Below are 57,380 nucleotides of genomic sequence, written 5' to 3'. Positions count from 1 at the left end.
GGCCGCGCTGGAAGAGGCTTCGCGCCTGGGTCTACAAGATCATCAAGATCATCGATCCGTGGAACATGCTGGAGGTGACCCTGCTGGCCATGCTGGTGTCGATCGCGGAGCTGGGTGAGGTGGCCACGGTCCATCCGGGGGCCGGGGTTTTCTCTTTTGCCGCCGTTGTTGTCCTCACCATCTGTGCCACCATCACCTTCGACACGCGTCTGCTTTGGGATACGGAGGAGAAACCATGAACGGCACCGGGGAAGGGACGCACCCGGGCGAAAAATTGCCCAGGGCCGAGGTGCGCAGAAATTGGAGACGCTATCTCTTCTGGCTGATTCCGTTGGGAGCGATACTCATTGCCGGGTGGATCGTCTATGCGGACGTGATCCGGAAGGGGCCGACGCTGCACATCTATTTCGATAACGCGGTGGGGCTGCAGCAGGGGAAGTCCCAGATGAAATTTCGAGGTGTGCAGGTCGGCAAAGTGAAGGAGATCGAGCTGACGCCCGACACGCGGATGGTAAAGGTTACCGTCGCGCTGGACCAGGGTACTGACAGCTTGGCCCGTGAGGGTTCCATCTTCTGGGTCGAACGGGCGCGGATCGGTCTTAACGAGATAACCGGTCTGCAGACAATCATGGGGGGCGCGTACCTCACGGTGGAGCCGGGAAAAGGAAAGCGTCAGACGGAATTCCGTGGCGTCCCCGAGGCACCGGCGACCCAGAAGGAGGAGCCGGGGCGCCGGGTCGTGCTCCTGGCCGAGAAGCTCGGCTCGGTCAAGGAGCACTCGCCGGTGACCTATCACGGGATCCAGGTGGGCGAGGTCCACCAGGCCGAGTTGGGGCCGACGGCGCAGACGGTGCGGATCTTCCTCAACATCGACCGAAAGTATGCTCCGCTGGTCCGGATGAACTCCAAGTTCTGGAATGCCGGTGGCGTCAACATCAGCGTCGGTCTCGGGGGGATCGACATCACGGCGCAGTCCGCCCGCACCCTGCTGACCGGCGGCATCGGCTTTGCCACCCCGGACGCCAATCAGCCCGAAGCCCACGACGGGGCGGCGTTCCGGCTCTACGACAAGGCGGAAGAATCCTGGCTGCGCTGGTTTCCGGAAATCCCCCTCCCGCTGGTCGGCGGTCATCCCCCGCCGGTCCCGGCCGCGGAAAGGAAGGCAAGAAAATGAAAGCGACCCGCGGGCTGCGCAAGCTGCTGGTGCCCCTGCTCATTGCCGGCCTGGTGGGCGGCTGCTCTTTTTTCAAGAAAGAGGCGACCAAGGAGATCGAGAAGGTGGTCGAACCCAAGGGAGGGCAGGAGCCGCAGAACAAGCCCGAGCCTACCCACGAAGGGCCGCTGCTCGACAACAAGGTAACCGCGATGCGGGTGCAGGATGCGTTGCGGCAGGCAGGACCGGCTTTTCAGCAGGTGACGGTGGAGGGGACCAAGGAGGAGGTTGTCTTGAGCGGGACCGTCAAATCGGCTGCGGAGCGAAATCGAGCAGAAGAGATTGCCAAAAGCGTCCATCGCAAGATGAAACTCAAAAACGAGCTGAAGATAGCCAAGTGACGGCACTGATCTCGGCAACGGTCACATCTTTTCTTTGAGCCCCCGCTTCAATAGCCACCAGTTCACCGGGTATGAGGTGGCGAATCCGAACCACATGGCAATCTGCATCATGAACCAGAAAATCGGGGACGTTTTCGGGATTTCCGCGCCGAAAATGGCAAAAACCGCGACCGCCATCCAGCCGTACATGCCGATTAGCCAGCTGGAAAGCGACGGGGCATCCCTACCTGCGCCACGGCACCGGAATGCTGCTTTTGGGGCTGGTCCTCTACCTGCTCTTTCGGACCACCGGGCATTACCACATCGAAGGCGTCGGCTATGCCACCATCCAGGACGTGCTGCTGGGGACCATGCCGCAGGCCGGATTCCTGATCCTGCTATTTGCGTTGAAACTCCTTGCCACCTCGCTCTCCCTTGGTTCCGGCGCTTCCGGGGGCGTTTTTTCCCCGGCGTTGTTCCTGGGGGCCACCTTGGGCGGGGGGTACGTTCTCTTCCTGCACCGCGTTTTACCGGGGCTCGATATCAGCCCACCCGCGTTTGCCGTCGCCGGCATGGCCGGCCTCGTCGGCGCCAGCACGGCGGCGCCAATCACCGCCATCGTGATGATCCTGGAGATGACCTACGACTACAGCGTCGTCATTCCTCTGGTGATGACCGTTGCCATGAGCTACGGGGTGCGGACCTTCTTCTCGCGGGACAGCATCTATACGCTGAAGCTGACTCGGCGGGGACAGTATCTCCCGGAAGGGATGCACGCCAACGTGCACGAGATGAAACGGGCGGAAACGATCATGGATACGGCTCTTTTGACGGTGCCGACCGAGACGCCGGTGACGGAGTTCGCTGCACTGGTACGGGATGAGCGCAAGGCGCGCTGGTTTGTCATCGAGGGTGAGGAGGGGACTGTGGCAGTTGAGTCGCGGGTTTCGGCCCTTGCCGCCCTGGCAGGAAACCAGAGCGGCTCCACGGCTGGGGAGCTGCTCCGGAGGCGATTCAGCACAGCATCCCGGGATGCGACGCTGCTTCAGATTCTGGGTACCATGCGATCGGAAGAAACGGCGGTGGTCGCGATTGTGAGAGCCCCTGCGGACTCGTCCTCCGACATTGTCGGCGTAATCGGCAAAGAGATGGTCGTCGATGCGATGACCGAGGCGCTCGATATGTTTTCGCAGCAGGACAGCGGCAATCGAGCGCGCAATCGGAGTCCCTGGGCTACTCTTCTTCGGCGGGGAGGTTGACCTCCGGTGAGAGAAGGAGCTTGGGGGGGAGTTCCTGGGCCCCGAGGATGGCGACCAGTTGCTCCAGGTCCGCTGCCATCCGCATCAACTGCGGTCTTTCCAGGGTTTCCAGCCCGCGCACCAGCATCCCTTGGGCCACTTCCGGGGATTGCGCCACCAGTTCCTTCCCCTGTTCGGTCAATTCCACATCGACGACCCGCCGGTCTTCCTGGGAACGGGTGCGCGATACCAGTCCGCGTCCTTCCAAACGGTCCACGATCCCGACCACCGTCGCCGGGTGCAGGTACATGCGGCGCGCCAGCTCGGAGACCTTGATCGGAGCGGAATCCGCGATCACCTTGATGGCCCAGAGCTGGGGCCCGGTCAGCCCGGTCTCCTTTTCCGCCTTCTTGGAGTATTCGTTTACCGCCTGGAATACACGCCGCAGGTTGTCGATAATCTCGGCAACCACGGTCCCTTTACTGGTTTTTTTCATCGCTTCCTCCGACGGCCAGGAATTCTCTGCCTGCCCCGCTTTTCTCATCCTTAGCACATACCTGCTGATATCAAAAAACATTTTTCTGGTACCAGCCATGAAACCCGTAGCTGCGGCGGAGATGCCTCGCGATCCTATCGCTAATGAAAACTCTTGACAAGCGATTTAGTTCGTATTCAAATCATTGCTACGCAAGTGAAGGCCCAGGCCGTTCACATTACCTGGATAAATCCAACAAGGGGGAAGTTAGCTATGAGAGGGAAAGTCGTTAACCTGGTGCTGATCGGTGCGTTGGTGCTGGCCGCAGGTTGTTCGAAGCAGGGGATGGTCAAGAAGGACGAGCCGATTGCCCCGTCCGCTGCGGCGGCAACGAAACCGGCGATCGTGCCCGAGACCAAAGCTGCAGCGAATCCGGCGCCGGCGCAAAACACCGCGGCGGCACCAGCTCCGGTTCAGGCGCAACCGGTGGTTGCCGACAACGGGAATGGTGCCCAGGGTGCCAAGAGCGCGGACGCACTGAAGACGGACCTGCAACGGATCTACTTCGCGTTTGACTCCTATGCCCTCACCAAGGAAGATCGGGACATCCTGACCAAAAACCTGGAGGTCCTGAAAAAGGCGGCCAACGCCAAAGTCCAGATCGCGGGGAATTGCGACGAGCGTGGTTCGGACGACTACAACCTCGCTCTCGGCGAGGAGCGGGCGCGGGAAGCCAAGAAGTACCTGGTTACTCTCGGCATTCCGGCGGAGCGGCTTTCCGTGATCAGCTACGGCAAGGAGAAACCGTTGGATCCCGGTCACGACGAGGCGGCCTGGGCCAAAAACCGCCGCGACGACTTCGTGATCCAGTAACACGGGGATCGCGACTCGCGAGCGCGATTTCCACGGCCTGGAAAGGGGCTGACGCCCCCTTCCCAGGCTTTTTAGTGTCCAAAGAGCGGGGAGTCGATGAAAAGAAAGGTCTACGAAGAGCTGACGCTTTTCGCCAGCGTGGTCAAGTGGGCGGTGTACGCCGCCGGAGTGGGATGCCTCGTCGGCGCGGGCACTACCGTCTTTTTGCGGTCGCTGGCCTGGGCCTCGAGTCAGGTCGGCCGCTATCCGGGTTACTTCCATTTCCTTCCCGCGACTCTTGCGGTAAGTGCGCTCCTGGTGGCCTGGCTGGCGCCGGAGGCGGCCGGGCACGGTACCGAGAAGGTCATCGAGGCGGTACACACGCGGATGGGGAGGATCGCCTTGAAGGTCGTTCCGGTGAAGCTCGTGGCGACCGTCATCACCCTGGCCGGCGGAGGTTCGGCGGGGAAGGAAGGACCGTGCGCCCAGATCGGTGCCGCGCTCGCGTCCTCCTTTGCGACCATGCTCCGCCTGAAGGATCAGGATCGGCGCAAGATCGTGATCTGCGGCATCAGCGCCGGTTTTGCCACGGTATTCGGAACCCCCATAGCAGGGGCACTCTTCGGTATCGAGGTGCTGGTGCTGGGCCAGATGCTCTACGAGGTGCTCTTCCCTTCGTTTGTGGCGGGTATCGTCGGCTTCCACGTGGCCACCCTCTTGGGCGGGCAGTATCCTCGGGTTCCGGTTATCGTGCCGCCGCAGGTGAACGGGTGGAGCATCTTCGAGGTAGTGGCGCTCGGCCTTTGGTGCGGACTGGTGGCGATCTTCTTCATCGAGGCGGCCACCTGGACCCATAAGAGCTTCGACCGGGTCGGCAGCAAGACGCTCCGCGCCGCACTTGGTGGGGCGCTCATGGTTGCCATCGGGGCCTGGGTCTCGCCGAGGTATCTGGGGCTGGGGATCCAGTCGCTCGACGAGGGATGGCGCGGGGCCGCGCTCCCCCTGGGCACCTTCTTCTGGAAGAGCATCGCCACCTCGGTAACCCTGGGCTGCGGCGGGAGCGGCGGGGTGGTCACGCCGATCTTCGTCATCGGCACCGGAGCCGGGAACCTGTTCGCGCAGCTGGTCGACGTCCGTTACCTGGCGCTCTTTTCCGCGATCGGCATGGTTGCGGTCCTGGCCGGGGCGGCCAACACCCCCATCGCCGCCTCGGTGATGGCGATGGAGCTCTTCGGACCGGCCATCGGTCCCCACGCGGCGCTGGCCTGCATGGTGAGCTTTTTGATCGTCGGCTACCGGAGCATCTATCCCAGCCAGCTTCTGGGGATCAAGAAGAGCGAGTCGCTGCCGGTGGAGATGGGGATCCCGATCGGCTCGATGCGGCGCGATCAGATCGCCTTGCCGGAATGGCGCTTGTGGCAGAAGATGCAGCGGCGGAGAGGGAAGGGGGAGGAATAGCCGGAGCTGAGGGTGAAGGCGCCCCCTGCCATGTAGGAGCGACATTCCTGTCGCGATCCCAGCCCGGTTATTCGCGCCTGGAAAGATGCTCCCACAGCTTAAGTCTGCAGCGCGCTAGAGATCGCCATCCTAGCGAAGGACCCCGCGGCACCGTAAGGTTTGATTCCGGTAGGTAGTGAGCCGGTGCCAACCCTGTGGGCGCGCCTTTCCAGGCGCGATTAACCGCAGCGGCAGTTACCGCTTCCGGCGGATCGCGACAGGAATGTCGCTCCTACAACACGCAAGCTCAGAAAACCGAAAAAGGGCGCCCCGCGGCGCCCTTTCTGCATCTGAGTGGCTGTGAACTCTGAACGTTGAACGTTGAACGTTGAACGGGCTTACGCCCGCGGCAGATGCCATCCCTTGGCGATGGCGGCGCCGCGGATCAGGATCACCACCAGCGCGGAGACGGTGAGGTTGATCGCCGGGGGAACGAAGGTGTCGTTGAGGAAATAGAAGCAGGCCCCGCCGACCACGCAGGCCGAGGCGTAGATCTCGCGCTGCAGGATGAGGGGGATCTCGTTGCTCAGGGTGTCGCGGATCAGCCCGCCGAAGGTGCCGGTCATGACCCCCATGATCACGGAGCCCGCGAAGCCCAGATGGAAGGCGAGTGCCTTGGAAGTCCCGATCACCAGGAAGGTCCCTAGCCCGAGGGCGTCCAAAAACAGCATGGCGCGCCCCATCCGTTCGAAGCGCCGGGGTGACAGAAAGACGATGATGGAGGTGATGACAGCGAGGTAGAGATAGAGCTCGTTTTTGAAGCAGAATGGGGGAGCGTCTCCCAAAAGGAGATCGCGCAGCACCCCGCCGCCGGTGGCGGTGACGATGCCGAGCACGATGACCCCGAAGAGGTCCATCTTCTTGCGGACTGCGGCCAAAGCTCCGGACGCCGCAAAGGCGGCCGTCCCAAGGAGATCGAGGGCATAGAGGGTGTTGAACTGGCTGGTCATGCGGCGTACGTTACCCTTCCGGCGTCCCGTTTTCTTCCTCTTCGGGAAGTTGGGCGCCATAGTCCGGCACGTCCTGCCAGAACCGTTGCTGCAGCTCCTTCAGGAGCGGTTCGAGACTTTTGCGGTCGTTGGCGCTCACGCTGATCGCCCCCAACTTCCGTCCCACCTGCCGCACCTTCATGAAAGAAAGCATGTTGTTTTTCTTCATCTCCGGGAGGAGATCGGTCTTGTTGAAAACGAGGAGCCGCGGCTTGTTGGCGAGATCAAGCTCGGCGAGAATCGCGTCGACCTGGCCGATCTGCTCCTCGAAGCGCGGGTTGGCGCAGTCGACGAGGTGGATCAGGAGGTCGGCGTCCTTGAGCTCTTCCAGGGTCGCCTTGAAGGCGCCCATCAGCGACTTCGGCAGACTGCGGATGAAGCCGACCGTGTCGGTGATGATTACCTCGTGGTCCCGCGGGAAGCGGAGCCGCCGCGAGGAGGTATCGAGGGTAGCAAAGAGGAGGTTTTCAGTGAAGACCTCGCTCTTGGTCATCGTGTTCAAAAGGGTCGACTTGCCGGCGTTGGTATAGCCGACGATGGAGACGATGGGAATTCCCGCCTTCACCCGCTTCTGGCGGCGCTGGTAGCGGCCGTTGGAAAGCTCCTTCAGCTCGCGTTCCAGGTGGGCGATCCGGTCCCGGATCCGGCGCCGGTCGACCTCGAGTTTGGTTTCGCCCGGGCCGCGCCCCCCGATCCCCCCCATGAGCCGGGACATCTGGACGCCGCGCCCGATCAGGCGCGGCAGCAGGTATTTGAGCTGGGCGAGTTCCACCTGCACCTTGCCGTCCTGAGTGACCGCCCGGCGGGCGAAGATGTCGAGGATGAGCTGGCTGCGGTCGATGACCTTGAGCTCGGTCAGCTCGGAGATGGAGCGGACCTGGGCCGGGGAGAGCTCCTGGTCGAAGACGAGCATGGTCGCCCCGAGCTGGAGCGCCTTGATCACCACCTCGCGCAGTTTCCCTTCACCCAGGAGAAAGCGCGGGTTGAATTCCTTGGGGCGCTGGATCACGGTGTCCAAAACGCCGACTCCCGCGGTGCGGGCGAGCTCCTTGAGCTCCTCCATGGAATCGTCGGCCTCTTCGGGGGTACTCCGGGTCACCGAAATCAGGATGCCGCGTTCCACGCCGGTGGTGACGGCTTTCCCCTCTTCCAACCCGCGGATCAGCGACTCCTCGAGGGTTTCCATGAAAGAGCGGAACTCCAGGGTGAAGCGGGGGAAGGGGACCGAAGGCTCGACCTGGTAGGGGAGCCCGTTGGGGCGCGGCGGAATCAGGTGGGCGGTCTGGATGGAGAAGCGGTCCGGATGCTGGGTAAGTTGCAGCGCGGCGATCTGGTCCAGTCGCAAAAGGGAGAGGTCGGTCAGGTCGTCGTCGGTAAGGGGTTCGCCCTTGAGGTGGGTGTGCACCAGGCGCAGCCCGCGCAGAAGGCGCTTGCCGAGGGGGTAGTCGGCGAGATTCGGGATGAGCAGGGCGCGTTCGTCCCCGACGATCACGTAGGCGATCTCGCCGATCCGGTTGATGAGCAGACCGATCTGGCGCCGGATTTCCAGCGAGATGTCGGTAACTTCCCGCGCCACCTCCAGGGAAACCACCTCGTTGGGGTTTATCCGGCGGCGGTAGAGCCGTTCCAGTCGCTTTACCTGGTTCGGCTTGAGTCCTGTCAGATTGCCATGTGGCTGTTTAATGTGCCGCCTCCGACGTTGGGCTGTTACATCCCGATGATGTTGTAACCGCTGTCGACGAAGTGGACCTCGCCGGTTACCCCGCTGGAAAGGGGGCTGGCGAGATAGACTGCCGCGCCGGCGACCTCTTCCTGGCTGATGTTGCGCCGCAGCGGAGCCTTGCCGGCGACAAAGCCGGCGATCTGGTTGAAGCCGCCGACCCCGGCGGACGCGAGGGTGCGCAGCGGTCCGGCGGAGATGGCGTTGACGCGGGTCCCTTCCGGGCCCATGGCCTCGGCGAGGTAGCGGACACTTGCCTCGAGAGCCGCCTTGGCAACCCCCATGACGTTGTAGTTGGGGAACACCTTGGTCGACCCGTAGTAGGTCATGGCGATGATGCTTCCGTTGCGCCCTTCCATGAGGGGGGCCGCTTCCTTGGCCATGGCGATGAGCGAGTACGCGCTGATGTCCATGGCCATGGCGAACCCTTCACGGGTGGTATTGAGAAAGGACCCCTTGAGCTCGTCCTTGTTGGCGAAGGCGACCGAGTGGACCAGGATGTCGATCCCGCCCCAGGCATCCTTGATCTTGGCGAAGAGGGTCGCGATGTCCTCGTCGCTGCGCACGTCGCAGGGAAGGATGAGGCTTGCGCCGATGCTCTCCCCGAGAGGGATGACCCTTTTGGCGACCGCCTCATTGGCGTAGGCGAGCGCAACGTCGGCTCCTTCCTTGCGGTACGCTTCCGCGGTTGCCCAGGCGATGCTTTTATCGTTGGCAACCCCGAAAATAAGGGCTTTTTTCCCCTCCAGTAAACCCATCCTATCCTCCGAAAATCTGTCCGTTAGATTAACTTTTTCTATAAACCCTGCGTATGGTACGGCCTGTCACTATAATGAAAACCGCCCGGTTTTGCAAGCTGAATGGCTGGCGCGACCCGTCTTTAACGGCCGGACGCCCCGACCGCCGATTGGTCGTCACGAGGGCGCCACTCCCGTGTGGGAGCGCCATTCCTGGCGCGAATCGCCCAAAGGTTATCGCGCCAGGAATGGCGCTCCCACAGGGTAAGCAACCTTGCCTCTTAGGGCAATTCTGGCGACGTTGCCTCTGTATCGCTCGGTATCGGCTCCCCCGTCCGCGCTTCCTGCTCCTTGAGCCGCAGCTCCACTGCCGCAAGCCTCTGGTCGATGCTCTCGACCAGCTCCAGGGTCCGGTCCAGTTTCCCTTTCATATTGAGAATGACAAACGGGAGGATGAACCAGATCACGGCCAGGAAAAAGCCGATGATGGACAGCATCATCATGAATCCACCGAACACTTCCATTTCATTTCCTCCTCTTAGCGGAGACTGGCACCGCAGCTGCCGGTCCCTCGGCAATGTGCAAGGCTCAAAACGGAGGTAGGGACGCAGCACGCTGCGCCCCTACCTCCAGAAACTCCCGGAATCTCAGGTTATCCGGTCATCCCTCGGTGCCGGCCAATGCCTGCTCCAGGGCACGCGCCAGTTGATCCGGGCACGAGGTGGAGCCTTGGCAGGCAATCCCCTTCAACCTCGAGATGGCATCGGTGACGGCCATGCCGCGAACCAGTGCGGCCACCGCCTGGGTGTTGCCCGCGCATCCCTCGATGAAGGAGGTGCTGGCGATCACGCCGTTTTCAATCTCGATGTCGATCCGGGAAGCGCAGCTCCCGGACGTTTTGTAACTAAGCTTCATGCGGTTCCCCCGAAATTAAACAGTTACGCCAGTGGCGCCCGTGGGGACGCCGTTTTGAACTCACGTCATATACCTGCTGCTGCAGCAAAAGTCAACCGGAGTGCCGCAGGCACTGCGCCATATGAATCCGCTCCGGTCCCGGGCATTGCTGCAGGTAGAGCGCGTTGATCGCGGCAAGCATCTCGTTCAGCCTTTCCAGGTCCAAAACGGCGCTTCCGGGAATGCGGTCGATCCCTTGGAAATTGTCTGGGCAGAAGTCGACCCGGGCGGCGCCGTCCTGGCGGATCAGCAGCGGCAGCCCATGGGTGCGGCAGATGATGGGGCGGGCATGGTAGATGAGGCAGAGGCCGTCGTGGAGCAGTGGACAGGGGGAGGATGCATCGGCCGCTTGCGCCTGCTCCCGAACCAAGGCGGCCTGCTCTTCGGGGAGTTCGCGCAGCGCGTGGACTAGTGCGGCGGCTTCAACCGCGGAAATGGAGAGGTGGCGGCAGCAGGAATCGCATCCGGGACGGCAGGTGATGTGGTCGGCGAATTGGGTGGCGGTCCGGGCGCAGAGGGCATCAACCCTTTCCAGGAGCGTCAGGTAATTTTGCAGGGGCATTGCTAGGCGTTTCCAGCGAGTTCCTTGGTGAACTCTTCCATCAGTTGCTTGTTCAGGTAGAAATACGGCTTTTCGATGGTGCCGCTGAACCCGTAATCGCGGTAGTTGAGCATCACCGGGTCGTCGGTGCGGCCGCTGGAGACGTACCCCCGGGCGGTGGGATCGATTTCCAGGAGCTTCTGCATGGCCTCTTCACCCCCCATGGCACCGGGGATGTTGAGGTCCAGGATGACGGCGACGAAACGGATGCCTTGCTCGAAACGCTCGCGGTACAGGTTAACCGCTTCCTGGCCGTCCACGGCGAACTCCACGTCGAAACCGTAGCGTTTCAGCGTTTCGCCGGCGACGAAGCGGACCATCTCATCGTCATCCATAATCAGCACTTTGGCTGCTGCTTCCATAGGAGGGCCTGGCCTTTCTATCGTTGTTGTACCCCTGGAAAAGACATGGTAAATACATTAGCCTTAATGACTTCTGCTGGCAAGACTCTTTTCGTCTTATTAAAGCGTATACGTAGCGGTAATTGTCTGAAGGAGAGACGATGGCAAAGGTAAAGGCGCCGGTAACTGCGGCGATCCGGGTTCTGAGACAGTCCGGGGTAGCCTATGAGGAGCATCACTATACCTATGAGGAGCGGGGTGGGACGGCCGTGTCGTCGCGCGAGCTGGGCGTGCCGGAACACAGTGTGATCAAGACCCTGATCATGGAAGACGAGCGGAGAAACCCGCTGGTTATCCTGATGCACGGCGACGAGCAGGTGTCGACCAAGGAGCTGGCCCGCAGCATCGGGGCCAAAACGGTGACCCCGTGTGCGCCGGACGTCGCGAACAAGCATTCCGGCTACATGGTAGGGGGAACTTCCCCGTTCGGGACCCGGAAGCAGATGCCGGTTTACCTGGAAAAGACCATCCTGGATCTGCCGCGCATCTACATCAACGGCGGCCACCGTGGCTTTCTGGTTTTCATGGATCCCGCGGAACTCGTGCGGGTGCTGAAACCGGTGCTGGTAACCGTGAAGCAGTAACTGGTGCGGGCGGCGATCGGACGGATCGGTCGGATCGGACGCCCGCGAACCGCTGAGTGGAGGATACGATGCCCGACTTTACCGCAGCAGCCGAGGCGCTTCGCTCCGCCGAGGTCCTGATCGTCACCGCCGGCGCCGGCATGGGGGTTGATTCCGGGCTTCCGGACTTTCGCGGCGACCAAGGGTTCTGGAAGGCCTATCCCCCTTACGAGAAGCTCCGCCTCAGCTTCGTGGACGCCGCCAATCCGGAGCACTTCGAGCGCGATCCCGCCTTCGGCTGGGGCTTCTACGGCCACCGCACCAACCTCTACCGCGATACCGTTCCGCACCGGGGCTTCGCCCTGCTCCGCTCCTGGATCGAGCGCTACAAGCTCGATGCCTTCGTGGTGACCTCGAACGTCGACGGCCAGTTTCAGAAGGCGGGCTTTTCCGAGGATGCCATCCTCGAAGTGCACGGTTCCATCCACCATTTGCAATGCATCGAGCCGTGCAGCCGCAACATCTGGGACAACCGGGAGACCTTCCGGATCGACACCGCCACCATGCGCTCCAAGGACGTCCCGCGTTGCCCGGGCTGCCGCGGCGTCGCCCGCCCCAATATCCTCATGTTCGGCGACTACAGCTGGATCAGCGACCGGACCGAGCGCCAGCAGGATGCCTTCCGGGAGTTCATCGCCGAGCGCGAAGGACGGCGCATCGTGGTGGTCGAACTCGGTGCTGGGTTAGCCGTCCCGACCATCCGCGCGATGAGCGAGCGCCTCGGCGCCCTGCCGCAGGCCCGGGTGGTCCGGATCAACCCACGCGAGCCCCAGATCCATGCCCCGCACTTGGGCCTTTCCTGCGGTGCCCTGGAAGGGCTCGAGGGAATCGAGCGGCTGCTGGGATAGGCGATACGGGAGGAATCTCCGGCAGGAGCGACATTGCTGCCGCGATTTTCTGCAACCGCTGTCACCGCCTCTGGTGGTTCGCGCCGGGAAAGGCGCTCCCTCAGGTTTCGTCTGTTGGTCAGCGCGACAAGCATGTCGCTCCTGCAGCGTAAGCCGGTTGCTTACTCGGTCGTCACTGTCCCTTTTTGGAACACCGCGAACTTTCAAGGAAACTTACGAAAAAGACTATTTCGCCCCCACCGTTTCTCCTTACGAAAAACCCCTTGCCTTTTCCACCCCCTCTCGGTAGAATGCCCAATTTTTAAGCAGAATAGGAACCATGATCGTATGCAGAAAACGGTAGCCATCGGCTCCTTAGTATTGAAAAATCGCGTACTTCTCGCGCCCATGGCCGGCGTCACCAACCTCCCGATGCGGCTTTTGGCCCGTGACTGCGGCGCTTCCCTCACCTTCACCGAAATGGTCAGCGTGAACGGGCTCACCCGGGAAGGGCAGAAAAGCTTCGATCTTCTCAAGGGGGACCCGCAGGACCGCCCCCTCGGGCTGCAGCTTTTCGGCGACGATCCGGAAATGCTCGCCGAAGCGGCCCGGCTGGTGGAGGGGTACGGTGAGCTGATCGACATCAACATGGGCTGCCCGGTCCGCAAGGTCGTCGGGACCGGGGCCGGCAGCGCGCTCCTGAAGGACCCGGCCAGGATCGCGGCGATCGTGCGCAGCGTGCGGGCCGCAACCCGGCTGCCGCTCACCATCAAGATCCGCACCGGTTGGGTCTGCGGCGACGACGTCTATCTCGAGATCGGCAGGATCGCCCAGGAAGAGGGGTGCGACGCGGTGACGCTCCACCCGAGAAGCCGGGCCCAGATGTTCGAGGGACACGCCGACTGGTCCAAGATCGGCCTTCTCAAAAAGGCCCTTTCCATTCCGGTCATCGGGAGCGGGGACCTCTTCAGCGCGGCCGACGTGGTGGCGATGCTGGAGGAGACCGGCTGCGACGCGGTGATGATCGCGCGCGGCGCCATGGGGAACCCCTGGATCTTCCGCGAGGCGCTCGCCCTTTTGGCCGGGGAAACCCCGGCGCCGCCCTGCCGGGAGGAACGCCTGGCGGTTTCCCTGCGCCACATGGACCTTTTGGCCGCCGAGGTCGGGGAACGGGTGGCCCTGCGCGAAATGCGCAAGCATCTTTGCTGGTACACCAAGGGGATACCCGGCGCGGCCCAGTTTCGCGCCGAGGTGAACCGGGTCGAGGATTGGTCGGCACTCAAGGCCGCAATGGAGGGATTCTTTCGTGGATGACCTTATGGAAGCGTACTATGCCAACGTGATCGACAGCGTCGGGGACGGCGTCATTGTCCTGGATAACAGCGGCATGGTCACCCTGGTTAACCCCGCTGCCGAGGAGATCGCCTCGGTGTCGCGGCGTCAGGCGAAAGGGGCACGCTTCAGCGACATCTTCCGCAGCGAGACGGCGCTTTTGGAACTGGTGGAAAAGACCGCTGCCACCGGCATGTCGGTTTCGGACCACGAGACCGTCGTCCTCAAGCGCGGCGGCCGGCTGACCCCGGTCGGCGTATCGACGTCGCCTCTTTTGCGTGCCGCCGGAGAGCGGATCGGGACCATCGTCTTGTTGCGGGACCTGACCAAGGTGCGCGAGCTGGAGGAGGCGGTGCGCCAGGCGGACCGCCTCTCCTCGCTGGGGGCGCTGGCCGCCGGCCTTGCCCACGAGATCAAGAACCCGCTCGGCGGGATCAAGGGGGCGGCGCAGCTCCTGGAGATGGAATTTCCGGACAACGAGGACCTGCGCGAGTACGTGCGGGTCATGCTGAAGGAAGTTCAGCGGGTGAACGTCATCGTCGAGGAGCTTTTGGCCCTGGCCTCCCCCGGTCGCCTGAAGCTCGGCAAGGTGAACCTGCACCGGGTCCTCTCCGACATCGTCCTTTTGCAAAAGCGCGCCAGCGACGGGAAGAAGATCGTCATCCAGCAGTACTTCGATCCGAGCATCCCGCCCATCCTGGCCGACGAAGCCCTGCTCACCCAGCTTTTCCTGAACCTGATCCGCAATGCCATCGAGGCGGTGGGGGAAGATGGGGTCGTGAAGGTGACCAGCAAGGTCCTCTCCGACTACAGCATGACCCCGATCGGTGAGCGGCGCGCCCGGATGGTCGCCATCGAGGTGGCCGATAACGGCCCCGGCATTCCCGAAGATGTCATCGATCACCTGTTCACGCCGTTTTTCACCACCAAGACCAAGGGAACCGGTCTGGGGCTGGCCATCTGCCAGAAGATCGTCTCCGAGCACCGCGGCATGATCCGCGTCGAGTCGGACCGCTCCCGCGGCACGGTCTTCACGGTAACACTGCCACTAATTCAATAATTGGAAGATAATGGGAGCCAAGACCGCAGGTAGGCACGCGGTGCCGGCGCGGACCTTGGACACCGCATAACGAAGGGACCTAACGGACGGAAGGATCCACGGGACCAGGAGACCAACGACGCTCCCCCGACCCCTGCCCCCCGACCCCCGACCCCGCTTTAGGAGTAGACATGTCAATACAGAACATTTTGGTCGCCGACGACGAAGAGAGCATGCGCTGGGTCCTTTCCAAGGCCCTGAGAAAGAAAGGTTTCAACACCGACCTCGCCCGTGACGGAGACGAGGCCCTGCGCATGATCAAGGCGAACTCCTACGACCTCGCCCTGCTCGACATCAAGATGCCCGGGCTCTCCGGCCTGGAACTTTTGGACAAGGTCAAGGAGGAGCGCGCCGACCTTTTCGTCGTCATCATGACCGCCGAGGCCAGCATGAAAAATGCGGTCGAGGCTATGAAGCGGGGCGCCTACGACTACCTCACCAAACCCTTCGACCTGAGCGTGATCGACGCGGTGGTGGAAAAGGTCAGCCGCGCCCGGGACATGTCCTGCCAGGTCACCCTTCTCAAGGAGGAGCTCAAGGACCGCTACCAGCTGGAAAAGACCATCATCGGCAACTCGCCGGCGATGCGCGACGTGTACAAGACCATCGGCAAGGTGGCACCCAGCGACGTGACCGTCCTCATCCAGGGGGAGTCCGGGACCGGCAAGGAACTGATCGCCCGCGCCATTCATTACAACTCGCGGCGGCTGGGCAAGCCCTTCATCCCGCTCAACTGCGCCGCCATCCCGAAGGAACTCCTGGAGAGCGAACTTTTCGGCTTCGAGAAGGGCTCCTTCACCGGGGCCTCCGAGCGCAAGCTCGGCAAGTTCGAGCAGGCCAACGGCGGGACCATCTTTTTGGACGAGATCGGTGACATGCCGATCGATCTGCAGGCCAAGATCCTCCGCGTGCTCCAGGAAAAGGAGGTCACCCGGACCGGCGGCAACCAGAGCATTCCGGTCGACGTCCGGATCGTGGCCGCGACCAACCAGGACCTGGAAGAAAGCGTGCGCAAGAAGGCATTCCGCGAGGACCTCTTCTATCGCCTCAACGTCATCCCGATCAACCTGGTTCCCCTGAGGGAGCGTCGCGAAGACGTGCCGCTGCTTGTCGAGTATTTCCTGGCCAAGATCTGCGCCGAGCTCGAAGTGCCGAACAAGCGCTGCTCCGCCGAGGCGATCAAGCTCCTGACCGGGTACAACTGGCCCGGCAACATCCGCGAGCTGGAGAACACCATCAAGCGCGCCGTGATCCTTTCGCCGGACCCGCTGCTTGTCGCCGGGGACTTCCCCGGACTGACCAGCAAGGGGGCGGATGGCAAGGGTGAGGAACTCTCCCTGGAGGGGATCGTCGACCTGAAACTGCGCGGCAGCTTTTCCAACATGGAACGTATGGAGAGCGGGGACGTCTATTCGATGGTCCTGGAGCAGGTCGAGCGTCCGCTGATCCGCTTCGTGCTGGAGAAAACCCGCGGCAACCAGGTGCGCGCCGCCGACATCCTCGGCATCAACCGGAACACCCTGAGGAAGAAGATCACCGAACTCGGCATCGAGGTGGTGAAGCAGGCCTGATACGTTACTCCCTCTCCCGCCGGGAGAGGGTTGGGGTGAGGGAAGCTCCACTCGCTGATTTGCACCCCTCACCCGGCCTTTGGCCACCCTCTCCCGCCGGGAGAGGGATTCTATTAACTATTTCAGCTAAGGAGTGGATCATGTCGCTACTGGACAAGTTTTTTCTGGAGAGGGGAAGTGCGCAGCTGGTGGTGATCGATGTGCAGGAGAAGCTCTGCCGGGCGATGGACCCGGAGGTCCTGGCGAAGCTGACCAAGAACATCTCGATCCTCCTCGACGCCGCTGCGGAACTCGGCATTCCGACCATTGCCACCGAGCAGTATGTCAAGGGGCTTGGTGAAACCCTCCCGGAACTCAAGGAAAAGCTCCCGGCTCCGGCGCTGGAGAAGATGACCTTCAGCTGCTGCGGCGGCGATGGTTTCATGGAGCAGCTTGCGGCATCGGGGCGGCGGCAGGTGATCCTGGTGGGGATGGAGACGCACGTCTGCGTGCTGCAGACGGCACTGGAACTGCTGGCGGAAGGTTACGTGGTGCACCTGGTGAGCGACGCGGTGATGAGCCGCCGCAAGGAGAACTGGATTACCGCGGTGACGGCGCTTGCCGGTGCCGGGGCGGTGATCACCTCGACCGAGAGCGTGCTCTTTCAGCTGCTGCGGGTCGCCGGGACCGAAGCGTTCAAGAAGCTTTCCAAATTGGTTCGATAAACGGACTGGGCTGTTCCACGAAGCGGGCGAGGCTGGCACTCGATTCGGGGTCGATCTTTACGATCCTCAGGCCGAATCCCTGGGGAAGGCTCGGTTTCTTACGGTCTTCGGGGAAGTTGATCCAGGCGACCTCGCCGCGGGTCTGGATGATGGCGGTATGCGGCTCCGGCAGGGCGAAAACCAGGTCGAGCTGGGTCCCTTCCTCGACGGCGCAGTTGGTGGAGAGGTAGAGCCCTTCGCGGCTTACGTCCATGATTAACCCCGAGTGCGAGGTACCGCTGGCGCGGTAGGCGGCACGGATGCGGCAGCCTACCCGGCGGTTGCGCCGTTCCACCTTGGGGAGAAAGCGCCGCGCCGTCTCCAGGAAGATTTTCCGGTCCAGGGGTTTGGTGAGCAGATCGTCGCAGCCCGCATTGTAGCAGACGGAATGATCACCAGTTTTGGTTTCCGAGGTGATCATGACGATGCGGGTGTCGGCCAGGTTCGGGTCTTTTTTCACCGCGGCACAGACGGCGGCGCCGTCCATGACCGGCATGTGGAGGTCCATGAAGACGAGCTCCGGCCGTTCGCTGCGGCAGACCTCGAGGGCCTCCAGCCCGTTGTATGCGGTGAGTATCTTGAGATCCGACGGTTCCAGATAGCTTCTCTGCAGCTCGACGAACATGCTGACGTCATCTACCAGCAAAACCTTGTGCATTACTGCCTCCTACCTCACGATCTCGATTGCGTAAGGTAATTCCTGACTCCGGAGTTTCTAATGATCGGCAGCTGATGCGTTAACTTTAGTAATTAATGAACAAAAGCCCCCATTCCTTGCGGAACGGGGGCTTTTTTGTCATTTGCTACCCTACTTCAATCTGCTGCACTGCACCTATTTATAGTGATGCTTGCCCTTCTGTCACAGTGCTAACCAATTACCCCTTCTTCGCCAGGCACTTGGCGATGACGTCGTGGTTGAGCCAGTAGAGCGGCGCCTTCGGAGCGTAGGACGCATTGATCATCAGCTTGCCGACCCCTTCGAATACCGCGCGGGAAAGGACGGCGCAGACGATGTCCTTCTGGTTCTCGTTCATCGCCAGAAGCTCGGCCGAGCTGGCCAGCATGTAATCCTGCTGCTCGCGGGAGTTGTGCTGCGGCCAGGTGGCGAGATCACGGGTGGCGGTGACCAGCGGATTGGAGAGATACTCGTTGGCTTTGGCGAGCACCTTCTCGATGGTCTCCCCTTCCTTCAGGAGCTTGGCGCACTCCTTGGCGGTCTCCTGCTCCCCTTCCTGCTGCAGGGAACTGAGCAGCGGGTAGAGGGAGTTTTCCACGCCCAGGAAAAGGGCGCTGGAGTTGGTCTGGATTTCCGGGCAGTTGAAAACGGTGGCCTTCACCCCTTTTTCCCAGGCGGCCAGAGCGACATCCTCCAGCCGGATCTTGGCCCATCCCTGGAGGTACGGGGTGTAGGACTGCCAGGTGTAGGCGCCGTTGATGAGCACCTCGCAGCCGTGGTAGCCGTAGGCCGCGTAGCTGACGGTGAATTTCTCGCGCAGCGATGCGGTGGCGTCGATCAGGTAGCCGAAGGTGTCGGCGGTGACTTCATTGAAGCTGACATCGCAGAGCTTGCCGAGATCCGATTTCCAGAAGGCTTCGGAAGAAACAAAGCGGTCGCCCTGGCCTTTGAAGATCTTGTTGAGCAGCGGCATGAAGACGCGGGCGCGGGGAATGCCGCCGGCCATGGTATGGACGCAAAGCACCCTGGCGCCCGCCGGGATCATTCCCTGGAGCTGGGCCACCACCTGGCCCAGGTTTTCCTGGAAACGCGCCGCGCCGGCCTTCCGCGAGAATTCGATCTCGTCGGCAGGGAGGGAAACGCTGGCCCAGTCGTCGGGCTTGACGCCCTTGAGCCGGTCGACCGGGGTGACGCCGTCTTTGCCCGGCTCCATGTCGAAACCGGCTTCCAGCGGGATGTTGATGATCTTGGCCCCGAGGAGCTCTTCGGCGGCGGCGAGTTCATCCGCGTTGAGCGGGCGCAGCGTGCCGTCGGAGTCACGCCGGCCGACCGTGCTCCCGATGATGGTCATCCCCTTGGCGCGGGCCTCTTCGACGATGCCGTTGGCATAGCCGCGGCCGAACAGTTCGCCGCAAAGAAACAGCACGTCGTTTTTACCGAAACCTGCCGCAGCAGGCACCTCCCGTAATGCATGGTAACGAGTCATTTCAGATCCTTTCTTCTCAATCGACAATGGATAATTGACAATTGACAACGATGGTATTGGTTCTGGCGTTTCCGCCGTAGTTAAAGCCGGTAAAGCATGTTTGAGCTATGAGACGATGTCGTTTTCTCAACGAAGGATTATGCCGTCTTCGCAATGTAGGGGCGCAGCATGCTGCGTCCGTAAGGCCGATCAAGTCCCGCCTTTGAAAAAGGGGAATTTTGGGGATTTGCCTATAAGGTTTTCGTTCATGTCATGAAAGGGAAAACCTGAAAAGCAAATTCCCTCAGCCTACCCTGAAGCTACGGCAGACAAGCCCAGCCCCCCTATGTCAAGAGGGGGGAGTGGAGGGCCTATGTCAATGTGCTCTACAAGAGTAGCTCTTTAGGTACAGATGAATGCGTTCGCTATGTGAACATTGTCAATTGTAAATTGTCAATTGTCCATTGCTTTTAGTGTTCTTCCCGCGCCGCATTCTCGAACCGGGTGTACTCGCCCTTGAACACGAGGTCGACGATGCCGGTCGGACCGCTCCTGTGCTTTCCGATGATGATCTCCGCCTTTCCCTTCAGGTCCTCGTTCTCCTTGTCGTAGACCTCGCCGCGGTAGACGAACATGATGATGTCGGCGTCCTGCTCGATAGCTCCCGATTCCCTGAGGTCGCTCATCATCGGCCGCTTGTCGGTGCGCTGTTCCAGACCGCGGTTGAGCTGGGAGAGGGCGAGGACCGGGATCTCGAGCTCCTTGGCAAGGCCTTTGAGCGATCGCGAGATCTCCGAGATCTCCTGCTGACGCGACTCCGAGTTCGCACCGCCGCGCATGAGCTGGAGGTAGTCGATCATGATCAGGCCGATGTCGTGTTCCGCCTTGAGGCGCCGGGCCTTGGCGCGCAGCTCCATGACCGTGATGGAAGGGGTGTCGTCGAGGAAGATCTTGGCGTCGTGCAGACCGCCCGCCGCCTTGGCGAGCTTGGGCCAGTCGTTTTCCAAGAGGTGCCCGGTTTTGAGCCGGCCGAGGTCGACGCGGGCCAGGGAGCACAGGAGCCGCTCCACCAGCTGCTCCTTACTCATCTCCAGGGAGAAGATCGCGGCGGGACGGCGCTTCTGCGCCTCGACCGCCACGTACTGGGCCACGTTGAGGGCGAAGGTGGTCTTCCCCATCGCCGGACGCCCCGCGATGATGACGAGGTCGCCGGCATGGAAGCCCGCGGTCATCTTGTCGAGGTCGATGTAACCGGTCGGCACCCCGGTGATCTGCTCCTTTTTCTCGTACAGGAGCTCGATGTTCTTCATCGTGTCTTTGAGAACGTCGCAGACCTGGTAGTACGCCGGCTTGATCTTGTTTTCGGAGATCTCGAAGATCGCCTTCTGGGCGCCGTCGAGGAGCTCGTCGACATCGACCTTGTCCTCGAAACCCTTGGTGACGATGTCGGTGGCGGCGGTGATCAGCTTTCTGGTGATGGCCTTTTCTTTGACGATCTTGCAGTAGTAGGCGATGTTCGCCGCCATCGGGACGTAGTCGACCAGGGTGGCGAGATAGGCGCCCCCGCCCACCTCCTCCAGCTCCCCTTTCCGCTTCAGGATGGTGGTCAGCGTGATGAGGTCGCACGGTTCGTTGCGTTCGCTGAGCTCGATCATGGAGCGGAAGATCTTGCGGTGGTTCTCGCGGTACAGATCGTCCGGGCGGAGAATCTCGAGGGCGCGGTTGATCGCCTCGTTATCGACGAGAATGCCGCCGAGGATGGACATCTCGGCCTCGAGGCTCTGGGGGGGCATTTTTCTTTGATCAGACATGCAAAACCTCTAAAACTACTGTTGCTTAAGCGCCGAATAGTACCTTAACGCGGTGCAATTGACAACGACTACTTGGACTTCCCCCTTTGAAAAAGATTCGACCTGATAGATTCAGCATCTCGTTCCCAAGTTCCGCTTGGTGAAGGCTTTATACAAAGCTGGGGCTTTGACTATCAGTGCATCCCGAAGGTGGAGCTTGGGAACGAGGAAGAGCACCGGGTTGGCCTACTCCCCGGTCATGGACAGAAAGGCGAGGGACTTCAGTGGGCGTTCCAGGTGGATGGCGATGGCGGGATCAAGCAGGGAATCCGCTTCCTTGAGCGCAGCCTCCGGGAAGACGACCGCTCCGAAGCGCCCGGTCTGCATGGCTCGCTCCAAAAGCAGCGCCGTCGCGTCGGAGATCCCCATCCCGTCCAGCTCCGGCTGGTAGCCGAGGATCTTGAGGAGGTTGACGGCGAAGAAGCGCCGGTCGGAAGGGGAGGGGGGAGCCTGGTCGAGCCACTCCAGGTAGCGCAGCAACAGCCGAAACAGGCGGGGGCTTTCTTCTCCTTCCGGGGTGAGCCGCTCCACGAGTTCGCAGGCGTAGGCGGCATAGCCGATTTTGGGGAGCTCCTTGCGGATGGCCGGAAAGATACTGACGATGTCGGTGCTGGTGACCGTGGCGAGGCCGGGACCGAGGTTGAGCTGGAGGTTCAGATAGGCGAAGGCTTCGAGGGCGCCGCCGAAGCGCTTGTGGCTCTTCTTCGCCCCGCGCGCGATGCCGGAGATCCGCCCGTGCTGCAGGGTGAAGAAGGAAACGATCCGGTCCGCCTCCCCGTAGTCGGTAAGGCGCAGGATTATGGCATCGGCTTCGGCTTTGCGCATCGGTTGAAACTAGCACTTGCGCCGAGCCGAGTCAACGCCTCATGAGCCTAGCGCAGCCCGAGCCGGTAGAGCAGGATGCCGAGGTACTTGTTGAGGAAATGCCCGCGGGAAAGCGACTTTATCGGCGGCGGCCGTCGGGTGCCGTAGCGTTCGAGTTCCGCGATGAGCTCGGCCCCGCCGCCGGCCTTGATCCCGCGCCGGAAGGTGTCGAGGGCCGCCTCCTTTTGCCCTGCGAGGATCTGGACCCGGCCGAGGTTGAGGTAGAGGAGCGGGTTGTGCGGTTCCTGCTCGACGGCCCCCCGGGCGAGGTCGAGCGCGGCCGGGATGTCTCCGCTGCTCTTGACCATGCAAAAGGCCAGAAAGGATGAGGTTTCCGGGGTCTCACGGAGGGCCGAGGCCTGTTGGAAACAGCTGCGGGCGAGGTAATGAAGCTCGCGCTTGAGGGCGGCCTGCCCCTTTCGCACCAGTGCGTCGGCATCTCCGCTGAGCGGCAGCGGTTCCACCTTCTCCTGGATGGTAAAGCTGCAGGCCGGGGTGGTGCCGGGAAGCGCCTCCCGGCGGATTTCCAGGAAGGTGTCGGGGAGCTCGGGGAAGAAGACGTCTCCGTCAAGGTTCTGGTGGACGATGGTGAGGTAGATCCGGTGGGCCAGGGGGAGCGCTTCCCGGAAGACGTTCGCACCCCCCAGGATGAAAAGCTCTTCCTCCCCGTCCGCGGCGTTGATAGCTTCCTCCAGGCTCCCTGCGACCACGCACCCCTCGATGGCCGTCTTGGAGCGGGAGAGGACGATGTTGGTGCGCCCGGGCAGGGGATGGCCGATGCTTTCGAAGGTCTTGCGCCCCATTACCACGACATGACCCATGGTGAGCGCCTTGAAGCGTGCCATATCGGCGGGGATGTTCCAGGGGAGTTTCCCCCCGCTCCCGATGACCCTGTTCTCGGACATCGCGGCAATCATGGAGATGATCATGGCTTTAATCCTCGGTGCTGCGAAGTGGCTTCTTTGCCGCTCTACTGCTTCATGGTGACGATCGTTACCCCGTCGCCCCCCTCGTACCGTTCCCCGGTGCGGTAGGAGTCGATCAGCGGGTGTCCTTCCAGGAATTCGCGTACCCCCCTCATGAGTGCCCCGGTCCCCTTGCCGTGCACCACCCGGACTTCCCGCATCCGGTCCACCGAGGCGTGGTTTAAAAATGGCTCCAGCTGTTCCAACGCTTCCTCGACCCGCATCCCGAGCAGCAGGATCTCGGCCTTCGGCTCGTTACGCTCTTCCTGCTGCGGCAATTTCTTCCTCGGGCGGGGGGCCGGCGCCCTCTCCTTGCCACCGCGCGCCTTGGAAAGGGCATCGACCGCAACCTCCAGTTCCATGCTCCCCGCCCGCACCCGGACCCGCTCGCCCCGGGGATCGACCGACACGATCCGCGCATCGGTGTTGAGCGGTTTGACAAAGACCAGCTCACCGGCCTCCACCTTCGCCGGCGGCAGCTCCCGTTCCGGCTGCAGCTCGGCCAACTGCTCCTCGACCTGCACCGCGGCTTGGTCCAGCAGCGCTCTGGCTTCGCGCGCCTTTTCCTTGCGCGCCTCTTCCATGATGGCGGCTACTTCGCGGCGCGCCTTGCGGATGATCTCCTGGGCCTCCTGCAGCCCCTTTTCCTTGGCCCCTTTCAGGATCGCGTCGGTCCGGGCCTGCTTTTCCTTCAGGCTCTGCTCGTTGCGGACCACGGCTTCCTCGCGACAGGCGAGCTCGTCGAGCTTGCGGTCCCATTGGGCGCTCTTTTCCTTGAGATCGCGCAGCAGCAGGTGGAAGTCCGCCTGCATGGTGCCGACCATGCTGCGGGCAAACTCGACCACCCGCTCCGGCAGTCCGTAGCGCCGGGCGATTTCCAGGGCGTGCGATTCACCAGGCTCGCCCTGGGTGAGCCGGTACAGCGGGGAGAGCTGCTCCCGGTCGAACGCCATGGCGGCGTTCACCATCCCCGGCTCCCGCTGCACGAACCCGATGATCTCGGTGAGGTGGGTGGTGGCCACCACGAGGGCGCCCTTGTCCTTGAGTTCCTTCAGTACCGCGCAGGCGATGGCCGCGCCCTGTCCCGGCTCGGTGCCGGTGCCGAGCTCGTCCAGGAGGACCAGCGTGGAGCGGTTCGCCCCTTCCAGGATCGAGGCGATCTTGGAGATGTGCGCCGAAAAGGTGGAGAGGCTTTCCTCGATCGACTGCTCGTCGCCGATGTCGACCAGGATGTGCTCGACGAAGGGGAGGACCGAGTCGGGGGAGGCGGGGATCGGCATCCCGCTTTGCGCCATGAGGGTGAGGATCCCGACGTTCTTGATGGCGATGGTCTTCCCGCCGGTGTTGGGGCCGGTCACGACCATGACGCGGTCAGCTTCGGCAAGTTCCAGGTCGAGCGGCACCACCTCTTTCCCCATCAGGGTCAGGATCGGGTGCCGGGCCTCTTTGAGCGATACCCGCGGCGTATCGGCGAGGAGCGGGGTCTCGCAGGTGAGCCGGTCCGAGAAGAGCGCGATGCAGTTGAGGAGGTCGAGGTTTACCAGCGCCCGGAACTGCTGCAGCATCGGCTCGGCGTCCTCGCGGATCCAGTCGCAGATCTGCCGGACGATCCGGATCTCCTCGGCACGCTCGTCGGCGACCAGGTTTTCCAGCTCGTTGGCTAGGTGGATGATCTCGAGCGGTTCCATGAACGCGGTCTCGCCGGAGTTGGAGACATCGTGCACCACGCCGGGGACCATCCCCTTGGAGTCCATGCGGACCGGGATGACCCAGCGGCCGGAGCGCTGGGTGATGAACTCGGCCTGCAGGAAAATGGCGGTGTGCCGCTCCCGGACGATCTCCTCCAGGCGGCGATGGATCCGCGTGGTGAGACCGCGCTTGCGCCCCCGGATGTCGGCGAGCAGCCGCGAGGCGGTGTCGAGGATCTCGCCTTCCGAATTCACCGTGTGTTCGAGCGGGTTTAAGATATCGGCGAAGCCGGTGATCATGCCGGCGTCTTCTTGCAAGAGCGGGGTGTCGTTTCTGAAGGCGATCTGCCGGGAGACCGTCGCCATCACCCGCAGGGTCGGGATGAAGTGCGCGAGCTCGATCGGGGAGAGGACCGCGCCGAGCGGGCGCACCTTGCTCAACTGGGGGGTGATGTCCGCAAAGAGGTCGAGCTTCAGCGCGATTCCCATCCGGGAGAGGCGACGGATCTCGTCCACCAGCCCGAAGCGGCGCTCGACCCGGGCGCGGTCGGTAAGGGGGACGATGGCGAGCGCTTCGGCGTGCGACGCCTCGCAGTGGGCAAATGCGGCGACCGTTTCGAGGATGCGGTCGAATTCCAGCCGCCTGAGAACTTCCTTGTCGATCATTAACTGCTCCGGGAGTGGTGACTTAAACAACAATGGCGCCTGGATCAGTGAGGCATGGCGTACCTGCCGGCGTGATCCAGGCGCTCGTTTTCCTTCAATACCTTGTAAAACCGATGCGCCCTCTCCCGCCGGGAGAGGGGTGGGTGAGGGAAGCGCGGCCCACTATGTCACAGAAACCAGCTGACCGGGGTGCAGAGGCGCTCCAGCAAGCGGACCGGCCAGCCGCGCCGCTCGTGTTCGTGCAGGGCGATGCGGCGCGCGCCGCTCAGGTCCGCTTCCAGCATCTCGGCGACCTGCTGCCCGAAATCGTGGCTGTCCACCACCACGTTCAACTCGTAGTTGCGGTGGAAGCTGCGCTGATCCATGTTCGCCGAGCCGACCATGGCCCAGGAGTCGTCGACCAGGAGCACCTTGGCGTGCAGCACCGCGGCGCTCAGCTCGTAAATCTCGATCCCGCACCGCAAAAGCTGCGCGTAGTAGGTCCGGCTCACCAGCCGGACCAGCGGCACGTCGTTTTTGAGCGGCAGGAGGAGCCGCACCCGCACCCCGCGGCCGGCGGCACGCAGCATGGAGCGGATTACCCGCGGGCCCGGAACGAAATAGGGGTTGGCGATGGTGATGCTCTCGGAGGCCCCGGCCATGGCGACCCGGAAGGCGCTGCGGATGAAGGAGCGCTTGTGGTGCGGCCCGCCGCTGATGATCATCACCTTGGCATCGCCGAAACTCTCCGGGGCGCTCCCCGGAACCCCGCAGTTGGGCGCCTTGCCGACCTCGGCCTCCCAACTCTGGCAGAAAAGCCGCTGCAGCTCGAGCGCCGCCAGCCCTTCGATCTGGATCCCGACGTCGCGCCATCTCTTGAACGGCTCGCCGCAGCCGGAGTAGGCGTTGCCGATGTTGAGCCCGCCGGTGAAGGCGCACCAGCTGTCGATGATCGCCACCTTGCGGTGGTTGCGCTTGTCGAGCCAGGAGAGCCCCCAACGAAACGGCGGGGGATTGAACGATGCGCAGTGCACCCCCCCTTTGCTCAGCCGCTTGAAAAAGGCGGCGGGGGTATCGAAACAGCCGATGTAGTCGTAGAGGAAGTAGACCCGCACTCCCCGGTGTGCCGCGTCCAGGAGGGCTTCCGCGACGGCGCGCCCCGTCTCGTCGTCGCAGATCATGTAGAACTCGAGACAGACGCTCACCTGGGCGCGGTAAATCGCATCCAGAAGGGCCGGAAAGAACTGGAATCCATGACGAAACAGCGTCGCGCGATTGTCAAGAAACGAGGTCGCTTCCGTATTCCTCTTGAAAAGGTCAAAGAACCTCTGGGAGTGGAAGAGCAGCTTCTTTCTTTTTCGGCGCGCGCTGGTCATAGGCATTTATGGTAAGCGTGCAGCTTGAAGGAGGGCGCGAAGAACATCAGAAGCGCGGAGGAACAACAGACCTCCGCGCTTCCGGTGTCACACAAGCGGGGTTAAGGGGCGGGTTAGACGGAAACGACTTCCTTAACGCCGGGCACCTTATCCTTGAGGGTACGCTCGATCCCCATCTTAAGGGTCATGGTGGACATGGGGCAGTGGCCGCATGCACCAACCAGTTTCACCTTGACGACGCCGTCATCGGTAACTTCAACAAGATCAACGTCGCCGCCGTCGGCCTGCAGGGCCGGCCGGATGGTTTCCAGTACCTTTTTTACTTCTTCAATCATGATACTCTCCGTGTCTTCTTGGGCTGAACTGCTGTCTTATTCTATAGGATTGCGGTTCCGAATCAAAGATTAAAAATCCCGAGGGAAAAAGTAAAGGAAAAAAAGCCCCGATCAATGTACTCCCGGCGAGGTGAGCGGCAGCGGCGCCAGTACCTGGTCCAGTTCCGCATCGGTCAAGAGCCCCTTTTTCAGGATCACGCTCCGGATGCTTTTCCCGGTTTGGGCCGATTCTTTGGCGACCTCGGCCGCCGCCGCGTAGCCGATGCGGGGGGCGAGCACGGTGGCGAGCCCCACCGACTGTTCCAGGAAAAAACGGCAGCGCTCTTCGTTGGCGGTGATCCCCTCCAGGCAGAGGGTGGTGAGCTGGTGCAGGCAGTTCTTCAGGATCTCCATCGCGAAGAGGATGTTGTAGGCGATGACCGGCATCATCACGTTGAGCTCCATCTGTCCCGCCTGGGCGGCCATGGTGACGGCGAGATCGCAGCCGATCACCTGGAAGGAGACCATGTCGGTCACCTCCGCCATCACCGGGTTCACCTTCCCCGGCATGATCGAGGAGCCGGGCTGCAGGTCGGGGAGGTTGATCTCGTGGAAGCCGGTGCGGGGCCCGGCGGAGAGGAGCCGCAGGTCGTTGGCGATCCGGGTGAGGTTGACGGCGAGCCCCTTGAGGCTCGAGCTCAAGGCGACGAAGGGGTCCATGTTCTGCATCCGCTCGACGAGGTTGGCGCCGCGCACCAGCGGCAGCCCCGTTTCGGCGGCGAGTTCCTTAACCACGAGGTCGATGTAGGCCGGTTCGGCGTTCAAGCCGGTGCCGACCGCGGTGCCGCCGATCCCCAGTTCGGCCAGTTGCGGCACCCCCCGTTCGATCCCGGCCAGGTTCTTTTCGACGGCCAGGGCATAGGCGGCAAACTCCTGGCCGAGCCGGATCGGCACCGCGTCCTGCAGGTGGGTCCGCCCCGACTTCAGGATGCCGTCAAACTCCGTCCCCTTTTTCCGCAGCGCCCCGACCACCCCTTCCACTTCCGTTTTCAGGAGCCGGATCATCTCCAGTGCCGCCAGCCGCATCGCGGTCGGGAAGACGTCGTTGGTGGACTGGGCCATGTTGACGTGGTCGTTGGGGTTCACCCTGCGGTAGCTGCCGCGTTCCCCGCCCAGGATCTCCTCGGCGCGGTTGGCGAGCACCTCGTTCACGTTCATGTTATGCGACGTGCCGGCGCCGGCCTGGAACGGATCGACCACGAAATGATCGGCGAAAGCGCCGGAGAGCGCTTCGTCGGCCGCCTGCACGATCGCCTTGCCGACGGCGGCGTCGAGCCGGCCGGTGGCGAGGTTCGCCTTCGCGGCGCATTTCTTGATGCGGATGGTGGCGCGGACCAGCGCCGGGTGGGGCTTGAGGCCCGAGATGGGGAAGTTGGTGCGCGCCCGCTGGGTCTGGGCTCCATAGTAAGCATCGGCGGGGACCTCGACGTTCCCCATCGTGTCCTTTTCGGTGCGAGTCGTCATGGCGGATCCTCCCTCTTAATCACCACCCTCTTCTTGAAGTGGAGGGAGGTAATGGTCCTGCTGAGCATTAAGCGCGAACCGGTTCAAACAACGATCGGCTTCTTTAATGCTACCCCTTTAAATGAAAAGGGGACAGGCACTTTTTAATGTGCCCGCCCCCCTGTTGGTTTATTTGCAGAGTTCCCGCAGTTGCAGCAGTTCCTCGATGGTCTGCGACTCCAGCACCGGGCAGCCGAGCTCCCGGGGGAGCCTGAGATCGACGTCGTAGCGGTCCCCCACGAAGAGGACCTCTTCCGGAGGGTGTCCGATCTCCTTGAGGATGGTGCTGAGCGCGTCGCGGTCCGGCTTGGGGCGCCAGAAGTCCTGGATGGTGTAGGTCCGGGCGAACATCCCGTAGACCCCGATCTCCTTCATGATCCGGGCGGAGAGGGCGCGGTTGTTGTTGGTGTAGATCACCAGTTCGTAGCGCGCGCCGAGGTCCTGCAGGAGCTTGAGCACCCGCGGGTCGGGGGCGAGCACCCCCTCGGGATGCACCTCGTCGCTCAGCCGCTGGTGCAGTTCCTGGAGCGTTCCCCCCAGCGCTTCGATCGCCTTGGAAAGGGTGCCGCCGGATTCCTTCTGGCGGATCCTTTCCGACTCGATCCGGGTAAACCCCTCCTCGACGGACACGTCCTGCAGGTCGGCGGCGTAGCGGCAGGCAGCGAGATTGACCTCCTCACCAAGCTGGTCGCTTTGGTAGAGGGTCCCGTCGAGGTCGAACACGATCGCGCGGATCCTGGCAAAGCTCGGCAACAGCTCGGTCAAAAGAGGTTCCCCCACTTGCGCATGCAAAGAAGCTGGGGATTATCCACTTCCTTGGCCTGGATCAGCACCTTGAAGGTGTCACCCATCCCCCCTTCGGGAAGCATGAGCTTCTTCAGGGCGAGCCGGTGCTTGAGCTTCTCTTCCTCGGTCTCGGCCATCGCCTCCAGCCGCATCAGCTCTTCCATCAGTCCCACCCCCAGCAGGAAGCGGTACTGCTCGCCATACCATACGGTTTTCAGTCCCACCTCCTCGCCGGCCTGCATCAGCTGCGAGAAGTTGATGTGGGTGGTGATGTCCTGCTCGCCGACCAGGAGGTAGGGATCCTCCCCGGTGGTGTGCTTGTGATAGCAAAGGAGGGTCCCCTCCTTGCGGTGCGGCGCGTAGAGCTCTTCGGTCTGGTAGCCGTAGTCCACGGTCAGGACGAAACCGCGCTCCAGCGAAGCCGCCACCCCGGCCACCCACTGCGGCGCCACCAGGTTGATCTCCCCGCGCTGCCCCGGGTAGAGCTGCACGTGGTATTTCTCGAGGTGCGCCGCCAGATCCGGGGTGGAAGGGGGCTCGAGGTACTCGGCCAAGGCGCCCTCGTTTTCCCCGACGAAAACCTCCTTGAGCCCATCCTTGGTCATCTCCACCAGGTGGACCGGCATCGCGTCGAAGAGTTCGTTGGAGATGAGGCAGCCGGTGAAGCGGAGTTTCTCCGAGCCGAGGTCCTCCGGCGCGCTCCAGGCGAGCTTCTCGCGGTGGCTGGCGAGCCGCATCACCTGCACCTCCTTGAGGGAGGGCTCCTTCTCGATGAGCCGGTAGGTGAGCCGCTCGTAGAGCGCGGGGCTGAACTCCACGATCGCGTCGAGGATGTCCTGGGCGAGCTGTCCGCCGCCGGCTCCCGCCTCCGCGACGGTGAAGGTGTCCGGGGAGCCGAGGATCTCCCAGAAACGGCAGATCTCCCGGGCGACCAGGCGACCGAAGGCGCCGTGGACGTTCATGCTGGTGTAAAAATCCCCCTCGGCGCCGACCTTGCGGCCGGGGGAGGTATAGTAGCCGAGCTCCGGTTCGTAGAGGGCCATCTCCATGTACGAGGCGAAGGTGATCTTCCCCTCCTTCCGGATCCGGTCCTTGATGCGTTTTTCGAGCTGGTTTTCCGAGGTTTCAGCCATAGTCAGCCTCCTGAAGAGCATTACTTATAAGGGATAGCCTTTTCTTTGTCAACGCGGAGGCGGGCGGGGAGCCGGGGGAAAGACGCTCCCGCCGGATAAGCCGCGCCCGAGCCGATCTGATGGAGAATCCATCCAGCGACCGTTCGACCACATGAATGCAAAAAGGCCCCGCCGGGTTCGGCGGGGCCTTTTGCGTCTCAGGGCGGCGAAGATGTCCGGGTTATCTCACCCGAATCCGTACCAGTTCCTTCTGTTGCGGGTCGATCATGTGCACCGCGCAGGCGAGGCAGGGGTCGAAGGAGTGGACGGTGCGCAACACCTCGAGCGGTTTTTCCGGATCGGCGACCGGGGTGCCGATGAGCGATGCCTCGTACGGCCCCGGAACGTCCTGTCCGTTGCGGGGACTGGCGTTCCAGGTGGACGGAACCACCGCCTGGTAGTTCTTGATCTTCCCGTCCTTGATCACGATCCAGTGCGACAGCACGCCGCGCGGCGCCTCGTGGAACCCCACCCCCTTGCGTTCCCCCTTCGGGAATTCGGGCGGGTTGAAGGTCCGGTTGTCACCGTTGCCGATGCTTTCCATCAGGTACTGCCATTGGTCCTTCAGGGTGTCCTTCAAAACGGCGGTCCGCACCGCGCGCGCCGCGTGGCGCCCCAAGGTCGAATGGAGCGCCTTGATCGGGACTTCGCCCCCCACCATGGTCCCGATGGCCGAAAGGGCGCGGTCGGTGTAGCGGCGGGTCCGGGCGTGCCCCGCGGCGTACATGCAGAGGACGTTCGCCAAAGGCCCTACCTGCGCCGGTTTCCCCTGGAAGGTCGGTGCCTTGACCCAGGAGTACTTGCCGTGGTCCTGGAAGTCGGTGTAGTGGGGCTCGGTCTCCCCCTCCCAGGGGGGACGGCTCGCATCGCCCTGGTACCAGGCGTGTTTCACCGATTCCTGGATGCCGTCCCGGACGAAGCCGTCTTTCATGTTCTTGATCTGATGGAAACTGCTCAGGTCGCCGCCGGGGAGAAAGCCCCCCGGATGATCGAAGACGGTCCCGGCGGCATCGACCGGGAACTCGGGGACGGAGAGGTAGTCGGTCACCCCGGCGCCGTAGTTGGTCCAGTCGGGATAGTGGGCGGCGATGGCGCAGACGTCCTGGAAGTAGACCTCCTCCACGAAGCTCCCCAGCTCGTCGATCAGGGTCTTCAGGTAGTAGAGCCGCTCCACGGTCAGGGTGGAGGGGGAGTCGGTATTGATCGGGTTCGCCACCCCGCCCACGGCCAGGTTCTGGATGTGCGGCGTCTTGCCACCCAGGATGGAGACGATCATGTTCGCCTTTCTCTGGATGTCGAGCGCCTGGAGGTAGTGGGTCACGGCGAGGAGGTTCACCTCGGGGGGAAGCTTCATCGCCGGGTGCCCCCAGTAGCCGTTGGTGAAGATCCCGAGCTGGCCGCTGTCCACCGTCGCCTTGATCTTGTCCTGGGCGTCGGTGAAGGCCTGCGCGCTGTTCATCGGCCAGTTGGAGATGTTCTGGGCCAAGGCCGCGGTCTTCTTCGGGTCCGCCTTGAGCGCCGAGGTGACGTCCACCCAGTCCAGCGCGGAGAGGTGGTAGAAGTGCACGATGTGGTCCTGGATCGCGTGCGCCGCGATCATGATGTTGCGCAGGTACTGGGCGTTTCTGGGGACCTCCAGGTTCAGCGCGTTTTCCACCGAGCGGACCGAGGCGATGGCGTGGACCGTGGTGCAGACGCCGCAGATCCGCTGGGTATAGAGCCAAGCCTCCCGCGGGTCCTTCCCCTTCAGGATGACCTCGATCCCCCGCCACATCTGCCCCGACGACCAGGCCTTGGTAACCCTGCCGCCGTCAACCTCGCAATCTATCTTCAAATGCCCCTCGATCCGGGTGACCGGATCGATGCTGATTCGCGTGGCCATGATCTCCTCCTTCTATGACATTGATAAGAAGCCCGTTGTCTTGCGGAAGCGCCGGGGGACCGGTACCTTCCGAGCCAGTCCCCTACTCCGGCGCGCGCGGCGCTGCAGCGGAGGCCGTTCCCGGAGGATGGGCCGATTCCTGGTGGTCCGGAAAGAGGGGCAGGTACTTGGCGCAGAGCTTGAACCCAAGGACGGCAAAGGCGATCATGCCGATGGTGAGGGTGAACTCCATGATCGAGGGGAAATAGTCGCCGCCGGCCCGGGTCGCGTAGCGCGCCACGCCGAAGATGCTGACGTTGAGCCGGTTGAAGAGCACCCCGAAGACGACCAGTATGTCCGCGGCGAACATCTTCTCCTTGTCGCGGCGCACGCTGGGGAGCGCGAGGAGGAACACCGGGAGCACCACCCCCACCGCCATCTCGATGAGCCACATCATCCCCTCGAGGTTGTCGTCGAAAACGAGCGCAAGGCCTGGGCCGGTGAGCAGTTCGTACATCTTGAAGAAGAAATAGAAGGTCCCGGTGTAGAGGATCCCCTTGGAAAGCCCCACCAGGACGTCATGGGGAACGTCATGCTTGAAGACCTTGCTGGTGAGGATGGTCTCGAAGCTCACCATGGAGAAGCCCATCATCAGGGCGGAGACCAGGAACATGTAGGGGAGCTGCTTGTTGTACCAAAGCGGGGAGAGTTTCCCCGGTACGATCAGGTAGTTCGCGCCCAGTGAGGACTGGTGCAAAAGGGAGAGGGCCACCCCGAACATGACCGCTCCCACCATGATCCGGTGCACCGCGTTCAGCCCCCGCTCCCACCCGATCTTTTCCAGCACCATCGGGCTCGATTCGGTGGCCAGCGTGGAGAGGTACAGCACGAGGTGCAGCGCGACGATGAACATGACCGAGTTCACCTGCCACATCACCAGCGGGTGCCAGATGACGAAGGAACGCCCGACGTCGAGGGTGATGGAGATGGCCGCCAGGAGGTAGCCGAAGAAGGCGTTCAGGATCGCGGCCCGGGCGATGCACTTGTACTTCTTCAGGTTGAGGATGTAGACCGCCCCGGCGATCATGAAGGCGCCGGCCGCCATGGCGACCCCCCCCAGGACGTCGAAGCCGATCCAGAGCCCCCAGGGCCAGCTGTCGTTGAGGTTGCTCGCCGCGCCGATCCCGAAGAGGAGCCGGTAGCCCGCCACCGGCACCGACAGCAGGAGCAGGAACACCAGCACCACCGTCAAGGGGGTGACGAGCTTGATCCCCAGGTGTTCGCTGATGGAGTCGTCCAGGAGCTTGTTCAGGAGGGTGCCGCACTTCTGTCCCGCAAACCGTGTCATGTCGATCATGGCTAACCCTCCTTATCGTTGCGGTGGGTCATCTTGTATATGGCGGTGCCACCGACAAAGACGCCGAGGAAAACCCAGGGGATCTTGGCGATGTAGGCCCAGGTAAGACGCGGCAGATCGTACTTGGCGATGTTCCTCCCAAACCCCAAGAGCTCGAAGGGGACCCCGGAGAGCATGAGGTTCTGCGTCCCCCCCGCTTCGACCAGACCGTAGATCCCGTCGGTGTAGTGGGCGATCGGACGCAGGGTGGTTTCCCGCGCGCCGACCTTCTGGATCGGGAACGGGTACTCGTCGCCCGGGCGGAGCGCCTGGCGCCGTTTCGCCTCCTCGCGCAGGTCGAGGACCTTGCCGAAGATGGTCGCGCCGGTAGGGCAGGCTTCGGCGCAGGCGGCGATCTTTCCTTCCGCCTGGCGGTGCCGGCAGAGCTGGCACTTTCTCACCTCCGGCCAGGCCGAGTCCCACTCGTAGCGCGGGACGCCGAAGGGGCAGGCGAGCTGGCAGTAGCGGCAGCCGATGCAGCGGTCGGCGAGGTAGTAGACCGCGCCGTTGACCGGGTCCTTGCGGAAGGCGCCGGCGGGGCAGACCGAAACGCAGGCCGGGGAGACGCAGTGGAGGCACTGCTGCTTGAAGAAGGCGTAGCCGTTGATGGCGCGGTCCTTCACCTCGGCGCTGCCGTTTTTGTAGACCTTGATGATGTTGAGCGTCTTGCCGGAGAGCTCGCGCGGGGCGTCCCAGATCCCGTTGTTGAGCTTGATGTCCCCGTTCTCGTAGGGGGGCATCGGCCACCCGCTCTTGTAGAGGGCGCCGCCGGGGACGCTGTTTTGGGTCTTGCAGTTGACCATGCAGGCCTTGCACCCGACGCACAAGGTCGCATCGTAGAGCAGGCCGGTCGCCTGGGGGGGGAGTACGGTCGACACCCGCGCCTGGGCCTGGGGAGCCAGGGGGACGCCGGAGGCGACCAGGGCGCCTCCCGAGCTGGCGACGATTTTCAGAAATTTCCTTCTGCTGACCGTCATGGCTACACCCCCTTGCTGCCGTCGTTTCGGTCCTGGTCCCCCTTGTCATCGTCCTTGCGTTTCAGCCCGGTCAGCATGGCGGTGCCGCCCACGCCGATGGCCATCCCGGCCGAGCCGGCAGCAAGCGCCTTGATGCCGGGGGAGATCCCGGGTTTGTTGGGGAAGGCCTCGCCGAAAAAGACCGGCGGGGTGAGCCCTTTCACGTTGGCCATCTGGTGCAGCGGCTCGGCGAAGCCGACCCCCTTCTCGGTGCAGCCGAAGCAGGGGTGGCCGATACCGACCGGCCAGGTGCCGGCACCGGTCTCGCCGAAGAGGACCGAGGGGCAGTTGGCGTAGGTTTCCGGCCCCTTGCAGCCGAGTTTGTAGAGACAGGCCCCCTTGCGGTGCATGTCGTCGCCGAACTGGGTCGCGAACCGGCCGGCGTCGAAATGCGGACGCCGCTCGCAGTTTTCGTGGATGAGCCGGCTGTAGGCGAACTTGGGCCGCCCCTTCTCGTCCAGTTCCGGGAGGCGGTTGTAGGTGATGTAGTAGATGAGCGTGGATAGGAGGTTGTAGGGGTTGGGGGGGCAGCCGGGGATGCTGACGACCTTGGTCTTGTTCAGGATCTCGGGAACGCCCTTGGCACCGGTCGGGTTGCTCCCCGCCGCGGCGACCCCGCCCCACGAGGCGCACGACCCCATGGCGACCACTGCGGCGGCGTAGGGGGCGGTCTCCTGGAGTATCGAGAGCGCCGTCTTGCCGGCGATCTTGCAGTAGATCCCCTGGTCCTTGGTGGGAATGGCGCCGTCGACGACCAGGATGAACTTGCCCCGGTTTTCGGTGATGGATTTGTTCTTAGCGGCCTCGGCCTGGTGGCCGGCGGCGGCGCTCAAGGTCTCGGAGTAGTCGAGGGAGATGAGGTCGAGGATGAGGTGCTCGATGGTCGGGTGGTTGGACCTCAGCAGCGATTCGACGCAGCCGGTGCACTCCTGGAAGGAGAGCCAGATCACCGGGGGGCGCCTCGGGTTCGCGATCGCTTCGGCCATTTTGACCCCCGCACCCAAGGGCAGGCCCATGCCGACCGCCATGACGGAACAGAACTTCAGGAAGTCCCTGCGTGTGATGCCTCCGGCTTGCAATTCCGGCGGCAAGAGTTCTCGTGTCTTCATGTTCGCCTCCGATATAACCGTCCATTACATGTTTCAGATGGAGCCGGGTTCGAGCAAAACGATGACACCTACCGCAGTTCTATCCCCCTTTCTCTCCCCATTGGGGTTTGTCGAATCCAGCCGTTGGATCAGATCTGTTCTATTGCGATGAAAGCGACTTTTAATGACCGTTTGTGATTTATTGCCCTGGATCGGTTCGTCTCGGCGGCTTAAGGTGTCGAAAATTCGACACTTATTTTAGTATTGGTGAATTTTGATTCACAGATGCCTCATGAACACTATCACCTTTGATAGTAAAATCCAGTAGAACAAATGAGGAAATTTCATTACCGAACCGTCCTTATGACTGAAAAATGAGGCTGCATCATGACATAGGCGTCATCGCGACAAGTCATAGGAGCCATTGTGTCAACCAATCTGAGGCCCTCTGTCTCGGTCGTGACTCGGCCGTCCAAAAACGACAAAGCCCGTTCCAGCCGAAACGGGCTTTGTCACACGTCCATTGATTACGGTTCACCGACTGCCGATCACTGATTCACCTTCCCCGGTACCAGTCGTTATCCCGGCCGTGGTCCCGGTCGTGTTCGCGGTCTCGATCATGATCCCGGTCCCGGAAGTCGCGCTGGTCCCGGTGGTCGTAGTCGCGTCCTTCGTCCCCGTCGACGGCCCAAACACAGCCGGAGAGCGAGCCGGCGACGATTGCAGCGAGCAGCAGCCAGATCAAGGCGCCGACCCGGCCGCGGCGGCCGCCGGGGGGCTCTTTACCGGTACCGGTCTGGACCGGCGCGGTTTTGCCTGCCGTCGGCTCCTTCCCGGTCCCCGGGCATCCTTTTCCTTCAAGCCACCTCCTAGCGCTGATCATGGTTTCTCTCCTTTCTCTCCCGGGGGCCCTTTCGGGCTCGCCTTGGCGACCAGCTCGAAGATGCCGTGCAGCGGGATCTCGACCCAGTCGGGCCGGTTGTTGAGCTCATAGCCCAGTTCGTAGAGTGCCTTCTCCAGAAGGAAGGTGTCGAGCATCGTGTCGAGGTCCTCGGGCGCCTTGGGGATCAGCGGCGAATCCCCCAGATGCTTCAGGTAGGCCTCGACGAAAAGCGCGGCATGGTGCCGGCTCCAGGCCTCCGCCCACGGTTCGAGGAAGGGGCGGTCCTCCTCGCGCAGGTGGCTGTTCTGGATGATTACGGCGACGGATGCGTAGTGGAAGGAGCGGATCATCCCGGCCACGTCACGCAGCGGTGAGAGCTTGATGCGACGCCCGGAAAGGGTCTTGGACGGCTCCCCCTCGAAGTCGATCAGGAAGAAGTCGTTGCCGGTAAAAAGGACCTGTCCCAAATGGAAGTCGCCGTGGGTGCGGGTCTTCCAGGCGGAGAACTTGTGGTCGGTGAAACGCTGCAGGGCGGCGAGGATCTGCGGTTCCAGTTCCAGCAGGTGCTCCAGGTCGGGGCGCACCTCCTCGCTCACCGAGAGGAGGTTTTTGCGCGCGAGGTCGAGGACCCGCTTGGCCCGGCTGCGCAGCGACTGGAAGACGGAGCGCTGATACAAGAGGGAAAATGCCTCCGGAGCGAAGGCGGGATCGTCGCCGCGGGAGGCGAGGGCGAGGTGGAACTCCGCGGTCCGCCGCCCTAAAAGCGCCACCATCTCCGGATATACCCCCCCGATCAGGTCGTTGAAGGCGGGGGAGGCCGCGACCGGGACGGGGGGGATGGTCATGCGGCTCTCGGCCCGGTGCGCCAGCACCCGGTCCAGAAACTGCGCGATCTCGCTCAGGGTGAAGGTCCAGGCGTCCCCCTGGTTGGGAACGAACCCCTGGAGCAGGGCGATCGACATCGGCTCCGCGCCGGGACGCTGGTATTCCAGGGTTCCGGCCAGGGGGGCCACGTGGTCGAAGTTGCAGCGGTCGGTGAGAAACCGCCCGATCTCGGTCTCGGGATGCACCCCCTCCTCCAGGCGCCGGTAGAGTTTCAGGAAGAAGCTCTTGTCGTAGAGGACCGCGTTGTTGCTCTGCTCCGCCTTGACCACCTGAGAGGGGAGTGGTGCCCTGGCCTGGGCCAGAAGCCGCGGCAGCGCCTGGGCCGGAACCCCCACCAGCCGTCCGCGGCTGCGCCCTTTCCTGCGGGTCACCATATCGAAGAGCGCCTCCCGGAAATCGGCGTGGTACAGCCCGTCGTAGAGGATCCCGGGCCTGTCGTCCACCTTGAGGTGGGCGAGAACCGCGCCTGGGGCGTCCTTGATCAGCGCCTCCGCCTCGCTCTCCGGCAGATGGTGCAGGGGGAGGAGATAGGTCTCCGTCACCCCCTGGCTGTAGACCACCTCGATGAAGAGGATGAAGACGGTCCCTCCGTCGATGGGGAGCGGGATGGTTTCCCGGATGGCGGTCCGGCCGATGATGCGCCCTTTCCCCTGGAACCAGCGGACCTTTCTCAGATAGGCGGGCAGGATCGCCTGTTCGAGCTGGGCCAGCGCCTTTCCTTTCAAGACCGCTTCCCAGCTCCCGGCGACGCTGAACTCGGCCGCCGAGAGCTCGGTGGTGTGGGCGGTCAGATCCTCGGCGGGGCGCATCAGGAGGAGATAGTAGTCGTAGGGGCCGAAGATGATCACGTAGGGGGACTCCTTGATGGCGGGGAACCGGGTGTGGCCGAGCATCTCTTCCGGGACGTAGCCGGTCAGGCGCGGGTTGTTGATCTCCACGAACTGGGGGAAGCGGGAGAGGTTGATCACCACCAGGATGAGCTGGTCCTCGAAACGGCGCGCCAGGGCGAGGATCTTCGGGTTCTCCAGCGGCACCATTTCCAGGGTCCCCCAGCCGAACGCCTTGTACCGCTTGCGCAGGTCGATCATCCGCTTCATCCACCACAAAAGCGAGGAGGGGTTCTTCGCCTGGTTCTCGACGTTGAGCGCCTCGTAGTGGTACTCGGGATCGATGATCACCGGGAGGTAGAGCCGTTGCGGGTTGGTCGCCGAAAAGCCGGCGTTCCGGTCCGGGGACCACTGCATCGGGGTCCTGACCCCGTTGCGGTCGCCGAGATAGTAGTTGTCCCCCATGCCGATCTCGTCGCCGTAGTAGATGATCGGGGTACCCGGCATGCAGAAGAGCAGCACGTTCATCAGCTCGATCTTGCGCCGGTCGTTCCCCATGAGGGGCGCGAGCCGGCGCCGGATGCCGAGGTTGATCCGCGCCCGCGGGTCCTTGGCGTAGATTCCGTACATGTAGTCCCGCTCCTCGTCGGTCACCATCTCCAGGGTGAGCTCGTCGTGGTTGCGCAGAAACAGGGCCCACTGGCACGGCTGGGGGATCGCCGGGGTCTGCTGCATGATGTTCACGATCGGGAAGGAGTCCTCCATCTGCACCGCCATGAACATGCGGGGCATGAGCGGGAAATGGAAGGCCATCTGGCAGGCGTCCCCCGCCCCGAAATAGGAGGCGGCGTCCTCGGGCCACTGGTTCGCCTCGGCCAAAAGCATCCGCCCCGGGTAGCGCTCCTCGACGTAGGCGCGCAGCTTCTTCAAGAAGGCGTAGGTCTCGGGGAGGTTCTCGCAGTTGGTCCCCTCCCGCTCGTAGAGGTACGGGACGGCGTCCAGGCGCAGCCCGTCCACCCCCATCCCGAGCCAGAAATCGATCACCTTGAACATCGCCTGGTGCACCTTGGGATTGTCGTAGTTCAGGTCGGGCTGGTGCGCGTAGAAGCGGTGCCAGTAGTACGACTTCGCGATCGGGTCGCGGGACCAGTTGGAGGTCTCGAAGTCCTTGAAGATGATCCGGGCGTCGGCGTAGCGCTCCTGGGTGTCGCTCCAGACGTAGAACTTGCGCCAGGCGGAGCCGGGGGGGGCCCGGCGGGCCCTTTGAAACCAGGGATGCTGGTCCGACGTGTGGTTCAAGACCAGCTCGGTGATGACCCGCATCCCCAGCCGGTGCGCCCCGCGCAGAAAATCCTGGAAGTCGCGCAGGGTGCCGTAGTCCGGATGGATGTTCATGTAGTCGGCGATGTCGTAGCCGTCGTCCTTGAGCGGCGAGGGGTAGAAGGGGAGGACCCAGATGGCGGTGATCCCCAGGTCGCGCAGGTAGGGGAGCTTGCTCAAAAGCCCCCGGAAGTCCCCGATCCCGTCGCCGTTTGAGTCGCAAAAGCTCCGGATGTGGACTTCGTAGATGATGGCGTCCTTGTACCAGAGCAGGTTTTCCTGGTTCCTCATCGGCATGGCGGCCTCGCTTATAGGTAATAGTCGAAATCGACCTCTTTGCGCAGCCGGGGGCGGATCTTGAGGATGCGGGCCGGAAGGGCGGCGGGATCCAGTTCGATCCGGTTCCAGTCCCCTTCCCAGATGAACTTTTCCTCCGAGAGGAGGTCGTGCACCGGGTAGGGAGCCCCGGGGGGGATCCCGAGGTCCTCGATCGGCACCCGCACCTCGGTCTGGTGGGGGCGAAACGGGTCGAGGCTGACCGCGATCAGGATGACGTTGGAGCCGTCGCGGCTGCTTTTACCGAAGAAGACGACGTTGTCGTCGGTGCAGTGGTGGAAACGGACGTTGAAGGTATCCTGCAGCGCCTCGTTTTCGCGCCGGATCCGGTTCACCTGCGCCACCAGCCGGCGGATGTTCCCGGGGGCGTCGCGGTCCCAGGCCCGGACCTCGTACTTCTCCGCATGCAGGTACTCCTCGCTCCCCTCCACCGCCTCGCCCACGCAGAGCTCGAAGACCGGGCCGTAGATGCCGTAGCTTGAGGAGAGGGTAGCGGCGAGGATGAAGCGGATCATGAACGCCGCGCGGCCGCCGTACTGCAGCGGCTCCGGGAGGATGTCCGGCGTATTGGGCCAGAAATTGGGGCGCAGAAATTCCCGCACCTCGCCGTGCACGAGCTCATCGACGTACGCGGTCAGCTCCGCCTTGCTGTTTCTCCAGGAGAAGTAGGTATAGGACTGGCTGAAGCCGAGCTTGGCCAGGCGGTACATGACCTTGTGCCGGGTGAACGCCTCGGAGAGGAACAGGACCTCCGGGCAGGACTTCTTCACCTCGCAAAGGAGCCACTCCCAGAAAGGAAGCGGCTTGGTGTGGGGGTTGTCGATCCGGAAGATGCGGACCCCCTGCTCGACCCAGAAGAGGATCACGCTTTTCAGCTCTTCCCAAAGCTCCTTCCAGTTCGGGTTTTCGAAATGGAAGGGGATGATGTCCTCGTACTTTTTGGGCGGGTTCTCGGCGTGCTGCACGGTACCGTCCGGACGCCACAGGAACCACTCCGGATGGCTCTTCAGGTAGGGGTGGTCCGGCGAGCACTGGAAGGCGATGTCGAGGGCGATCTCGATGCCGTGGCGCTGCGCCTGGCTCACCAGGTCCCGGAAATCGTCCAGGGTCCCGAGCTCCGGATGCACCGCCTTGTGTCCCCCCACCGGCGCGCCGATGGCCCACGGGGAGCCGGGATCCCCCGGTTCGGCGACAACGGCGTTGTTCTTCCCCTTCCTTTTGGTCGTCCCGATCGGATGGATCGGGGGGAGGTAGAGGACGTCGAAACCGAGTTCCGCAAGATCGGGAAGGAGCTTCGCGACGTCCGTGAAGGTGCCGTGGCGCCCGGGATCGGCGCTGCAGGAACGGGGGAAGAGCTCGTACCAGCTGCTGAAGAGCGCCTTGTCCCGGTCCACCTGGACCTCGAACTCCTGGTGGTAGCGGACCAGAAACGGGCGCCCCGAGTGCTCGTCGATGAAACGGGCGATTTCCTGATCGAGCCCGAGTTCGACGGCCCGGTCGCGGTTGTGCTCCTGCTCCAGGGTCTGGGCCAGGAAATGGAGCCGGACCGCGTCATCGCCCAGCGCGGTTTCCGCGGCGGAGCGGATCAGCTTGGCCCCGATGGCGATCTCCACCCGGACGTCCTGCCCCGCCTGGTGCTTTTTCTGGAGCGACTTCTGCCAGGTGCGGTAGTGGTTCACCCAGCCGGCGACCGTATAGATATAGGCGCCGGTATCGGGAAGGGAAAAATTTCCCTCCCACCGGTCGTCCTCCTGGCGCCGCATCAGGCGCTCCTGCCACTGCTCGGAGTCTCTGCGGCGGAACAAAAGGAGCGCTCCCACCTCGTCGTGCCCGTCGCAGAAGACGTCCGCCTGCACGGTGAGTTCCTCGCCGGCCACCCTTTTTACCGGAAAACGTCCGCACCCGACTTGGGGCCAGATCGCCTCGATGACCACCCGTCCCGAGGACGGGGGGACGATGCATTGGGCGGAGAGAAGCGAGCTGTCCTGCCGGCAGGGGCGCGGTTCTTCTCGTCGTGCGGTGCCAAGGTCGTCTTTCATGGGGGTCCCCCGTTACGCGATTGCCATTGAAAATAAAAGCGGCGCTGGAAAATCCACCGCCTTGCTCAAGACCACTCCCCTGCCCGATAAATCGCGCTTTGTCCTCAACACGACCTGCCGGCCGGTTGTCGATCATCGATCATGGTTCATTGAAAAGCACTGCCACCGGCAATTCCTGAAAAAGATGCCCCAGCGGCATCCCCAGGGCGCCGTGGCGCTCTTCGGCGAGGAGCTCCTCGTCGGTCAGCACGTTGCGGTAGCGCGCCCCGATCCCGTGCGGCAGGGGGAGGAAGGTGTCCCCCCAGACCTCGTCCCCCACCGGGAGCCGGTCCGGCCGGCCCAGAAGCGTCGCCACCAGTCGCGGCGCCGCCACGATGACCCGCTTTCGCCCGGCTCCGCGGGCAAAGGAGACCACATGGCGCGCCTTGGCGCCCCGCGCCTCCAGCGGATGGTAGTCTCCATCCCGGAAAAGTTCCGCCTGCCCGCGCCGGAAGTTGAGGCAGCGATAGATCAGGTAGAGCTTGATCATGCCGTTTTCGCGCTCCTCCATGAGTTCGCGGAAAAGCTCCCGCGCGCCGACCTGGGCCTCCCGTTCCTTGAGCCGGGAGAGCGCCCGGACCCGCGCCGCGTAATCGACCTGGCGCCGGTTGTCCGGGTCGACGAGGCTCAAGTCCCACAGCTCGCACCCCTGGTAGAAGTCCGGGACCCCCGGGGACGTCATCTTCAAAAGCACCTGGCTGAGCGAGCTGAACATCCCGTAGTGGGCGACCTCCCGCTGCAGCGGGGCGAATTCCTTCAAAAAGACGTTGTCCGGGTCCGGGGCGAGCACCTCGTTCACGAAGGCAAGCACCGCCTCCTCGTACCCCTGGTTCGGGCTCACCCAGCTCGTGTTGACCTTGGCCTCCCGCAGCGCCTTGATCAGGTACTCCCGGATGCGGCCGCAGAAGGTATCGTAGGTCTGCGGATCGATCTCGCCGTGCGGCCAGGCCCCGAGCAGAGTCTGGTAGAAGAGGTACTCCTCGTTGCCGTCGGGGACCGGCTGGTTTTCGAAGCTCCCCCCCTTCTTCCGGTTGACCGCCCGCCAGCGCACCAGGGCGCGGTGCCACCGGTCCGGGAGTTCGGAAAGGGCGTCGATCCGGGGCCGGACGTCCTCGCCCCGCTTGGTGTCGTGGGTGGCGGTGGCGAGCAGGGTGTGGGGGAAGTTCTTGACCCGCTCCAGGTTCTGGCCGTGGAAGGCTTCGCGGGTGGTCCCGAATCGCCCCGGGGCACCGCCGACCTCGTTGAGCGACAGGAGCCGGTTGTAGACATAGAAGGTGGTGTCCTCCAGCCCCTTGGCCATCACCGGGCCGGTGATCTGCTGGAAGCGCATCGCGAAGTTGAACCAGTTGCGCCGGTCCTCCTCGCTCGCGTAGTCGGGATATTTGAGGAGCAGCACCGAGCGGAGAAAATCGAAGATCGAGGCGTTCATCGCCGGGTTTTTCCGGCGTGCCTTGGAGACCGCGCTCTCGATGTACTGGTTGTCCTTGTCGCGCACCTCCCCGGAGTTGAGGTAGGTCCGGTAGACGGGAAAGCAGGCGATGACCTCGATGATGGCCCGGGTGAGGCTGTTGAGGGTGAAGTCGCGGGTCAGCCGGTCCCGCTCGGAGATGTTGTTCAACTGGTGCCCGAGCATGTTCGCCTCGCCGGAGAGGGAGACCTCCATGACCAGCTTCTTCTTCCGGTACATGACCTCCTGGAATTCCTCGGTGCCGCGCACGAACCGGTAGTAGATGCGGTCGAAGGCCCGGGCGTTTTCCGAGTCGATGAAGATCCCGTTCAGCTGGTTCATGAAGTCGTAGCCGGTGGTCCCGTAGACCGGCCATTCTTCGGGGAGCTGCTCCCCCTTCATCAGGATCTTTTCGCAGACGATGTAAAAGGGGCGAAAGGCCGGATTGCCGGCCAGCCGTATGTCGTACTCGGCGGAGACCCGTTCCGCCCACTCCGGCTCCTCCGGTGCGGGGAGCCCCGGCAGCCGCTGCCCCAGGCACCCCTTCTGCAGCGCGTGCAGGTAGCGGTACGGATCGTACAGGCCGTCCACGTGGTCGATCCGGATCCCGGTCACCTTCCCCTCCCGGATCAGTCGGAACAAAAGGACGTGGGTCTTGTCGAAGACGGCCTTGTCCTCCATCCGGATGGCGGCCAGGGAATTGATGTCGAAGAAGCGCCGGTAGTTGATCTCCTCGGTGGCGACCCGCCAGTAGGAGAGCCGGTAGGGTTGCTCCAAAAGGAGCGCATCGAGCCGGTCGAAGCTGCGCGGCTCCCCTTTCACCCCGTTGAACTCGGCCAGGTTCTCCTCCAGAAACGACCGGATCGGCGGGGCATCCTGGCAAAGCTGCGCCAGGCGTTTCTTGATGATCTCCTTCTCGCGGTGGCGCTCTTGCTGCTTTTCCGGGTCCCGCTCGGTGAACCCGGGGAGATGCTGCAGCGCCGTGACGATGCTCAAAAGCTCGGTGAGGGTCGGGTCCTCCGGGGCGAACTGCTCCTTCAGGGTGTCGAGCCGGTGGGTCAGGATCAGGAGGCAGCTCTTGGGGTCGAGCGGTATGTCCAGCGACGCCGCGTTCACGAAGAAGGCCCCGTCCTTGTAGAGGAGGCTCAGCTCGCCCCGCTCCAGCACCCGGCCGTACTGGTCCCCAAGCAGGGGGAGGAGGACCTTGTCGGTGAGCTCCTTTTTGACCGGCTGCCAGTCGATGTCGAAGAAGGTGGCGTACAGGGAGCTCGGGCCGTTTTCCAGGACGTCCATCCACCAGATGTTATCCGGGCTTTCGACGCACATGTGGTTGGGGACGAAGTCGAGGATCTGCCCCATGCCGCGGCCTTCAAGCTCTCCCGACAGCCGGGCGAAATCCTCCTCGGTCCCGATCTCCCGGTTGAAAACGGTCTGGTTCACCACGTCGTAGCCGTGGATGCTCCCCTCCTTGGCGGCGACGTACGAGGAGCAGTAAAGGTCGCTGATCCCGAGGTCATGGAGGTAGGAGACGATCTCCTGGGCCTGGCTGAACCGGAACCCGCTGTTGAACTGGAGCCGGTAGGTGGCGGTTGGTATCCGCGTCCCCGGCAGCGCCTCTTGGTCCATCGCGTCCCCCTAATCCTGCGGCAGCACGGAGTCCAGGTTGAAGTTGAGCATCTGCCCCAGTTGCCGGAATCCCGTCACCCAGGCCGGCGCCTCCTCGTCGCCCCGCTTGGCCCGGGCGGCGAAGTCCGGATAGACCTTTTTCGCCATCTCGTAGTAGTCGTTCTGAACCTGCCAGAGGATCACGTCGAGCGGCACCTCGCGCAGCAGGTTCAAGAGGGTGATCAACCGGTCCAGGCGTTTGCGGTCCTCCGGATCTTCGGCGAAGGCGCGCATCTGCGCTTCCAGGTGGTGCCGCATGGCGAATTCGGTGTCGGGAAGCTCCATCCCGATCTTCCAGCTCTTGATGTGGCCGATGATCCGCTGGGCGGCGTCCAGGTCGATCTCCTCCTCGGTGAGCTTCTTGATCAGGGCCGCGTTGAGCGCCGGTTGTGCGACCACCAGGAACTGCTTGGGGACCGGAAGGCCGGTCTCCTGGATGTACGCCATCAGGGGGCGGTTTTTCTCGAAGAGCTCCTCGTAGGAGGTGCCGAACTCCTGGAGGTTCTGGTTGATGATCTCGTTCAGGATCTTCCTTTTTTCATCGGTGAAGAGGTCGGCGAGCGAAGCGTCGTGGGAGCCCAGGTGCTTGTCGATGAGCTCGATGAGGTCCGTGTAGAGACCCCGGTCGTAGGCGGGGAGGATCTCCTCCTTCATCTCCGCGTAGTGCACCGCGTCCGCCTCCACGGCGATCCCCCCCTTGAAGTCGTGGTTGCCGATGCGGACCACGCAGAAGAAGAAGCTCCCGTGGTCGCGGGTGATGTTGGAGGTGACCCGGACCCGTCCCATCGCGATCGACGCCTCGTCGGCGAGAAACCGGGTGTAGTCGAGCTTTTCGACGCGGTAGGAGAAGATGTCGGTGACGTCGCCGTAGTTTTCGAACAGGGAGCTGAAGGCGTAGTGGATGCCGACGTTGGAGAGATCGACCCGGGTGCGGAGCACGAACTTCTCATACAGGTAGGCTCCGTCCCGAAACTCGGCGTAGTTGCATTTGGCGGCGGCAAGCCGCTCCTGGAACCCCTCCTCGACACCCTTCTCGATCATCCCCTCCGCCAGTTGCAGAGCGCGTCCGGCGTAGTGGATCACCTGGACCGTTTCCACCCCGGAGAGCTCGTCGAAGAACCAGCCGCAGCTCGTGTACATGAGCAGGGTGTGCCGCTGCAGTTCGAGGAGCTTCAACACGGTGACGATTTCCGGTTCGCTCAGCTTGTGGGTCGCGTGCCGCTCCAAAAAGGCGTCGACGTTCTCGGGAGAGCGGTCCAGGATCACCTCGATGTAGTCGTCCCGGGCCAGCCACGGATCTTTGAGGTATTCCTTGCCCTTTCTCTCGTAGAAGTGCGCCAGCCGGTCGCGGAGCCAGTCGAGCGCCGCCCGCAGCGGGCCGCGCCAGGCCTGGTTCCATCCCGGGAACCCTCCCGAGTTGCAGCCGCAGTCGCTGTTCCAGCGCTCCACGCCGTGGGCGCAGCTCCAGGAGGTCCGTTCCCGGATGCGTACCTCGTAGGCGGCGGGGAACGCGGCGAGGAATTCGCCGTAGTTGGTGATGCGGGCCTCGTTGGCGAGTTCGATGTGGTGGAAGGCGGCGGCCAGGGCCATGTCGCCGAACTTCTGGTGGTGCCCGTAGGTTTCCCCGTCGGTGGCGATGTTCACCAGCTGCGGCCCCTCCCGCAGGTCGGAAAAGCCCCCCAAAAGCCGTCCGGTCAAAAGGTCACCGGAGGAGAGGAGGTTTTCGAAAGCGAGCGCCTGCGAGATCGGACCGTCGTAGAAAAAGAGGCTGATGGAGCGCCCGGACGGGAGGTGGCAGAGGTAGGCGCGGGTCGGGTCGATCGCGGTCTCGCCCGCGTTCTCCAGCCACTCCTCGCTTCCCATCTGGCGGTACTGCCTCGCCTGGTGCGGCGCGAGAATCGTGTACTTGATCCCCTGCTCGGCCAGGCACTCGAGGCTCTCGATGTCCACCGCGGTCTCGGCGAGCCACATCGCCTCGGGAAAGCGCTGGTAGCGGGAGACGAAGTCCTTGAGCCCCCAGATCACCTGGGTTCTTTTGTCGCGGCTGCTCGCCAGCGGCATGATGATGTGGTTGTAGACCTGGGCCAGGGCTGCACCGTGGCCGCCGCGCCATTTGATGGAGGTCTGGTCCGCATCAAGGATCGCGCGGTACACCTCCGGCTGGCATCCCGCCATCCAGGAGAGAACGGTGGGGCCGAAGTTGAAGCTCATCTTCGCGTAGTTGCTGACGATGTCGACCAGCCGTCCCTCCCCGTCCTGGATGCGGGAGGCGGCGTTGGGGGCGTAGCTTTCCGCGGTGATGCGCTCGTTCCAGTCGTGGTAGGGGTGTGCCGAATCCTGCACCTCGATCGATTCCAGCCACGGGTTCTCACGGGGGGGCTGGTAGAAGTGTCCGTGTACGCAGAGGTAGCGCTGCTTTTCCTGTTCCATGGAAGTTCTCCTAAATGGTGCCGGCGTAGACCAGCACGCTGAACGGGTTGACGACGATGGTGGCGCTCTCGCTGCGGGTAAGGCGTGGCGGCGCTGCCTCCCCGGAACCGCGCCATTTGGATTCCGACGAATCGATCACCTTCTCCAGCGCTCCCGGCACCGGGAGGGTGAGTTCCTCGCGGAGGTTGGCGAAGCTGAACAGGCAAAGCGCAGCGCTTTCCCCCGCTTGACGGAAGACGGCGAAGCAGCGCTTCTCAGCGAAACTCGTCACCTCGATCTCCTCGCGGGTGAACACCTTGAAGGCCGGGATCCGCTTGCGCAGTTCGATGAGCTGCCGGTAGAACCCGTAGACCAGGGCGTGCTCCCCCTCACGGCGCAACTCCAGGTTGATCTTGGAGTCCAGGTAGGTGGAAAGGGCGGCGGGGTCGGGTATGGCCCCTTCGCAGATCCCCGAGGCATGCTCCTCCGCCTTTCCCTTGCGGACCGCCTCGATCAGCTCCGGGTCCGAGTGGTCGATGAAGTAGTGAAAGGGAGCCCGCTCCGCATACTCCTCACCCATGAAGAGCAGCGGGAGGTAGGGGGAGAGCAGGACGGTCGCCGCGGCCAGGAGAAGCTTTTCCATCGGCTGGTTTTCGCTCAACCGGTCTCCGCAGGTGCGGTTGCCGACCTGGTCGTGGTTTTGGGCGAAGACGACGAACTGGGAGGTGGGACGATCGGTCGCCGGGCTCCCATGCCTTTTCCTGCGGTACCGGGAGTAGTCGCCGGTATAGACGAAGGCTTCCCGGTAGGCCTTCACCAGCTGCTCGAACCTCCCGAAATCCTCGTAGTAGCCGGTGGTCTCCCGGGTGAGGAGGGTGCGCAGGGCATGGTGGAAGTTGTCGCACCACTGGGCATCGAGCCCGTATCCTCCCAGCGCCGGAGGGCGCAAAAGCCTCGGGTCGTTGGTGTCGTTCTCCGCGAAGAGGTAGGTCCAGCGCCCCTGCGCCACCCGCTGGCGGTGCACCTCTGCCGCGAGCTCCTGCAGGAAATGGCTCGCGCTCATGTCGTAGATCCAGTCAACTGCGTCGAGCCTGAGCGCGTCCAGGTGGAATTCGTTGAGCCAGTACAGCGCGTTTTGCCGGAAGAACTCCTTCACCGGGTCGCTGTCGGGCCCGTCGAAGTTGAGCGCCGCCCCCCACGGGGTCTTATATCTGTCGGTGAAGTAGGGTCCGAAACTGGAGAGGTGGTTCCCCTCGGGGCCGAGGTGGTTGTAGACGACGTCGAGGACGACGGCGAGCCCCCTGGCGTGGCAGGCGTCCACCAGCTGCTTGAGCTCGTCCGGTCCGCCGTAGCTGTTTTGCGGGGCGAAGGGAAAGACTCCGTCGTAGCCCCAGTTTCGGGCGCCGGGGTACTGGGACACCGGCATCAGTTCCACCGCGGTCACGCCGAGTTCGAGGAGGTAGTCGAGGTGGGGGATGACGGCGGAGAAGGTCCCCTCGGTGGTGAAGGTGCCGACGTGCAACTCATAGATGAGGTACTCCTCCAGGGGGAGCCCGTGCCATTGCTGGTCCTGCCAGGGATAGACACCCGGATCCACCACCTGCGAAGCGTCGTGGACCCCCATCGGCTGGAAGCGCGAGGCCGGGTCGGGAAACTCGGCGGCACCGTCGATGACGTACAGGTAGCGGTCGCCGACGGCTACCTCGGGAAGATGGCCGCTGAAATACCCCCCGACCTCGCTTTCCAACGGATAGCTCTTACCGGTCACGACCCGCACGGCAACGTGTTCCGCCCGCGGCGCCCAGACGCGGAAGAAGGTCCCCCCGTCTTCCCGCGGGGTCGCCCCGAACGGCAGTTGCCACTGTGTCGTCTTCATGTGTCCACCGCCTTTTTCAAGCCGATTCATTTGAAAAAACAGATTAAAAAAATACTGGATGTTTCAGCGGTGTCAACGGCATGCTGAGGTCTGAGACGTTGCCGGCACTGCCACGGCAACGTGCCGTGGCGCCGGTAAGGGCAGGATATGAATGGTAATTCTAATTAGGGTTGCTTTTGGGCGTCCGGTAGCTTACCGAGCTATTCATTGACAGCAGGGCGCGCCGTGCTATCAAATGGTGTGCTTTTTTTAATAAAAAACTGGAGGTGCCCCATGAACGGATGCAAGATCAGATGCTGCTGTATCGCGGTGACGGTTCTGCTCGGCCTTCTGGGGTGGCAGGCGCCGGCGTGGCCGAACGGTGGGGAGGTGCACTCCGCCAACCCCAACGAGATGCCGGTCCTGACCGGCGACATCTGGCAGACCATGACCCCCGAGGCGAAGATCGCCTTCGTTTGGGGGGTGGGACATGTGGTAACGATCGAGCAGAACGTGGAGCTGAAGCATCCGGAACTGAAGCGGGCGGGGTTTGTGAGCAAACTCGCGGAGGGGCTGCGTGGCGAGCCGATGAACGGCATCGTCCAGAGCGTGAACGACTTCTACAAGGACCACCCCGAGGAGCTGGACCTCCCGGTCATGCGGGTCATCTGGTCGCAGATGGTGCGTCCGAAGCTGAGAACCGGGGTGGCGAACGAGCCGTTGGAGCGTTAGCAACGCCAAAGGGAGCCGCGCTGCGGCCGATTTCGCGAGATCATGAGCGTCCATACCTTCCGCTGGCTGTTCCTCCCGCTTCGCGCTTCAAGGTGAGGGAGGAAATGGTCCGGCTGAGGATGGATGGCGCGGGGAGGAATCATGAGACTACTACGCAACGGAGTCCTGGTTGCTGCGCTTGCTTTAATGAGCGGGTGCGCCGGAATGTCACGCCAGCAGCAGAGCACCCTGAGCGGCGGCGCCATCGGTGCGGCTGGCGGGGCGCTCGTCGGAGGGGTGGTCGGGGGGAGCCCCGCCGTCGGGGCGGCCCTCGGGGGTGCCGCCGGCGCCCTTACCGGTTTCATTCTCGGCGACCAGGGGGGACGCTACCGGCACCGTCGGTGACCCGGTCCCGGCCGGTTATCAACCAAACGAGATAGAGGAGGTCCAACATGAAAAGGTGGCGGATGGTTTTTGCGGCAGTGGGGCTTTTGATCGCGGCCTTGGCGGGAACCCAGGCCTGGGCCGAGAGCAAGCAGGTGCGGGAGATCGATAATTCGGCAATCGTGCTCAAGGAGATCATGAGCATACCGGAGAAGGGGATTCCACCGGCCCTGCTGCACGATGCCCACGGGCTGGTGATCTTCCCCGGGGTGCTCAAGGCGGCCTTCGTGGTCGGCGGCCGATACGGCACCGGCATCCTGGTGGCCCGCGACGAAAGCGGTCGCTGGAGCGATCCGGTCTTCGTCAAGCTCGTGGGGGGGAGCGTCGGGTGGCAGATCGGCGCCGACGCGACCGACATCATCCTGGTCCTGAAATCGGCCCAGAGCCTCGAAGGGATCCTGAAGGGTAAGGTGACGCTGGGGGCCGATGCCGCGGTCGCCGCCGGACCGGTCGGCCGCAGCGCGGAAGCGGCGACCGACGTGACGCTGCGCTCCGAGATTCTTTCCTATTCCCGCAGCCGCGGCCTTTTTGCCGGGGTCTCCCTGGAAGGGGCGGGGCTTTTGATCGACAAGGGGGCCAACGCCACCTTCTACGGCAAGAAGATGCCTCCTCGCGACATCCTCTCGGGGAAAGTCGCCAAGCGGAGCCCGGAGATCATCCGGTTGCACGACGTACTCAAGCAGTACGCGCAATAGTAGATTCCCGGCAGCGGCAGCACGGCAGGGAAGGGCCCGGTCACCACCGGGCCCTTTTTTTCGTCGGTTCCGGATGGCAAATGAGACTAAAGATCATTGAAGTTCATGAATTGGCTCAAGTCACGGCCCCTTGCGCCGAAGAGGAACTTGGTCTCCCCGTTCGTGGCGGAGCGATTTCCTGGCTTGGTATCGAGGTTCTCCATGGCATCCCTGCCGTGCCGGTTGACGGTCCTAATTTCCCCCGTGCTGCGCAAGACCCGCCTCGCTCTTGCCCTGATGCTGCTTTTATCCGCGTCCCGGGCCCAAGCCGCGGTACCTGTTGCGGAAGCGAACCAGGACCTGACCGAGATGACCCTGGAGCAGCTGATGGAGGTCGAGGTTCCGACCGTCATCGGCGCCTCGAAGTACGAGCAGAAGGTGACCGAGGCCCCGGCCTCGGTAAGCATCGTCACCGCCGAAGACATCAGGCGTTACGGGTACCGCACCCTGGCTGACGCGCTCAACAGCGTCCGCGGCCTCTACATCACCTACGACCGGAACTACCATTTCCTCGGTATCCGCGGCTTCGGCCGCCCCGGCGACTACAACTCCCGGGTCCTGATGCTGGTGGACGGGCACCGGATCAACGACAACATCTTCGACACCGCGCCGATCGGCACCGAGTTCCCCCTCGATCTCGACCTCATCGACCGGATCGAGGTGATCCGCGGGCCTGGCTCCTCCCTCTACGGCACCAACGCCTTTTTCGGCGTCATCAACGTCATCACCCGCCAGGGGAGCGATCTTCAGGGCGCGGAGACGGCCGCGGCCGCGGGGCGTTTCGCCACCTACAACGGCCGGGCAAGTTACGGCAAGGAGTTCGCCAACGGCCTCGACCTCCTCCTCTCCGCAAGCGTCATGCACAGCGACGGTCCGCAGCGCCTGTTCTTCAAGTCCTTCGACCGACCGGCCCTGCACGACGGAACCGCCGTCGACCTCGACGGCGACCGCAACTGCCAGCTCTTCGCCAAGGGTTCCTGGCGCGACTTCACCCTGATGGGAGCCTACGCCACCCGGACCAAGCAGATCCCGACCGCCTCCTTCGGCACCGTTTTCGGCGTCCCCGGGACCGAGACCACCGACGCCCACGGCTTTTTCGACCTGAAGTTCGTGCACAACCTGCCGGACCAGGGGCAGCTCACCGCCCGGCTCTTTTTCGACCATTACTACTACCAAGGGAATTACCTCTTCGATCAGAACAACCCGGACAACACCGCGGACCCGACCCAACCGCCGCTTTTGGTCCCCAACCGCGACGTTTCCCGGGGTACCTGGTGGGGGACGGAAGTTCAGTACACGAGGAGCTTTCTGGAGCGGATGAAGCTGAGCCTGGGGGGGGAGTTCCGGGACAACGTGCAGCAGCGCCAGGAGAATTACGACGTGAACCCTTACCGCAAGGTTCTCGACGACTCCCGGAGCTCCACCATCTGGGCCCTGTATCTCCAGGACGACCTGCAGCTTTTGCGTAACCTGATCCTGTCCGCCGGGGTCCGGCACGACCACTACGATACCTTCGGCGGCTCCTGGAACCCGCGGGTGGGCCTGATCTACGAGCCGATCCCCGGCAGTGTCGGCAAGCTCCTCTACGGCGAGGCCTTCCGCGCCCCCAACGCCTTCGAGCTCTACTATGAAGACCAGGTGAGCGGGAAGGCGAATCCCGGGCTGAAGCCGGAAAAGATCCGCACCTACGAGGCGGTGTACGAGCAGTATTTCCAGGAGCACCTGCAAAGCTCCCTTTCCGCCTTCTATTACCGCATCCAGGACCTGATTACCCAGGTCGATATCGGGGGCGGTATGAGCCAGTACCAGAACGTCGACTCCGTCGACGCCCGCGGCATCGAGGCGGAGCTGGAAGGAAAGTGGGACGGGGGGTACCAGGCGCGTGGGAGCTACACCTGGCAGCGGGCCGAGGACGCCCGGACCGGCGCGACCCTGACCAACTCGCCGCGGCACCTCGCCAAGTTGAACCTGACGGCGCCGCTGTACCGCGAAATCCTCTTTGCCGGGGTCGAGGAGCAGTACTCGGCAAGCCGTCTCACCGTCACTCCCGGAAGCAGCACCGGTGGCTATTTCATCACGAACCTCACCCTTTTTTCGCGGGGGATCGTGCCGGGGCTCGAGCTTTCCGCCTCGGTCTACAACCTGTTGGACCGGCACTACACGACCCCGAGCTTCAACAACGTCTATCTCGTCAACAATGTCCCCACCGGGCCGGACCGGATTACCCAGGACGGCCGGACCTTCAGGGTCAAGCTGCAGTACCTCTTTTAAGGATCGCCGATGCCGCTGCGGCACCCTCACATAGCAACCCGCCCCGGTGCCGGACCCCGTGCCCTTTGTTGCGGCGCGTTTCTCCTGCTGCTGGGGGCTTTGACCCTCTGGGGGCCACCGGTCCGCTCCTGCGCCGCGGAGGGGGGCTCGGTGCGCGAGTACCAGGTGAAGGCGGCCTTCATCTACAACTTCATGAAGTTCGTGGAGTGGCCGGCGGGGGAAGGGGTCGGCACCCCTTCGACCATCACCTTCGGCATCCTCGGCAAGGACCCGTTCGGAGAGGCGCTGGACCAGATCAAGGGGAAGACGGCCAAGGGGCGCCGGGTGGTGGTGGTCCATTTCCGACGCGTGGAGGAAGTCCGGGATTGCGACGTGCTCTTCATCGCGGAATCGGAGAAGTCGCGGGTGGTCCACATCCTGAAGGGGGTGCAGAACGCCCGGATCCTCACCGTCTCCGATCTGGACGGGTTCTGCCAGGCCGGCGGGATGATCTCGCTGGTCTCCGCCCAAAGCCGGATCGTTTTCGACATCAACGCCGGGGCCGCCAACCGGGCCCGGCTGCGCATCAGCTCACAGCTGCTGAAGCTTGCGCGCAACGTCATCGAATAGCAAGGAGCCGGGGATGATGACCCGCCTGTTTCGAAACCTTTCCATACGCCGCAAGCTGATGGCGATCCTCGTGCTCACCAACGTGGCGGGGATGGGACTCGCCTCGCTCGCCTTCGTCGCGAACGAGGTCTATACCCACCGCAAGGAGGCGGGGGAGGAACTGGCGGCCCTGGCCCAGATCCTCGGGAACAACACGGCGGCCGCGGTAGCCTTCAACGACCGCGCCGCCGCCTCGGAGACCCTTTCCGGCCTGCGCAGCCACCGCGGCATCGTGGCCGCCTTCGTCCTGCCCAACGACGGTTCCCCGCTGGCATCGTATCTTGCCAAAGGGGTGGACGACACGCGTCTGGCCTACCTCTCCACGCCGGAGGGGGAATACTCCGTGGACCGCAAGCGGCTGGACCGCCTGGTCCGGGAGGCCCGCTCCCCCTGGGCGCTCAACGCGCAGCTTTTCGGGGTGGCCCCGATCGTCCTGGACGGGCAGCAGATCGGGACCATCGTGATCCAGTCCGACGTGGAGCAGCTCTGGGATACCCTGGTGCGGGTGTTCGGCTTGGTCGTCCTCGTCCTGGCCACCACCCTTGCCCTGGTTGTTCTCATCGCCTCGCGGCTGCAACGGGTGATCTCGGAGCCGATCCTCCACCTCGCCGAGGTCATGAAGGAGGTCTCGGACCAGAAGAACTACGCCCTGCGCGCCGAGAAACGCGGCGACGACGAACTCGGCTCCCTCATCGACGGCTTCAACGCGATGCTGGGGCAGATCCAGTCCCGCGACCAGAAGCTGGAAGCGCACCGGGAGGAGCTGGAGGCGGTGGTCCAGCAGCGGACCGCGGAGCTTTCGACCACCAACGACGAGCTTTCGGTTACCGTCGAGAGCCTGCAGCTGGCCAAGGAGGCGGCGGAGGCCGCGAGCCTCGCCAAGAGCCAGTTCCTTGCCAACATGAGCCACGAGATCCGGACTCCGATGAACGGGGTTCTCGGGATGGTCAGCCTGCTGCTCAACACGGACATCGCCGGGGAGCAGCGGCGCTTCGCCGAGGCGGTCCGAAGCTCCGGGGAGTCGCTGCTCTCCATCATCAACGACATCCTCGACTTCTCCAAGATCGAGGCCGGGCGCATGGAGCTGGAGGTGGCGCGCTTCGACCTGAACTCGCTGTTCGCCGAGGTCATGGAGCTCTTTGCCGAGCCGGCGCACAACAAGGGGATCGAGCTGGTCTGCCTGGTCGAGGGGGGGGTGCCGTACTGGGTGGACGGCGACCAGCTCCGCCTGCGCCAGGTCCTGGTGAACCTGGTGGGCAACGCGGTGAAGTTCACCGAGCGGGGGGAGGTGGTCCTCCACGTCTCGCTCCAGGAGGAACACGAGAGCGAGGCGGTGCTCCGCTTTGCGGTCCGCGACACCGGCATCGGCATTGCCCCGGAGGCGCAACGGCGCATCTTCGACAGTTTCACCCAGGCCGACTACTCCACCACCCGCAAGTACGGCGGTACCGGGCTGGGGCTCGCCATCGTGCGGCAGCTGGCCACCCTGATGGGGGGGGAACTCGGTTTGCGGAGCGAGCCGGGTCGAGGCTCCACCTTCTGGATCACCGCCCGCCTGCTCAAAGACGCCGCGCCGGCAGCCTATCTGCCGCCCCAGCTCAAGGTCCACCTGGATGGGAGGCGCATCCTCATCGTCGACGACAACGAAACCAACCGCTCGGTCCTGGCGCGCCAGACGGTCTCGTTCGGGATGCGCCCGGAGCTTGCCGAAAGCGCGCCGCGGGCCCTGGAACTGCTTCGCATTGCTGCCGAGGGGAGGGATCCTTTTGCGGTGGCGCTTTTGGACCTGCAGATGCCGGAGATGGACGGGATTGAGCTGACCCGGGCCATCAAGAACGAAGCTCCTCTTGCGGCGCTCCCGCTGATTCTGCTCACCTCGGCGGTAGGGCCCGGTGACCTGCGGAGCGCGCGGGAAGCCGGGGTGGCGGAGTACCTGTCCAAGCCGGTCAACGAGGGGGTGCTCTGCCGCTCGCTGGCGCGGGTCCTCTCCGGCGCCCCGGAGCCGGCATCGCCCGCCGCCGAACTCTCCAAGGTGAAGTACGATGCCGATGTCCTGGTCGCCGAAGACAACCCGGTGAACCAGGACGTGGCGCGGCTGATGCTCGCCACCCTCGGCTGCCGGGTGGAGCTGGCGGTAAACGGGGCCCTGGCCCTGGAGGCCTGGGCCCGCGGCCGCCACGACCTGATTTTCATGGACTGCATGATGCCCGAGATGGACGGGTTCACCGCCACCCGGCAGATCCGGGATCAGGAAGCGGGCGGGGAGCGCCGCATCCCGATCGTCGCCCTTACCGCCAACGCCATCGCCGGCGACCGGGAGCGCTGCCTCGACGCGGGCATGGACGACTACGTCACCAAGCCGTTTGAACTGCACCACCTGCGCGCGGTGCTCGACCGGTGGATTCCGGAGCGGCGGGTGACCGTCGCTGCCGAGCCCGGGGCTGCGGAGCGCGCCGCGGAGCCGGCACCGGTGCCGGTCCCCGATGCCCCCGCCGAGGATCCGGTCTTCGACCGGGCCGGATTTCTGCAGCGGATCGGCGGCGAGGAGTCGTACGTCGAGATGTTTCTGAAGAAATTCGTGGGGAGCACCGGGGATCTGATGGGACAGCTCGGGCCGGCCCTGCAGCAGGGGGATTGCGAGGCGGTCACCCGGCATTCCCACAGCATCAAGGGGGCCTCGGCGAGCATGGGGGCGCTGCGCATCCGCGCCATCGCCGCGGAGATGGAGGCGTTGGGAAAGGCGGGAGCAATGGACGATTTGCCGCGGCTCTACGCCCGTTTGGAGGATGCGGTGCGGGAATTCCAGGAGACGGTGGGGTGACGGTCCGCCCGCTGATGATTCGGCATAAAATCCGATGCAGTCCCCCTTTGCGAAGGGGGATTTAGGCAGTGTTGTCCGGTTAGCTTTTTGCTTTAAAAAAGTTGTTCAGTACAGTCATTTTTTTCTTGA

At 63.4% G+C, this 57,380-nt stretch carries 46 protein-coding genes and 2 pseudogenes (1 of these 48 running past the window's edge); 18 read left to right on the top strand and 30 right to left on the bottom strand.

The genetic code is table 11. From position 1 onward, the window contains the following. The 3 genes in view from JFN93_RS24310 to JFN93_RS24300 are tightly spaced (each overlapping or abutting the next) and all read left to right on the top strand, a layout consistent with a single transcriptional unit that may run on beyond the window. On the top strand, positions 1–239 hold the final stretch of the coding sequence (locus JFN93_RS24310; RefSeq protein WP_199386980.1) for a paraquat-inducible protein A. It extends 364 nt beyond the left edge of the window; only the last 239 of its 603 coding nucleotides appear in the window; its start codon lies beyond the left edge, outside the window; its stop codon occupies positions 237–239. Beyond that, positions 236–1,174: a PqiB family protein gene (locus JFN93_RS24305; protein WP_199386979.1), complete on the top strand. Its 939-nt coding sequence runs from the start codon at positions 236–238 to the stop codon at positions 1,172–1,174. The genes JFN93_RS24310 and JFN93_RS24305 overlap by 4 nt, the downstream gene beginning before the upstream one ends. Beyond that, positions 1,171–1,554 (top strand): BON domain-containing protein, encoded by a 384-nt coding sequence (locus tag JFN93_RS24300; RefSeq protein ID WP_199386978.1) that lies wholly within the window; start codon positions 1,171–1,173, stop codon positions 1,552–1,554. Before JFN93_RS24305 ends, JFN93_RS24300 begins: the two co-directional genes overlap by 4 nt. Before the next feature lie 21 nt (positions 1,555–1,575). Here the strand turns inward: JFN93_RS24300 and JFN93_RS26230 are convergent. After that, a pseudogene (locus tag JFN93_RS26230) lies at positions 1,576–1,770 on the bottom strand (DUF4396 domain-containing protein); the annotation flags it as partial. Here JFN93_RS26230 and JFN93_RS24290 point away from each other — a divergent pair. Next, positions 1,770–2,792 (top strand): annotated as a pseudogene (locus JFN93_RS24290) (chloride channel protein); the annotation flags it as partial. The pseudogenes JFN93_RS26230 and JFN93_RS24290 overlap by 1 nt on opposite strands. Here JFN93_RS24290 and JFN93_RS24285 read toward each other — a convergent pair. Then, positions 2,767–3,267 (bottom strand): MarR family winged helix-turn-helix transcriptional regulator, encoded by a 501-nt coding sequence (locus tag JFN93_RS24285; protein WP_199386975.1) that lies wholly within the window; start codon positions 3,265–3,267, stop codon positions 2,767–2,769. The pseudogene JFN93_RS24290 and the gene JFN93_RS24285 sit on opposite strands and share 26 nt — an antisense overlap. A gap of 252 nt (positions 3,268–3,519) precedes the next feature. On the opposite strand from JFN93_RS24285, the gene pal reads away from it, so the two are divergent. Further along, the gene (pal, locus tag JFN93_RS24280; protein ID WP_199386974.1) at positions 3,520–4,119 is read left to right on the top strand and encodes a peptidoglycan-associated lipoprotein Pal; all 600 of its coding nucleotides are present in this window, start codon (positions 3,520–3,522) and stop codon (positions 4,117–4,119) included. A 96-nt stretch (positions 4,120–4,215) separates the two neighbouring features. Beyond that, the gene (locus JFN93_RS24275) at positions 4,216–5,556 is read left to right on the top strand and encodes a chloride channel protein (protein ID WP_199386973.1); all 1,341 of its coding nucleotides are present in this window, start codon (positions 4,216–4,218) and stop codon (positions 5,554–5,556) included. Positions 5,557–5,933: 377 nt separating this feature from the next. Here the strand turns inward: JFN93_RS24275 and JFN93_RS24270 are convergent, their stop codons facing one another. The 7 genes from JFN93_RS24270 to JFN93_RS24240 all read right to left on the bottom strand — a co-directional run bounded on the left by JFN93_RS24270 (position 5,934) and on the right by JFN93_RS24240 (position 10,931). After that, a complete protein-coding gene (locus tag JFN93_RS24270; protein ID WP_199386985.1) occupies positions 5,934–6,545 on the bottom strand; it encodes a trimeric intracellular cation channel family protein in 612 nt (203 codons plus the stop codon). A gap of 10 nt (positions 6,546–6,555) precedes the next feature. After that, complete coding sequence (gene hflX, locus JFN93_RS24265; RefSeq protein ID WP_199386984.1) at positions 6,556–8,268, bottom strand: GTPase HflX; 1,713 nt, start codon at positions 8,266–8,268, stop codon at positions 6,556–6,558. Between the two features lie 23 nt (positions 8,269–8,291). Continuing rightward, the gene (locus tag JFN93_RS24260; protein ID WP_199386972.1) at positions 8,292–9,062 is read right to left on the bottom strand and encodes an enoyl-ACP reductase FabI; all 771 of its coding nucleotides are present in this window, start codon (positions 9,060–9,062) and stop codon (positions 8,292–8,294) included. A gap of 260 nt (positions 9,063–9,322) precedes the next feature. Next, complete coding sequence (locus JFN93_RS24255; RefSeq protein ID WP_199386971.1) at positions 9,323–9,565, bottom strand: hypothetical protein; 243 nt, start codon at positions 9,563–9,565, stop codon at positions 9,323–9,325. Between the two features lie 136 nt (positions 9,566–9,701). Continuing rightward, positions 9,702–9,956, bottom strand: a complete 255-nt coding sequence (locus JFN93_RS24250) for a TIGR03905 family TSCPD domain-containing protein (RefSeq protein WP_199386970.1) — start codon at positions 9,954–9,956, stop codon at positions 9,702–9,704. 91 nt (positions 9,957–10,047) lie between these two features. Next, positions 10,048–10,557, bottom strand: a complete 510-nt coding sequence (locus JFN93_RS24245) for a YkgJ family cysteine cluster protein (protein ID WP_199386969.1) — start codon at positions 10,555–10,557, stop codon at positions 10,048–10,050. Between the two features lie 2 nt (positions 10,558–10,559). Then, the gene (locus JFN93_RS24240; RefSeq protein WP_236021948.1) at positions 10,560–10,931 is read right to left on the bottom strand and encodes a response regulator; all 372 of its coding nucleotides are present in this window, start codon (positions 10,929–10,931) and stop codon (positions 10,560–10,562) included. A gap of 167 nt (positions 10,932–11,098) precedes the next feature. Here JFN93_RS24240 and ybaK point away from each other — a divergent pair, with 167 nt between their 5' ends. The 6 genes from ybaK to JFN93_RS24210 all read left to right on the top strand — a co-directional run bounded on the left by ybaK (position 11,099) and on the right by JFN93_RS24210 (position 17,153). Then, positions 11,099–11,581, top strand: a complete 483-nt coding sequence (ybaK, locus tag JFN93_RS24235; protein WP_199386967.1) for a Cys-tRNA(Pro) deacylase — start codon at positions 11,099–11,101, stop codon at positions 11,579–11,581. Positions 11,582–11,649: 68 nt separating this feature from the next. Continuing rightward, complete coding sequence (locus JFN93_RS24230) at positions 11,650–12,468, top strand: SIR2 family NAD-dependent protein deacylase (protein WP_199386966.1); 819 nt, start codon at positions 11,650–11,652, stop codon at positions 12,466–12,468. 327 nt (positions 12,469–12,795) lie between these two features. Beyond that, entirely contained in the window at positions 12,796–13,761 is a 966-nt protein-coding gene (gene dusB / locus JFN93_RS24225; protein WP_199386965.1) for a tRNA dihydrouridine synthase DusB, read from the top strand. Positions 13,762–13,765: 4 nt separating this feature from the next. Further along, a complete protein-coding gene (locus JFN93_RS24220) occupies positions 13,766–14,839 on the top strand; it encodes a two-component system sensor histidine kinase NtrB (protein WP_199386983.1) in 1,074 nt (357 codons plus the stop codon). Between the two features lie 170 nt (positions 14,840–15,009). After that, positions 15,010–16,449, top strand: coding sequence for a sigma-54-dependent transcriptional regulator (locus JFN93_RS24215; protein ID WP_199386964.1), 1,440 nt, complete (start codon positions 15,010–15,012; stop codon positions 16,447–16,449). A 140-nt stretch (positions 16,450–16,589) separates the two neighbouring features. After that, positions 16,590–17,153: a hydrolase gene (locus JFN93_RS24210; protein ID WP_199386963.1), complete on the top strand. Its 564-nt coding sequence runs from the start codon at positions 16,590–16,592 to the stop codon at positions 17,151–17,153. On the opposite strand, the gene JFN93_RS24205 is transcribed toward JFN93_RS24210, so the two are convergent. The 21 genes from JFN93_RS24205 to treZ all read right to left on the bottom strand — a co-directional run bounded on the left by JFN93_RS24205 (position 17,125) and on the right by treZ (position 49,643). Continuing rightward, entirely contained in the window at positions 17,125–17,850 is a 726-nt protein-coding gene (locus JFN93_RS24205; protein ID WP_199386962.1) for a response regulator, read from the bottom strand. The two genes, JFN93_RS24210 and JFN93_RS24205, sit on opposite strands and share 29 nt — an antisense overlap. 217 nt (positions 17,851–18,067) lie before the next feature. Beyond that, complete coding sequence (locus JFN93_RS24200; protein ID WP_199386961.1) at positions 18,068–19,354, bottom strand: enoyl ACP reductase FabMG family protein; 1,287 nt, start codon at positions 19,352–19,354, stop codon at positions 18,068–18,070. 449 nt (positions 19,355–19,803) lie between these two features. Then, complete coding sequence (dnaB, locus tag JFN93_RS24195) at positions 19,804–21,144, bottom strand: replicative DNA helicase (RefSeq protein WP_199386960.1); 1,341 nt, start codon at positions 21,142–21,144, stop codon at positions 19,804–19,806. Positions 21,145–21,369: 225 nt separating this feature from the next. Then, on the bottom strand, positions 21,370–22,008 hold the full coding sequence (gene recO / locus JFN93_RS24190) for a DNA repair protein RecO (protein ID WP_199386959.1): 639 nt from the start codon (positions 22,006–22,008) through the stop codon (positions 21,370–21,372). Positions 22,009–22,055: 47 nt separating this feature from the next. Continuing rightward, a complete protein-coding gene (locus JFN93_RS24185; protein WP_199386958.1) occupies positions 22,056–22,976 on the bottom strand; it encodes a dihydrofolate reductase in 921 nt (306 codons plus the stop codon). 41 nt (positions 22,977–23,017) lie between these two features. Beyond that, positions 23,018–25,366 (bottom strand): endonuclease MutS2, encoded by a 2,349-nt coding sequence (locus JFN93_RS24180; protein WP_199386957.1) that lies wholly within the window; start codon positions 25,364–25,366, stop codon positions 23,018–23,020. A gap of 167 nt (positions 25,367–25,533) precedes the next feature. After that, positions 25,534–26,721: a phospholipase D-like domain-containing protein gene (locus JFN93_RS24175; RefSeq protein ID WP_199386956.1), complete on the bottom strand. Its 1,188-nt coding sequence runs from the start codon at positions 26,719–26,721 to the stop codon at positions 25,534–25,536. Positions 26,722–26,834: 113 nt separating this feature from the next. Then, a complete protein-coding gene (locus JFN93_RS24170) occupies positions 26,835–27,056 on the bottom strand; it encodes a NifU family protein (protein WP_199386955.1) in 222 nt (73 codons plus the stop codon). Positions 27,057–27,167: 111 nt separating this feature from the next. Continuing rightward, positions 27,168–28,559 carry an aspartate ammonia-lyase gene (locus tag JFN93_RS24165; RefSeq protein ID WP_199386954.1) on the bottom strand — a complete coding sequence of 464 codons (1,392 nt, stop codon included), beginning with the start codon at positions 28,557–28,559 and terminating at the stop codon, positions 27,168–27,170. Positions 28,560–28,727: 168 nt separating this feature from the next. Continuing rightward, entirely contained in the window at positions 28,728–29,363 is a 636-nt protein-coding gene (locus tag JFN93_RS24160) for an HAD family hydrolase (RefSeq protein WP_236021947.1), read from the bottom strand. Further along, positions 29,360–30,517, bottom strand: a complete 1,158-nt coding sequence (locus tag JFN93_RS24155) for a class I SAM-dependent methyltransferase (protein WP_199386953.1) — start codon at positions 30,515–30,517, stop codon at positions 29,360–29,362. The genes JFN93_RS24160 and JFN93_RS24155 overlap by 4 nt, the downstream gene beginning before the upstream one ends. 220 nt (positions 30,518–30,737) lie before the next feature. After that, on the bottom strand, positions 30,738–32,438 hold the full coding sequence (locus JFN93_RS24150) for a nickel-dependent hydrogenase large subunit (RefSeq protein WP_199386952.1): 1,701 nt from the start codon (positions 32,436–32,438) through the stop codon (positions 30,738–30,740). An 82-nt stretch (positions 32,439–32,520) separates the two neighbouring features. Then, a complete protein-coding gene (nrfD, locus tag JFN93_RS24145; RefSeq protein WP_199386951.1) occupies positions 32,521–33,774 on the bottom strand; it encodes an NrfD/PsrC family molybdoenzyme membrane anchor subunit in 1,254 nt (417 codons plus the stop codon). 2 nt (positions 33,775–33,776) lie between these two features. Next, positions 33,777–34,790 (bottom strand): hydrogenase 2 operon protein HybA, encoded by a 1,014-nt coding sequence (gene hybA / locus JFN93_RS24140; protein WP_199386950.1) that lies wholly within the window; start codon positions 34,788–34,790, stop codon positions 33,777–33,779. Between the two features lie 2 nt (positions 34,791–34,792). Beyond that, positions 34,793–35,938: a hydrogenase small subunit gene (locus JFN93_RS24135; protein WP_199386949.1), complete on the bottom strand. Its 1,146-nt coding sequence runs from the start codon at positions 35,936–35,938 to the stop codon at positions 34,793–34,795. Positions 35,939–36,473: 535 nt separating this feature from the next. Next, on the bottom strand, positions 36,474–36,800 hold the full coding sequence (locus JFN93_RS24130; RefSeq protein WP_199386948.1) for a hypothetical protein: 327 nt from the start codon (positions 36,798–36,800) through the stop codon (positions 36,474–36,476). Beyond that, a complete protein-coding gene (treS, locus tag JFN93_RS24125; RefSeq protein ID WP_199386947.1) occupies positions 36,797–40,129 on the bottom strand; it encodes a maltose alpha-D-glucosyltransferase in 3,333 nt (1,110 codons plus the stop codon). Before treS ends, JFN93_RS24130 begins: the two co-directional genes overlap by 4 nt. Before the next feature lie 11 nt (positions 40,130–40,140). After that, entirely contained in the window at positions 40,141–42,207 is a 2,067-nt protein-coding gene (locus JFN93_RS24120) for an alpha-1,4-glucan--maltose-1-phosphate maltosyltransferase (protein ID WP_199386946.1), read from the bottom strand. Between the two features lie 139 nt (positions 42,208–42,346). Continuing rightward, positions 42,347–45,319 (bottom strand): malto-oligosyltrehalose synthase, encoded by a 2,973-nt coding sequence (locus JFN93_RS24115; RefSeq protein ID WP_199386945.1) that lies wholly within the window; start codon positions 45,317–45,319, stop codon positions 42,347–42,349. A 9-nt stretch (positions 45,320–45,328) separates the two neighbouring features. After that, positions 45,329–47,788, bottom strand: a complete 2,460-nt coding sequence (locus JFN93_RS24110; RefSeq protein WP_199386944.1) for a DUF3536 domain-containing protein — start codon at positions 47,786–47,788, stop codon at positions 45,329–45,331. A gap of 10 nt (positions 47,789–47,798) precedes the next feature. Continuing rightward, positions 47,799–49,643, bottom strand: coding sequence for a malto-oligosyltrehalose trehalohydrolase (treZ, locus tag JFN93_RS24105; protein ID WP_199386943.1), 1,845 nt, complete (start codon positions 49,641–49,643; stop codon positions 47,799–47,801). A 273-nt stretch (positions 49,644–49,916) separates the two neighbouring features. On the opposite strand from treZ, the gene JFN93_RS24100 reads away from it, so the two are divergent. The 6 genes from JFN93_RS24100 to JFN93_RS24075 all read left to right on the top strand — a co-directional run bounded on the left by JFN93_RS24100 (position 49,917) and on the right by JFN93_RS24075 (position 57,251). Then, entirely contained in the window at positions 49,917–50,354 is a 438-nt protein-coding gene (locus tag JFN93_RS24100; RefSeq protein WP_199386942.1) for a hypothetical protein, read from the top strand. A gap of 141 nt (positions 50,355–50,495) precedes the next feature. Next, complete coding sequence (locus tag JFN93_RS24095) at positions 50,496–50,738, top strand: YMGG-like glycine zipper-containing protein (RefSeq protein WP_199386941.1); 243 nt, start codon at positions 50,496–50,498, stop codon at positions 50,736–50,738. 47 nt (positions 50,739–50,785) lie between these two features. After that, positions 50,786–51,472, top strand: a complete 687-nt coding sequence (locus tag JFN93_RS24090; protein ID WP_199386940.1) for a lipid-binding SYLF domain-containing protein — start codon at positions 50,786–50,788, stop codon at positions 51,470–51,472. A 201-nt stretch (positions 51,473–51,673) separates the two neighbouring features. Beyond that, the gene (locus tag JFN93_RS24085; RefSeq protein WP_199386939.1) at positions 51,674–53,782 is read left to right on the top strand and encodes a TonB-dependent receptor plug domain-containing protein; all 2,109 of its coding nucleotides are present in this window, start codon (positions 51,674–51,676) and stop codon (positions 53,780–53,782) included. A gap of 9 nt (positions 53,783–53,791) precedes the next feature. Beyond that, positions 53,792–54,391: a YfiR family protein gene (locus JFN93_RS24080; protein WP_199386938.1), complete on the top strand. Its 600-nt coding sequence runs from the start codon at positions 53,792–53,794 to the stop codon at positions 54,389–54,391. Positions 54,392–54,404: 13 nt separating this feature from the next. Next, entirely contained in the window at positions 54,405–57,251 is a 2,847-nt protein-coding gene (locus JFN93_RS24075; RefSeq protein ID WP_199386937.1) for a response regulator, read from the top strand. Positions 57,252–57,380: the final 129 nt, after the last annotated feature.

Source organism: Geomesophilobacter sediminis, assembly GCF_016458275.1.
GTDB lineage: Bacteria > Desulfobacterota > Desulfuromonadia > Geobacterales > Geobacteraceae > Geomesophilobacter > Geomesophilobacter sediminis.
This window is presented reverse-complemented; position numbering and strand designations above follow the sequence as displayed.

What these genes read in the sequence shown, in the direction of transcription:
- JFN93_RS24305 (WP_199386979.1), top strand. Translation starts at nt 236, where the DNA reads ATGAACGGCACCGGGGAAGGGACGCACCCGGGCGAAAAATTGCCCAGG.
- JFN93_RS24300 (WP_199386978.1), top strand. Translation starts at nt 1,171, where the DNA reads ATGAAAGCGACCCGCGGGCTGCGCAAGCTGCTGGTGCCCCTGCTCATT.
- JFN93_RS24285 (WP_199386975.1), bottom strand. Translation starts at nt 3,267, where the DNA reads ATGAAAAAAACCAGTAAAGGGACCGTGGTTGCCGAGATTATCGACAAC.
- pal (WP_199386974.1), top strand. Translation starts at nt 3,520, where the DNA reads ATGAGAGGGAAAGTCGTTAACCTGGTGCTGATCGGTGCGTTGGTGCTG.
- JFN93_RS24275 (WP_199386973.1), top strand. Translation starts at nt 4,216, where the DNA reads ATGAAAAGAAAGGTCTACGAAGAGCTGACGCTTTTCGCCAGCGTGGTC.
- JFN93_RS24270 (WP_199386985.1), bottom strand. Translation starts at nt 6,545, where the DNA reads ATGACCAGCCAGTTCAACACCCTCTATGCCCTCGATCTCCTTGGGACG.
- JFN93_RS24260 (WP_199386972.1), bottom strand. Translation starts at nt 9,062, where the DNA reads ATGGGTTTACTGGAGGGGAAAAAAGCCCTTATTTTCGGGGTTGCCAAC.
- JFN93_RS24255 (WP_199386971.1), bottom strand. Translation starts at nt 9,565, where the DNA reads ATGGAAGTGTTCGGTGGATTCATGATGATGCTGTCCATCATCGGCTTT.
- JFN93_RS24250 (WP_199386970.1), bottom strand. Translation starts at nt 9,956, where the DNA reads ATGAAGCTTAGTTACAAAACGTCCGGGAGCTGCGCTTCCCGGATCGAC.
- JFN93_RS24245 (WP_199386969.1), bottom strand. Translation starts at nt 10,557, where the DNA reads ATGCCCCTGCAAAATTACCTGACGCTCCTGGAAAGGGTTGATGCCCTC.
- JFN93_RS24240 (WP_236021948.1), bottom strand. Translation starts at nt 10,931, where the DNA reads ATGGATGACGATGAGATGGTCCGCTTCGTCGCCGGCGAAACGCTGAAA.
- ybaK (WP_199386967.1), top strand. Translation starts at nt 11,099, where the DNA reads ATGGCAAAGGTAAAGGCGCCGGTAACTGCGGCGATCCGGGTTCTGAGA.
- JFN93_RS24230 (WP_199386966.1), top strand. Translation starts at nt 11,650, where the DNA reads ATGCCCGACTTTACCGCAGCAGCCGAGGCGCTTCGCTCCGCCGAGGTC.
- dusB (WP_199386965.1), top strand. Translation starts at nt 12,796, where the DNA reads ATGCAGAAAACGGTAGCCATCGGCTCCTTAGTATTGAAAAATCGCGTA.
- JFN93_RS24220 (WP_199386983.1), top strand. Translation starts at nt 13,766, where the DNA reads ATGGAAGCGTACTATGCCAACGTGATCGACAGCGTCGGGGACGGCGTC.
- JFN93_RS24215 (WP_199386964.1), top strand. Translation starts at nt 15,010, where the DNA reads ATGTCAATACAGAACATTTTGGTCGCCGACGACGAAGAGAGCATGCGC.
- JFN93_RS24210 (WP_199386963.1), top strand. Translation starts at nt 16,590, where the DNA reads ATGTCGCTACTGGACAAGTTTTTTCTGGAGAGGGGAAGTGCGCAGCTG.
- JFN93_RS24205 (WP_199386962.1), bottom strand. Translation starts at nt 17,850, where the DNA reads ATGCACAAGGTTTTGCTGGTAGATGACGTCAGCATGTTCGTCGAGCTG.
- JFN93_RS24200 (WP_199386961.1), bottom strand. Translation starts at nt 19,354, where the DNA reads ATGACTCGTTACCATGCATTACGGGAGGTGCCTGCTGCGGCAGGTTTC.
- dnaB (WP_199386960.1), bottom strand. Translation starts at nt 21,144, where the DNA reads ATGTCTGATCAAAGAAAAATGCCCCCCCAGAGCCTCGAGGCCGAGATG.
- recO (WP_199386959.1), bottom strand. Translation starts at nt 22,008, where the DNA reads ATGCGCAAAGCCGAAGCCGATGCCATAATCCTGCGCCTTACCGACTAC.
- JFN93_RS24185 (WP_199386958.1), bottom strand. Translation starts at nt 22,976, where the DNA reads ATGATCATCTCCATGATTGCCGCGATGTCCGAGAACAGGGTCATCGGG.
- JFN93_RS24180 (WP_199386957.1), bottom strand. Translation starts at nt 25,366, where the DNA reads ATGATCGACAAGGAAGTTCTCAGGCGGCTGGAATTCGACCGCATCCTC.
- JFN93_RS24175 (WP_199386956.1), bottom strand. Translation starts at nt 26,721, where the DNA reads ATGACCAGCGCGCGCCGAAAAAGAAAGAAGCTGCTCTTCCACTCCCAG.
- JFN93_RS24170 (WP_199386955.1), bottom strand. Translation starts at nt 27,056, where the DNA reads ATGATTGAAGAAGTAAAAAAGGTACTGGAAACCATCCGGCCGGCCCTG.
- JFN93_RS24165 (WP_199386954.1), bottom strand. Translation starts at nt 28,559, where the DNA reads ATGACGACTCGCACCGAAAAGGACACGATGGGGAACGTCGAGGTCCCC.
- JFN93_RS24155 (WP_199386953.1), bottom strand. Translation starts at nt 30,517, where the DNA reads ATGGCTGAAACCTCGGAAAACCAGCTCGAAAAACGCATCAAGGACCGG.
- JFN93_RS24150 (WP_199386952.1), bottom strand. Translation starts at nt 32,438, where the DNA reads ATGGCCACGCGAATCAGCATCGATCCGGTCACCCGGATCGAGGGGCAT.
- nrfD (WP_199386951.1), bottom strand. Translation starts at nt 33,774, where the DNA reads ATGATCGACATGACACGGTTTGCGGGACAGAAGTGCGGCACCCTCCTG.
- hybA (WP_199386950.1), bottom strand. Translation starts at nt 34,790, where the DNA reads ATGACGGTCAGCAGAAGGAAATTTCTGAAAATCGTCGCCAGCTCGGGA.
- JFN93_RS24135 (WP_199386949.1), bottom strand. Translation starts at nt 35,938, where the DNA reads ATGAAGACACGAGAACTCTTGCCGCCGGAATTGCAAGCCGGAGGCATC.
- JFN93_RS24130 (WP_199386948.1), bottom strand. Translation starts at nt 36,800, where the DNA reads ATGATCAGCGCTAGGAGGTGGCTTGAAGGAAAAGGATGCCCGGGGACC.
- treS (WP_199386947.1), bottom strand. Translation starts at nt 40,129, where the DNA reads ATGCCGATGAGGAACCAGGAAAACCTGCTCTGGTACAAGGACGCCATC.
- JFN93_RS24120 (WP_199386946.1), bottom strand. Translation starts at nt 42,207, where the DNA reads ATGAAAGACGACCTTGGCACCGCACGACGAGAAGAACCGCGCCCCTGC.
- JFN93_RS24115 (WP_199386945.1), bottom strand. Translation starts at nt 45,319, where the DNA reads ATGGACCAAGAGGCGCTGCCGGGGACGCGGATACCAACCGCCACCTAC.
- JFN93_RS24110 (WP_199386944.1), bottom strand. Translation starts at nt 47,788, where the DNA reads ATGGAACAGGAAAAGCAGCGCTACCTCTGCGTACACGGACACTTCTAC.
- treZ (WP_199386943.1), bottom strand. Translation starts at nt 49,643, where the DNA reads ATGAAGACGACACAGTGGCAACTGCCGTTCGGGGCGACCCCGCGGGAA.
- JFN93_RS24100 (WP_199386942.1), top strand. Translation starts at nt 49,917, where the DNA reads ATGAACGGATGCAAGATCAGATGCTGCTGTATCGCGGTGACGGTTCTG.
- JFN93_RS24095 (WP_199386941.1), top strand. Translation starts at nt 50,496, where the DNA reads ATGAGACTACTACGCAACGGAGTCCTGGTTGCTGCGCTTGCTTTAATG.
- JFN93_RS24090 (WP_199386940.1), top strand. Translation starts at nt 50,786, where the DNA reads ATGAAAAGGTGGCGGATGGTTTTTGCGGCAGTGGGGCTTTTGATCGCG.
- JFN93_RS24085 (WP_199386939.1), top strand. Translation starts at nt 51,674, where the DNA reads ATGGCATCCCTGCCGTGCCGGTTGACGGTCCTAATTTCCCCCGTGCTG.
- JFN93_RS24080 (WP_199386938.1), top strand. Translation starts at nt 53,792, where the DNA reads ATGCCGCTGCGGCACCCTCACATAGCAACCCGCCCCGGTGCCGGACCC.
- JFN93_RS24075 (WP_199386937.1), top strand. Translation starts at nt 54,405, where the DNA reads ATGATGACCCGCCTGTTTCGAAACCTTTCCATACGCCGCAAGCTGATG.